Raw genomic sequence first — 53,758 nt, forward strand, 5'->3', positions numbered from 1 at the left:
CCAACAGCATGGAGATCCTGGCCAGCCGGGTGCTGTTCCGGCCGGCCGATTACCAGAAGTCAGTGACCTTCTACCGCGACGCCATCGGCTTGGCGATCGCCCGCGAATACGGCGTCGGCACCGTGTTCTATGCCGGGCAGTCGCTGATTGAACTCGCCGGCCACGGAGCGCCTGCAGCACCAGGCGGACCATTCCCCGGGGCCTTGTGGCTTCAGGTCCGCGACGTGTACGAAACCCAGGCAGAACTGGAATCCCGAAACGTGCCAATTACCCGCGAAGCAAAGCGCGAACCGTGGGGTTTGCACGAATTGCACGTGACCGATCCGGACGGCATCACCCTGATTTTCGTGCAGGTTCCGGAAACGCATCCGTTGCGACGCGACAGCAGAGGTTAACGGACGGCGAACATCCTGCGACCAATCGGCGTTGACCTGCGAATTCTTTGCGGATTGGTTTTACACCGGGCCTAAGTAACGACCACAATTCGAGCCGTGGACCTTCAGCTCTTTCTCCTGATCATCGTGGTCGTAACTGCGCTCGCATTCGACTTCACGAACGGCTTTCACGACACCGGCAACGCCATGGCAACCTCGATTGCCAGCGGCGCCCTCGGGCCCAAGACCGCAGTGACCTTGTCAGCGTCGCTGAACCTGGTCGGCGCCTTCCTCTCCACCGCCGTTGCGGCGACGATCGCCAAGGGCCTGGTGCAAGCTGGCCTGGTGACGCTGGAGATCGTGTTCGCCGGTCTGGTCGGCGGCATCGTCTGGAACCTGCTCACCTGGCTGCTGGGCATCCCGTCCAGTTCGTCGCACGCCCTCATCGGCGGCATCGTCGGCGCCATGCTCGCCGCGGTCGGCGGCCACGGCGTGATCTGGAAGGGCCTGGTCTCCACGGTGCTCATCCCCGCCGCGCTGGCTCCATTCATCGCCGGGCTGGTCGCGACCATCGGCACGTGGCTGGTGTATCGAGCGGTGAAGGGGGTTCCCGAGGCGCGAACCGACAGGGGCTTCCGCTACGGCCAGATCGGGTCGGCATCGCTGGTCTCGCTGGCGCACGGCACCAACGACGCACAGAAGACGATGGGCGTGATCTTCCTGGCCCTGATCTCCTACGGCGCTGCGAGCAAGACCGACACGCTTCCCCCGTTCTGGGTCATCCTGTCGTGCGCCGCGGCCATCGCGGCGGGCACCTACCTCGGCGGCTGGCGTGTCATCCGCACCCTTGGCAAGGGCCTCGTCGAGATCAAGTCCCCGCAGGGCATGGCTGCCGAAACCTCTTCGGCTGCAATCATTCTGCTGTCGAGCCACTTCGGCTACTCGCTGTCCACCACGCACGTCGCGACCGGCTCGATCCTGGGCAGCGGCGTTGGCAAGCCCGGCGCCGAGGTGCGCTGGGGCGTGGCAGGCCGGATGGCGGCCGCCTGGCTGATCACCCTGCCCTCGGCGGCCCTCGTCGGTGCGGTCACCTACTTCATCACCCATCTCATCGGCGGCTTCGCCGGTGCGGCGGTGGGCTTCCTGCTGCTGGTCGCAGTGGCCGGCGCCATCTGGCTGCAGTCGCGCAAGGCACCGATCGACAGCAACAACGTCAACGACGAGTGGGAGGGCAGCCTGACCGCGGGCACCAGCGAGAAGGCTCCCGCTGCCAAGGCCGAGTCCACCCCCGCCGTCTGAGCCATCCGAACCCAAGACCGAAAGGCCAAATATCGTGAATGGCTGGATCAACCCCACCGCCGTCTTTCAGATCATCGTCGCCGGCCTGATCATCGGCGCCGGACTACCCGCACTGTTCTCCATCGGGGTGCGGCTCAACGCCGAGGGCGTCGGCGTCGTCTCCCATGATGGTGCGGCCCCGCAGAAGAACCCGGCGCTCAACGCGATCAGCTGGGTTCTGTTCGCCATCGTGTTTGCCGCGGTGGTGATCGGCGTGCTGTTCATCGCCCGCGACTTCATCGCCCACAACACCGGCCTGTACATCCTCGGTGCGCCGCACAAGAAGTAAGATCGTACGAACGCTCGAGACCCTGGCGATGGATGCAGCCCGAAGAAACGAATTGTGGAAGTGACGTTGTGAACGGATTTCTCGGCAGGATCGTCACATGGCTCAACGCCGGGTACCCCGAAGGGGTGCCGGGGCCCGACCGGGTGCCACTGCTGGCGCTACTCACCCCACGGCTCACCAACGACGAGGTCAAGGCCGTCGCGGAGGACCTGATCAACCGCGGCAACTTCGACCACGTCGACATCGGGGTGCTGATCACCCAGCTGACCGACGAACTGCCAACGCCGGACGACATCGAGCGGGTGCGGGTGCGGCTTGCCTCGAAGGGTTGGCCGCTCGACGATCCCCGTGACGCGGAGGATGCGACCGACGAAACGGGTTCCGCATAGCTCCACTTCGCGCGCTCGTCATTCCAGAACTCCCTTCAACACTGTCTCTCCTGACGGCGTTGGAGGGAGTTCTCGACGGTCAGGAGCCGGCCCTGCTACCGGTGCCCGCCGACGACGAACGCCAGGCCGAGCTGCTGACGACGTCACTGCGGGTGGGCGAGGACATCGACGACGACATCGCGATCGTGGTATCGACTTCGGGTACCACGGGGGTGCCGAAGGGCGCCATGCTGAGCGCCGCAGCACTGGTCGCCAGCGCCTCGGCCACCCACGACAGACTCGGCGGTCCCGGCAGCTGGCTGCTGGCGTTGCCTGCCTACCACGTCGCCGGCCTGCAGGTGCTGGTACGCAGCGCGCTCGCGGGCACCACTCCCGTTGCCATCTCACCGAGCTTCGACCTCGGTGAATTGCCCTCCGCCGTAGCGGCATTGGGCAGCGGTCGGCGCTACGCCTCGTTGGTGGCCGTGCAGCTGGACAACGCGCTGCGTCAAGCGGCCGCCGCCGCGGCGCTTGCCGAGCTGGACGCGGTGCTGATCGGCGGAGGACCGATGCCGGCCGCCATCGCGGAAAGGGCTGCCGCCGCGGGCATCTCGGTGGTACGCACGTACGGCATGAGCGAGACCGCAGGCGGTTGCGTATACGACGGCGTGCCGCTCGACGGTGTCGAGGTACGCATCGACGACGGCCGCGTCGTGCTCGGCGGCGACACGGTGGCCAAGGGCTACCGCAATCCGGTGGACCCCGATCCGTTCATCGAACCCGGCTGGTTCCGCACCGATGACGTTGGCGCGCTGGATGATTCGGGTGCGCTGCGAGTGCTTGGCCGCATCGACGATGCCATCAGCACCGGTGGCCTGACCGTACTGCCGCAGCTCGTCGAAGCCGTGCTGGCCACCCATCCCGCGATCGCGGACTGTGCCGTGTTCGGCGTCCCCGACGATCGGCTCGGGCAGCGGGTCTCGGCCGCGGTCGTGGTGGCCAAGGACGCTACGGCGCCGACGGTGGCCGAGCTGCGCGCACACGTCGCCACCACCCTGGACGCCACCGCCGCACCACGGGAGGTGCACGCCGTCGACGAGCTCCCCCGCCGCGGCATCGGCAAGCTGGACCGAAAAGAGCTCGCCGCGCGGTTCGCCCACGGCGCATGATGGAGGCCATGCGCCGCGAAGTGACCACCGTCGACGACCTCCGTGAGATCGTCGGGCACCCCCTGCCCGCCACCGCCAACAAGGTGAAGAGCAGTCTTTCCGAAGCCCAGCAGGACTGGCTGTCCCACTCCCCGCTGGGCTTCGTCGCCACCACCGACGCCGACGGCCGGGTCGACGTCTCCCCCAAGGGCGACCCGCCCGGCTTCGTGCACATCCTCGATGACACCACGATCGTCATCCCGGAGCGGCCCGGCAACAGGCGCGTCGACGGCTATCTCAACGTCCTGCAGCGGCCGCATGTCGGCACGGTGTTCCTGATCCCAGGGCGCGGTGACACGCTGCGCATCAACGGCACCGCGCGAATCCTGGCCGACGCCGACTACTTTGACGCGCTGATCGTGGACGGCAAGCGGCCGATCCTCGCCCTGGAGATCGCCGTCGAAGAGGTGTTCTTCCACTGCGCCAAGGCGTTTCTGCGATCCGACGCGTGGAAGCCGGAGACCTGGAACCCCACCGCCGTGCCGACCGTCGCGCAGCTCGCCAAGGCCATCAAGCCGGACACGAGCGACGAAGAACTGCAGAAGTACTACAGCGAAGAGAGCATGCGCAAGATCCTGTACTAAGCCGCGAGCGTGCGCAAAGTGCTGGCGTTTCGCGGCGTGTCGAGGGACAGACACGCACGCTCGCGCAAAAGGGGCAAACGGTCGGTGGTTTGGAACTTACGGAAGGGGCAATTCCGACTACTAGGAAGAACGGTCTTCCTCGAATGATCGGAGAAACCATGATCGTCCTGGGCGTGATCCTGCTCCTCATCGGCTACTTCACCGGCATCTCGATCCTCTACACCATTGGTGGAATCCTGCTGATCATCGGCGTGGTGTTGTGGATCCTTGGTGCCGTCGGTCGACCGGTCGGAGGCAGAAAAGTCTGGTTCTAGTGCATGACTCGGACGCCGAGTCGGTAAGTCCACTCATACGACGCGCCGCGGCATGGTCATGGCGATTGCTGGTGATCCTCGCCGCGGCCGTCGTCGTGTTCGAGGTGATGGTCCGGTTCGGGCTCGTCGTCGTTCCGGTAGCGCTGGCCCTGATGCTGGCGGCAATGCTGTTGCCTGCGGTCGACTTCCTGGACCGGTACGGCGCGGCCCGCGGCGGTGCCGTGGCCTTCGTGGTGATCCTCGGCCTCACGGCCTTCGTTGGCATTCTGGCGTTCGTCATCAGCCAGTTCGTCGATGGCCTGCCGGGCCTGGTCGAACAAGTGACGAACAGCATTGACACCCTTCGCAACTGGCTGATCGACGGCCCGATCCACCTCAGTCGCGACCAGATCAATCACGCAGGCGACTCGGTCATCAAATCGCTCAACGAGCACCAGACGCAATTGACCAGCGGCGCCGTCTCGACGGCAGGTACCGTCGCCGAACTCGTCACCGGCGGGTTGCTCACGTTCTTCACGGTCGTCTTCTTCCTCCTCGGCGGCCGCAACATCTGGCAGTTCGTCACCCGCGCCGTACCCACCGACGCGCGGGAGCGGGTTCGCGACGCCGGCGCGGCAGGCTTTCACTCCCTGGCGGGATACGCGCGCGCCACCTTCCTGGTGGCCCTCGTCGATGCACTCGGCATCGGAATCGGCTTGGGCATCATGGGAATTCCGTTGGCGCTGCCGCTCGCCTCCCTGGTGTTCCTCGGCGCCTTCGTCCCCGTGGTGGGCGCCGTGATCGCCGGATTCCTTGCCGTCATCGTGGCGCTTCTTGCCAAGGGCCTCATCTTCGCGGCCATCACGCTCGGGCTCATCGTCGCGGTGATGCAGTTGGAGGCCCACGTGCTGCAGCCGCTAGTGATGGGACGGGCGGTGTCCATCCACCCCCTCGCCGTGGTGCTGGGCATCACCGCGGGCAGCGTGCTGGCCGGCATCGTCGGCGCGCTGTTGGCAGTACCGATCATCGCGTTCTTCAATAGCTTCGTCCGCGTACTGGTCGCGTCGGACCCGGCCGCCCGCGGCGAAGCGCTCAAGGAAGAAGACGGCCCGCTGCTCGACGCAGACGTCGACGAGAAGACCTGACGGTCGACCAGCCCCATGAGAGCGCGCAAAGTGCTGTCGCCGCACGGCGTGTCGGCATACAGACACGCGCGCTCGCGGAAGGAGCTAGCCCGCGACGAGCGCGAGGGCCTGCTCGCCCGCGGCTTCGATCTGGGCCGGTTCGGTGCCGCCCTTGCGCAATGCCTCGAACCCCCGCATCAGACCGAGCAACGTGGTCGCGAGCGCCTCGGGATCTGCGTCGGTGCGGACGGTCCCATCCCGCTGAGCCTCCGCGATGCACTCGACGAGATACCCGTGCCACCGGATCAGTGACTCGCCGACCACGCGATCGACGTCGGCGTCCGCCGCGCCGAGCTCGGCCGAGCTCTTGGCGATCATGCACCCCCGGCGCTCGGAGTCGGCCGCGATGTCGGCGACGGTCGCGCGGACGTGTCCGGCGAGGCGGTCGTACGCCGAGACGCCTGGCTGTCGCAGCTGTGCCTCTATCCGATCCATCGCATCGACGCAGTACCCGTCGAGTGCGCGCACGAACAGCGTGTGCTTGTCACCGAAGGCGCCGTAGAGGCTGCCCTTGCCGAGCCCGGTGGCTGTAGTGAGGTCGTCGACGGACGTCGCGGCGTAGCCGCCACCCCAGAACCGATCGCGGGCAGCCGCCACCACGGTGTCTTCGTCGAAGTTGCGCGGGCGCGGCACGAAGTGAGTCTACGCCGTTCTGGAATAAACAGTCCAGATGCTGACTTGTCCCCCGTGATGGCCATCCACCCACCAAGGAGATCTCCATGACTCGACCCGTCCGCGTCGGCATTCAACTGTGGCCCGGCGGAGCGCCCGACTACCAGAGTTGGCGCGCGGCCGTCATCCACGCCGAGGAACTCGGTGCGGACGTCATCTTCGGCTACGACCACTTTCATGCGCCTGCGATGGAGGGCATCGTCGACGGCAAGCCGCTGCTGTCCGAGGTTCAGCCCGACGTCGTCAACTTCGAGGGCTGGACCGCGCTCGCGTCATGGGCCGAGATCACCACGCGGGCCGAGATCGGCCTGCTCGTCACCGGCGTCGGATTCCGCAACCCCGACCTGCTCGCCGACATGGCGCGCACCGTCGACCACATCAGTGGCGGTCGCGTCATCCTGGGCCTCGGCGCCGGCTGGTACGAAAAGGACTACACCACCTACGGATACGACTTCGGCACGTTCACGACCCGGTTCGACCTGTTCGACGCCGGTCTCGAGCGCATCGAGCACCGCCTGCAGAACTTGAATCCACTCCCGCTGCACGACATCCCGATCCTGATCGGGGGCTCCGGGCCCAAGCGATCACTGCCCGCGGTGGCCAAGCACGCCGACATCTGGCACGCCTTCCTGCCGGTCGACCAGTTCATCGTGGCGAGCAAGCTCGTCGGCGAGCTCGCAACGGCCAACGGCCGCAACGACTCCGACATCGAGCGTTCGTCGGTGTGGGAGAACGCGAAGGACGGCGACGCCTACCGGGACGCCGGTGTCACCCTGTTCACCAACGAGATCCATCCGACCGCGGAGGGCTACGACTTCAGTATCCTCGAGAAGATGATCGCGTGGCGGGACAGTCAGTGAGTCGCGAAGACGATCGGAGTGAGGATCGCAGCGAGGAACGAGCGAGGACCGGAGCGAGCGGGAGTCGAGCAATGAGCACAGAGGTCGAGTCGACGGTCGAGGTCCGTCGCTTCACCATCACCAGCACGCGGCCGTACGACGACGTCGTCGCGGCGGTGTACGCAGGCCTTGGCCGGGTGCCGGACTTCGGCGAGGCCGTCCGGAGCTGGTATTCGGCACGCGACCGCGACGAGTTCGACGCATCGGTCGAACCCATGGCCGGGAGCAGCGGGCTCCTCGAGTTCATGAGCCTCGACCTCGGCGCGGTCCTGGCGATCCGCGACCCCGACCGCAGCGGTCGACTGCTGCGGATCATCGCGGGCAACCCGGTCACGATGAGCAAGATGACCGCCACCGTGCGCGACGCAGGTTCTTACGCCCCCGTGACGATCCTGATCGCCGAACGGCCCGACGGCGTGACGGTGTCCTACGACCGGGTGGCCAGCGCGATCGCCCCGTACGCAGGCAGCGAGGCGTCGGCGGTCGCCGAAGCACTCGACGACGCGGTGCTGACACTGCTCCGCAACGCCGCTGGGTGATGAGCTCGACGCAATAGTGTGGATAGGCGTGACGTCCACCGGCCGCCGCTACGCCCGCGAGATCGTCGCCGTCGCACTGGCGGCCGTACTGGTGGTCGCGGCGTTCGTGGTGCCGCACCTGCACCTCGGCATCGTGACGCCGCTGATCAACAGCACCGCCCAACAGATCCGCGACTTCGCCCAGACCGCGCCGATATTCGGCTGGTGGAATGCCCATGTCGGATGGGGCACGGTTCCGGCGATCGTCATCGGCGTCGCCGCCGTGCTGGTCGGCCAGTCCGTAGCGCAGCGCCTGCCGTGGCGGGTCTTGCCGTGGGTGACGTGGGCGACGGCGTGCGGGTGGGCGTTCTCGCTGGCGATGATCGACGGCTGGCAGCGCGGTTTCGCGGGCCGGCTGACGGCGCGCCACGAGTACCTGCGGCAGGTACCGACCGTCACCGACATCCCCGAAGCCCTCCGGACGTTCGCGAGCAGGATCCTCGACTTCCAACCCAATTCGTGGATCACCCACGTCTCGGGCCACCCACCGGGCGCCCTGCTGACGTTCGTCTGGCTGGACCGCATCGGGCTCGGCGGCGGGGCCTGGGCGGCGCTGCTGGTCCTGCTGGTGGGCTCCAGCGCCGCGGCGGCCATCGTCGTCGCGGTGCGGGCGCTGGCCGACGAGGCGACGGCGCGACTGGCCGCCCCGTTCGTTGCGGTCGCGCCGACCGCCATCTGGATCGCGGTGTCGGCCGACGGCTACTTCGCGGGCGTCGCGGCATGGGGCATCGCGCTGCTTGCGGTGGCGGTGCGCGGCACGACGCGCCTCTCACTGCTGGCGGGCGCCGGTGCCGGCCTTGCGCTGGGCTGGGCGATCTTCCTCAACTACGGGCTTGGCCTCATCGCGCTTCCCGCCGTCGCGGTCCTGATCGCCGCCAAGGACCTCCGCTCGGCTCTACGGGCGCTGATCCCCGCCGTACTCGTTGCGCTCGCCGTGGTCGCGGTGTTCGCCGCCGCCGGATTCTGGTGGTTCGACGGCTACACCCTTGTACAGCAACGCTATTGGCAGGGCATCGCGCTCAACCGCCCGTTCCAGTACTGGTCGTGGGCGAACCTGGCTTCGGTGGTGTGCGCCATCGGTCTTGGCAGCGTGGCCGGCGTCGCACGGGCCTTCGACCTTGCGGCGATCAAGCGCCGCTCAGGGCTGCACCTGGTGGTGCTGGCCGCACTGCTGGCGATCCTCTGCGCGGACATGTCCATGCTGAGCAAGGCCGAGACCGAACGGATCTGGCTGCCGTTCATGATCTGGCTGACCGCCGCACCGGCACTGCTGCCGCCGCGGTCACACCGGTGGTGGCTGGCCCTCAACGTCGTCGGCGCCCTCGCGCTCAACAGCTTCATCCTGACGAACTGGTAGCCGCCGAGCGATCAGGTAGTAGATCGGCACGCACGCCCACACGACCGCGATCGAAACCCACAATCCCAGTGGGTAATCGCGGTCGAGCACCGTCATGTTGTCGGGCCGCAGACCCGGCTTGGCGAACACCGGGATGGCGAGCAACCCCAGCACCACGGTGCACAGCCCCGCCACCGTCACCGGTTTCCACCAACGCCCGCGGATGAGACGCCGGCCCGTGAACCCAAGGACGACGCACAACGGTGCGAACACGAAGTCGTGCACCGCCAGCCCGACACCGGCCCACACCGCGATGCGCACGATGATCACGACGGGAAACTCCCACAGCAGCCAGGCGCCGTACAGGCCTGCCGCGAGTCCTGTCACCAATAGCAGGATCCTGACGACCATCAGCCCGTGTCCGGACTGCAGGAACGGCGTCGCGTCGCCGCCATCGTCCTCGTCGTGCGCGGCGGTCATGCCGGCACCACCTCGATCCGTGCCAGCCACTTCGTTTGCAACACACCGGGTCTCGACGGTGCGATGAGGCGGCACGGGTACCCGTGGTCCAGGTCGAGCACTTCGCCGTTGAGCTTCAGAGCGATCAGGGTCTGCGAATCGCGGGCGTGCCGGGCGGGCAGCACGGTGCGCGAGTACGGACCCGGCGGTTCCAGCGAGATCATCCGCACGTCCGAGTCTGGCGATGCGCCGACGGCGGCGACGAGGTCGGCGAGAAGCACGCCGGTCCACTCGGCGTTGGCGCTCCATCCCTCAACGCACGCGATGGGCAGTTGGTGGGTCACTTGCGGCATGGCCGCGAGGTCGGCGATGGTGAACGCACGCGTCGTCGACCCGTGGGTGACGGTGAGCCGGTAGTCCGGGGATTTCGCCCTGCGGATCACGCCTGCCGCGATCGCCGATCGGTTCACCGGAACTCCTTGCGGCCCTTCACCGGAACGCGGCGCCAGCACCGAGAGTTTGCGCAGCCAGGGAACCGTCTGCCCGGCGGTGACGACCGTTGCCAGCGCGACCGCAAGGCCCGTGCCGACGAGTACCGAGCGCCGACTCGGACCGACGGATCCTCCTGCGGCTGCGTCGTCGAGCGGTTCGCCGAGCGCACGCCGGATCACCGGCAGCTTCACCCCGATGTGCACGACGACCGCCCCGAACGCAACCCAGGCCATCGCGTAATGGGCAGTGGTGAAGAAGAATTGGAATACGTACCACTGCGCCGTGTTGAGCAGCCCGGTGCTGAGTTGGAAGAGCATCGACGCGACGAGCACCAGGATCGAGAGCCGCTCGAGTTGCCGGACCGGGCCGCCGAGGATCGGCCGTTCGAACAGCTTGGGCCACACCGACCACAGCTTGACGACCAGCAGCGGTATGGCCGCGATCCCGGAGATCACGTGCAGTCCCTGGGTCAGCCGGTACAGCCAGACCGGGCGGGTGGGCCAGAAGAACCACGGCTGCGGATGCTGAATGAAGTGGCTGATCAGGCCGGTCAGGAAGCACACGGCGACGGCGACGCCGAGGGCAAGACCCACCCGCGCCGTGACCGCCGTGCCGCGCAGCGATGAGGTCTTCATACCACGGCCAGGGTTGCTAGTGCCCGGTCCCCAATCATGCGCATGGTCGTGATGGTCAGTCCGACGTCACCGGCCAGCTGGCGGGCACCGTCGATGCCGACCGATGCCCACCGGAACCACGGCCCGATCGTCTGCGCCGACTCCAGCCGCACCCACCGCTCCTGCACACCCGTCGTGGCACAGTCGAATTCGATGATGCATTGGCCGCCGCGGCACAACAGCTCGGCCGCTCGGAGCAGCACGCGCCACGGATCACCTCCGATCCCTACGTTCCCGTCGGCGAGCAGCACCGTGGACCATCGGCCTGCACCAGGCAACGGACCGAAGAAGTCGCGTCGCAACGCAGGCGCCCCGCTGCGCCTGGCGAGATCCACCGCGGTGGCCGACTGGTCGATGCCGAGTGCTGGCACCCCCCGCGCAACCAGGTTGGCGACCAGACGTCCAGGGCCACATCCGAGATCGATGGTGGGACCGTCGCACAGCCCGACCAGCGTCTGCTCGAAGGCGTGCTCGGATCGCAGTCGCCCGAGCCAGCTGTGCACCGGGAGGCCGTGCACGCTGCCGTCCTGGTGGCGGATCCAACATCGCTCGCCGGTCAGCGCCCGGTCGTAGAGATTTCCCAGCACGTCATGCTCCTTCGTCCACGGTGAGCTGATGAAATCGACTACCGGGCGGGCACGCCCGGCCGACGACGTCGATGTCGTCGATGGTGTCCACGTCGGCCAGCTCGGAAACCAGCCGCACGTCTACCCCCGTGTCGCCGAGCGCGCGAAGCGTTACAGCGCCGGTGTCCGGTTGCGACATCGGTACCTCACGCAGGCATTCCGCCATCGCCGGATCGGTCACGCCCAGTACCCACCAGCCGCCGTCGTGCGCCATCCCAAGCACGGCGTCGACACCGCACAGCGTGTTGGCGCACTCGGCCAGAAGATCGGCCGTCACCTGTGGGGTGTCCATGCCGATCTGCAGGACCGGCAGTCCGCCCGCGGCGCTCGAAGCGTCGGCGTGGGCGTTGGCCAGCCGGTCGGCGAAACTCGTGCCGCGCTGCCCGATCACCATGAAGGCGGTCAGCCGACTCTCGATCTCGGCGTTTCGGCTGGCGGCGGCGAGGTCTCCGGTCAGCGCGACGATGCGCGCCGCCACGGGTGCATCCGCGACGGCGTCCAAGGTGTCCAACAGCGCAGCGGCGGCGAAGTCGGCGGCCGCCGCGTCGCCGACGGTTGCCGCGAGGCGCGTCTTCGCCAGCCCCGGCACGGGAGCCTTCGCCACCACCAACACCGCCACCGGGATCACGAGATCGCCCGCCAGAAGTCCAGTGCCGCAATGAAACTGCCCCGCACGGAACCGCTCACCTTGGACTTGCCCCCGGTGCGCGGTCCGTACGCGACGTCGAGCTCGACCACCCGCCAATCCGCAGCCGCGGCGCGGACGAGCAGCTCCAGCGGATACCCGGAGCGACGGTCGGTCACGCCGAGCGCCAGCACGGCGTCACGCCGGGCGACCCGTATGGGCGCGATGTCGTGCACGTCGAGACCGTGGCGGCTGCGCAACCGCCAGCACACCGCCGCGTTGCCGAGCCGCGCGTGCCACGGCCAGCGCACCCCAGGCGCCGGCCTGCGGCGGCCGACGGCCATGTCGGCGCCGCGATCGAGCTCCGCGACGAGGCGCGGCAGATCCCGGGGGTCCATCGACCCGTCACCGTCGAGCACCGCCACGACCGGCGTCGACGCCGCCACGATCCCTGCGTGCACCGCGGCGCCGTATCCGGGCTGGGTCTCGGCGACGACCTGCGCACCCAACCGCCGGGCCACGTCGGCCGTGCGGTCGGTGCTGTTGTTGTCGACCACCAGGGGCAGGTAGCCCGCCGGCATGTCGGCCAGCACTCCAGGCAGTGACACGGCCTCGTTCAGACAGGGCAGCACCACCGTGACCCGACAACAACCACTCACGGGACCGAGATTAACCAGATTGGGAGCTCGAAATCATGCAGAAACCTGACCAATCGGTGACATCGGCGCAGGTTGCCGAACTACGACGATAGTGTGGCATCGATGACGTGCGTCCTGATCGCCGACGACGACACCGTCGTCCGTGACGTGGTGCGCCGATACCTCGAACGCGACGGCCTCGACGTCCTCGTCGCGCGGGACGGCAACGAGGCCCTTCGGCTGCTGACTACGGAGCGGATCGACGTCGCCGTCCTCGACGTGATGATGCCCGGACGAAACGGGCTGACGCTCTGCCGGATGTTGCGCGAGCGCGGTGGCTACGCCCTGCCGGTGATCCTGCTGACCGCACTCGGCGAGGAGGGCGACCGGATCGCCGGGCTCGAAGCCGGCGCCGACGACTACCTGACCAAACCGTTCAGTCCCCGCGAGCTGGCCCTGCGGGTCCGGTCGGTGCTGCGGCGCAATCCGTCGCCGGGGGACGCGCAGATCGTGGTCTCGTGCGACGGGCTGACGGTGTCGGCGGCCGCGCGTTCGGTGACCGTCAACGGCGGGCCCGTCAGCCTGACGAACCGCGAGTTCGATCTGCTGCTGTTCCTCCTCACCCATCGCGGCGTCGTGTTCAGCAGAGAGGAACTTCTGAAACAGGTGTGGCAGTGGGACTTCGGCGATCTGTCGACCGTGACCGTGCACGTGAAACGACTGCGGTCCAAGCTCGGCGACGAGCATCGGGTGGAGACGGTGTGGGGCCGCGGTTACATGTGGAGCGAGACGTCGAATGCCGGCGGATGACCTGTGGGAGATCATCGGTCTGGCGTTGGCGTGCTCGCTGCCCGTGGTGCTCGCCGGCGCGATCCTGATCGTCCTTGCGCGGTCGTGGTCCTTGACGGTCAGCATGGTGGTGCTCGTGCTGATCCCCACGGTGGCCACCTTCACCGGCGTGCTCGGCGCCAGCGGATTCATGTTCACGTCGCGATTCGACGCCATCATCGTGGTGCTCGTCATCGTGTCGGTGGTGACCATCCCTGCCGCGGTGATGCTGGCCCGCTACCAGGCCCGCCGCACCGTGTGGGAGCAGGACATCCGCGAGTCCGAGCAGGCCGCGGAACTGTCGCGGCGGCGGCTCGTCGCATTCGTCAGCCACGACCTGCGCACGCCGCTTGCCGGTATCCGCGCGGTCGCCGAGGCGATGGGTGACGGCCTGGTCGCCCAGGACGAGGTGCGCAACCACGCCAAGCACATCGAGCAGGAGACCATTCGGCTGTCCGAGATGGTCGACGACCTGTTCGAGATGTCGAAGATCAATGCGGGCGCCATCCAACCGGCGTTCGACATGGTGGCCCTCGACGAGGTCGTCGACGACGTGCTGGCCGCGCACCGGATCGCCGCCGAACGGTCGGGAGTCGCGCTGCGCGCCCACCTGCCGCCGAACCCGGTGCGCGTGATCGGCAGCGACCGCGCATTGGTGCGGGTGTTGTCCAATCTCGTCGCCAATGCGATCGCCCACACCCCCGACGGCGGCTCGGTGGAACTCGCGATCGGAGCCGACGAGACCGGTGCGTGGGCCCGCGTCGACGACACCGGCGTCGGGATTGACGACGCCGATCTGGCCCGGGTGTTCGACATCGCCTACCGCGGGTCGAACGGTCGGGTGCCTCGCGACGATTCGTCCCTGCCGAGCGGTTCGGGGCTGGGCCTGGCGATCGCCGCGGGCCTGGTGCATGCCCACCACGGCACGGTGTCCGCGTACAACCTCGCGACCGGTGCGCGGTTCGAGGTGCGGCTGCCGCTGGCCGGCGAGGAGTAGCGGGCGGGGTCGAAGCCGTTCAGTCGGGCAGGGAGTTGCTGAGCCGCTCCGTCGCCGCCAGGTAGTCCTCGATGAATTCGAGTACGACGTCGCGGGCCGGCTTCACCTTGTTCATCAACCCGACGCCCTGACCGACGAAGTACGTCGCCAACGCCTGCGCCCCCGGATGTCCCTGAGTGGCAAGCGCATCGACGCGGCGGATGACCGGTTCGGCCAGCATCGACTGCAGCGGCAGCGGCAATGTCTTGTGGCCGCCCTCGTGCGGCTGCCACGCGTTGGTCCAGTCCGACACCAGCTGGCGTGCCGGCTTCCCGGTCCGGCCCGTGGAGCGGATGGTGTCGCGCGACGTCGCAGCCAAGAACTTCTGCACCGTATGCGGCGCCGTCTCGGCCTCCTCGGTGGTCAGCCACACCGAGCCCGTCCATGCGCCGTCGGCGCCCATCGCGACGGCGGCGGCCATCTGCCTGCCCGTGACGATGCCGCCCGCGGCCAGCACCGGGATCGCGCCGTCGATGGCCTCGATCACTTCGGGGATGAGCACCAGCGTCGTCACCTCGCCGCAGTGCCCGCCGGCCTCGGTGCCCTGCGCGACGATCAGATCGACGCCGGCGGCGACCTGCTTCACTGCGTGCTCCTTGGCGCCGACCAGTGCGGCGACGGGGACGCCGCGTTCGCGGCCCGCCTCGATCATGTAGTCGGGCGGCACGCCCAGTGCGTTCGCGATCAGTTTGATGGGGTGACTCATCGCCACGTCGAGCAGTTCTTGACCGGTGTCGCCGGTCAGCGATGAACGACCGAGCCGCGGCGACGCGTCCGGCTCGATGTCGTGCTCACTCAGCAGTGTGCCAACGAACTCCCGGAATTCCGCAGGGATGCGGTCCACCAGTTGATCGCGGGACAGGTTCTCGCCCTTGCCCTCGAACTTGGCGGGCACGATGATGTCGGCGCCGTAGGGCTTGCCGTGCACGTGCTCGTCGATCCAGGACAGCTCCTGGTCGAGCTGCTCCGGGGTGTACGCAGTGGCGCCGAGCACCCCGAAGCCACCGGCATTGGTGACGGCGGCGACCACGTCGCGACAATGGCTGAACGCGAAGAGTGGGAAGTCGATGCCGAACTGCTCACAGATGGCGGGTTTCATCCCACCAGTATTACTAGGTCAGATCTGTCGAGGACGCTAAACCCCGCAGCGGGGCGAACGCGAAGCCCTCCAGTCCGTCGCGCCAGTCGACCGCGGCGCGGAATCCCAGCACGTCGGCCGCCTTCGCGGGATCGGCGACGATGTGGCGGACGTCGCCGCTGCGGTACTGGCCGGTGACGACGGGCGCGGCGCCCTCGCGCACCTCGCACAACCGGGTGGCGACCTCCATGATCGAGACCGGTCGGCCCGAGCAGACGTTGAACGCCGCGAACCCACCTGCGTCCGAGGCGGCCGCCGCAACGTTGGCCGCCGCGACGTCGTCGACGTGCACGAAGTCACGCATCTGCCCGCCGTCTTCGTAAACCCTTGGCGGTTCGCCTCTTTCGATGGCGGACCGGAAGATCGCCGCAACACCCGAGTAGGGCGTGTCGCGCGGCATGAACGGTCCGTAGACGTTGTGGTAGCGCAGCGCCACCACCGAGCCGCTCGTCGCCTCGGCCCACGCCAGCGCGTAGTGCTCTTGCGCGGTCTTGCTCGCCGCGTACAGGCTGCGCGGCCGCAGCGGCGCGTCCTCGCCGACCAGCCGCCACTCCAGCGGTTCGCCACCGACCGGGCAGCGGTGCTCGAAGGCGCCCGCGTCGAGGTCGACGGTGGTGCGCGGCAGCGGGTCGACGGCACCGTGCGCCGGACACGCATAGGCGCCCTGGCCGTAGACGACCATCGATGACGCCAGCACCAATCTCCGGCAGCCCGCGGCGAACATCTCGGCGAGCAGCACGGTGGTGCCGTAGTCGTTGTGGCTGCCGTACGACGGAGCGTCGCTCGCGTCGACGCCTGCGCCGACCACCGCGGCCTGGTGGCACACCAGGTCGATGCCTGGCAGCAGCGACGCCAGACCGCTGGCGTCCCGCACGTCGACCTCAAGCACTCCATCGGGCGGTCGGGACGTCGTGCCGTGCGCGGCGGTCAGCATCGCGTCGACGGCGACGACGTCGTGGCCGGCGGCGGTCAGCGCCACGCACACCCGCGACCCGATGAAGCCGGCGGCACCCGTGACCAGAACCTTCACGGCAGTTCGAACGGCAGCGTGACGCCCTTGTGCGCCAGGCAGTGCTCACAGGTGCGTTCGACGTCCACCTGATCGATCGCCTCGAGCACCAACTTCTTGAACGGCACCAGGTTCTTCTGGAACTCGGAGAACACGTCAACGGCCGTCACGCCCGCGCCCGATTCGATGCCCGCATCCAGGTCGGTCACCAATGCGATTGCGGCGTAGCACATCTCGAGTTCGCGGGCCAGCACGGCCTCGGGGTAGCCGGTCATGTTGACCAAGGTGAATCCCTGGCTGGCGAACCATTGACTCTCCGCACGGGTGGAGAACCGCGGACCCTGGATCACCACCATCGTGCCGCCGTCGACCACCCCCGGCAGGTCGGTGGCCGCGGCCCGAAGCGTCGGGCAGTAGGGGTCGGCGAAACTGACGTGGATGCCGCCTGCATCGAAGTAGGTGTCCGGCCGTGCGCTGGTGCGGTCGACGAGTTGATCGGGCACCACCATCGAGCCAGGCCCCAGTTCTGGGGTCAGGCTGCCGACCGCGCACGGCCCGAAGGTGCGTCGCACCCCGAGCGCGCGCAGCGCCCACATGTTGGCGCGGTAGGGCACCGTGTGCGGCGAGAACTCGTGGTCGACGCCGTGACGCGGCAGGAAGGCCACCTCGTGCTCCCCGACCGTGCCCACGGTGATGGCGGCACTCGGTGCGCCATACGGGGTATCGAGGCTCACGCTGCGGGCGTCGGGTCCGAAGAACGAATAGAAGCCGCTGCCGCCAATGACTCCGAGCATGCGTCCATTGTCCGGTACGCGTCTGTGCCGACGACTCACAGCCCGCTGTGTTTGACTCACGCGATGGGAGCTGCCGACGCGTCGGTCGGATTGCGGATCCTCGTCGCGGTGCCACTCGGGGTGGGAGCCGCGATCGTGGTCGGACTGACGGCCGGATGGCCGTTCGCGCCTGCCACGGGGTGGATCGTTGGGGCCGTCGCCTATCTGATCTGGACCTGGCTGATCGTTGGCCGCCTCGACGCCGTCCAGACGGCGCGGCACGCCACCAGGTACGGCGAAGACGACTCGACGCCGTGGATCATCGACGTCACCGTGCTGCTGGCCAGCGTGGCAAGCCTGGGCGGAGTGGGATACCTGCTCGCTGCGGAATCGACGGGCGGCATCTGGGCCGCCGTGATCGGGGCGCTGAGCGTGGCCGCCGCGTGGGTCACGGTGCACACCGTGTACATGCTGAGTTACGCCCGGCTGTACTACACCGGCGACGAAGGCGGCATCGACTTCCACGAGAGCGAGGGCTACCGGCCCGACTACGGCGACTTCGCCTACCTGGCGTTCACGCTCGGCATGACCTACCAGGTGTCGGACACGGACCTGGTCGACCGGCGAATACGGATGGCCGCGCTGCGGCACGCGCTTCTCTCGTTCCTGCTTGGCGCAATCGTGCTGGCGATCGTGATCAACCTGGGGGCCAGCCTGATCGGCGCCGGTCACTGAGCAGCGTGCAACGATGAACGCGTGGCCAGTATCGCCGAATGGGTCGAGGGCGCCCGCCCACGCACGCTGCCCAACGCCGTCGCCCCCGTCATCGCGGGCACCGGAGCAGCGGCCTGGCTGGACGCCGCCGTGTGGTGGAAGGCCGTGCTGGCGCTGGTGGTGTCCCTGGCACTGATCGTCGGCGTGAACTACGCCAACGACTACTCCGACGGCATCCGCGGCACCGACGACGTGCGCGCGGGTCCGCTGCGGCTGGTCGGCTCACGGCTGGCGTCGCCCCGTGCCGTGCTGACTGCCGCGGTGGTGAGCCTGGCCGTCGGCGCGACGGCCGGGCTGGCGCTGGCGATCCTGACCGAACCGTGGCTGATCGCGATCGGCGTCGCGTGCATCGCCGGGGCATGGCTCTACACCGGCGGCTCCAAACCGTACGGCTATTCCGGCCTCGGCGAGGTCGCGGTGTTCGTGTTCTTCGGCCTGGTCGCAGTGCTCGGCACGCAGTACACCCAGGCGATGCGGATCGACTGGGTCGGCGGCGCACTTGCGGTCGCGACTGGTGCACTGTCGTCAGCGGTGTTGGTGGCCAACAACCTTCGCGACATCCCGACCGACAAGGAATCCGGCAAGATCACGCTTGCCGTGCGTCTCGGTGATGCCCGCACCCGCCTGCTGTATCAGGTGCTGATCGCGCTGGCGTTCGTCCTGACGCTGGTGCTGATTCTCGCAACGCCGTGGTGCGCAGTGGGTTTCGTGGCGGCACCCTTGGCCGTGCGGGCCGCGCGGCCGGTGCGCGGCGGACTCGGGGGCAAGGACCTGATCCCGGTACTGCGGGACACCGGGTTGACGATGCTGGTGTGGTCGGTCGCGGTGGCGCTGGCGCTAGCGTTCGGTTAGCCGGCCGAGTCGAGCGTCGAGCGTGGCGTGGAAGTGCCCGATCGCGCTCTCGTGTCTGCCGAACTCCACGAACGCATTGGCGTCGGCGTGGAATCCCTGTTGCACGCCTGCAGACATGGCGTTGTCTTCGAGCGCACCTTCGGCGAGCAGACCGCGGCCTCCCCCGGTCGGTGCCCTCTCTGCGACGACACCCGGGCCGGCCATGCCATAGGTTGTGACCGTGGTGTGGTCGATGTCGATCGGGTCGATCACGACGGCGAGGACCTGGTCCGGGAACGTCGCCAGCATCACGTTCGGGAACAGGTGGTAGACGAACGTCACGCGCGCGCCGACCGTCCACGTCGACTCCGGGCGGTCCCGTAGGCGTTCAATGTTGCGGTACGGGAACGTGATCCGGCTGTTCGGCCCAAACGTCTCGACGACGTTGAGATCGTCGTACTGCAGCGGGTAGAACGTGCCACGGTGCGTCGAGCGGATGTGATAGCCCTCCAGGAATTGCTCGATGAGTACCTTCCAGTTCATCGCCCTGACGGTGGACTGCGTGTAGAAAAGGCGCTCGGCTGGTAATAACTTGTCGCGCCACGGACTCCCATCGGTCAGCCCCTCAGAGGCGGCGTCGCGAGCGTCCAGTGGATCGATGACGACCAGTCCGTCGACTTCGTGGCTGGCGACTTCGACGAGACCGCGCGACGACATGTCGAGGTCCGGGAATCCTTCGGCGTGCGGGACGTGTGCGAGCGAACCGTCGAGCCGATAGGTCCAGCCGTGGTAGCGACACACCAGCGCATGCGAGCAGCCCGAGCCGTCGACGATGGCCATGCCTCGGTGGCGACATGCGTTGCGGAACACGCGCACTCGACGGTCGGTGTCGCGCAGGGCGAACAGCGGCACGCCGAACGCGATGCGTTCGACGTGGTCGCCGGGGTTCGGGATCGCGGCAGACGGAATGTAAACGCTCGGCATGGAACGGAGCAGTCTGAGCTCGTCGGCGAACCGGGCCGGATTGACATAGGCCTCGACCGGTTCGCGCCAGGCGTCGCCCTCGTCGGTGGTGCCCGCGTCGATGTGCGCGAGGATGCGGTGAACGATCTCGACATCACTCGCGAGCGACGTCTGCGTTGACGTACTCACCAACTGAGCATCACGCTCTGGTCGTCATATGTCAAGATATCTGTGATATGAGTGTTCCCTCCCGCGGTCTGATCGGAGACCGCCCGCTCACCGCGCGTTCCGTCCTCGCGTCCGCGCTGCTGGGCGCCGACGAGCCCGTCCTCCCGGTTGCGGGCCTGATCGCCGCGGCTTCACTGTTCGGAATCAGTGCTGGCGCCGCGCGCACCTGCCTGTGGCGAATGGTGGCCAACGGCGAACTCACCAGCGACAACGGAAGTTACGCACTCACAGGGCGCCTGCTCGAACGTCGTCACCGCGTCGACGACGCCGCCCGCCACGAGGACGAGGGACGGTGGAACGGGACATGGGAGCTCGCGGTCGTGTCACTGGAACGCCGTCCCGCCGCCGACCGTCTCGAACTCCGGAGGGCAGCGATCGCACTGCACCTCGCCGAGATCAGAGAGGGCGTCTGGATCCGCCCTGACAACCTCGATCCGCAGCGCCTACCGTCGTCACGGGCCGTGCTCGACGCGCAGTGCGTTCACTTTCACGGTGCCGACTCCGACATCACCATCGACGCCACCAGGTCCCTGTTCGCCCTGGACAGCTGGGCGGACGACGCCAGAAGCCTCATCCTCGCGATGAACGACGAGCTCGACACGGTACGGCCCGAAGCCGACGAAATCGCTCCTCTCACATACCAGTTCGCACTCTCCATCGCCGTGGTACGCCACCTGCAACTGGACCCACTGCTCCCCGCGGCACTCATCCCCCCGGATTGGCCTGCCGCCACCCTGCGAAACGCCTACCGCCGCTTCGATGATTCCTTCAAGCGACACATGGACCACGCGTTTCGGCAGTCCGCAGGGTGAAGCTAGGCCTGACGCCTACGCGGCCTCGTCGAGTAGCGCCACGATGGACTCGCGCAGCTGCGTCGCAGATACGTGCTCGGTGATGATGCCCATGGTGAACTTGTCGCCGCCGCGCAGGATGCCCAACACGATGTGCTCGCAGCCGATGGCGCCGTCCTTGTGCGCCAGCGCTTCTCGCAACGCCAACTCGAGAACCTTCTTGGCCGACCGGGTGAACGGGATGTGCCCGCGCCTGCGCCTGCGGCGACCGGACTTGCGGAACGCGTCGTCCCAGGCGTCGGGTCCGAAGTTGCGCGCAATGCCATCACGGATGGCGTGCAGGTCGATACCGACCGCGCGCAGCGCCTCGGCGTCGCCTTCGAATTCTTCATCGCCATCCTCGACGGTCAGTCGCGCCCGGATGGCTTCCGTCGTCAGGCCGTGGACACCGAGCGCTGCAGACAGCACGTGCCCAGCGCTCTGCACGGCACCAACCAGCAGGTGCTCGGGACCGATCTCCCGCGCGTTCAGTTCGCCAGCCGATTCCTGGGCCAGCACGACCGCGGCCTTGGCGCTTCGGGTGAACCGCTCGAACATGCTCAACTCCTCCGGTTGTGCCTCTGATGCACCGCTTGGCGGGTCGTACCCAGCGCGTCGGCGATCGCCTGCCAGCTCCAGCCCTGCTCACGGGCGTTTGCGACGTGGATGGCCTCGAGTCGCTCGTGAAGTCGCTTGAAGGCCTGCACGGCCCGCAACCCCGAAGCAGGGTCGGCGCTGGCGGCCAGGTTCAGCTCGAAAACATCACTCACACTTTGAAGGTAACTCGACACCGGAGCCGTGTCAACAAACGTTGACACGACATTCGCGGTCAGCGCAGCGCGTCCACCAACCGGTCGAGGTCGTCGCCGGTGTTGTAGAGGTGGAAGCCGACCCGCACCGCGCCCGCCCGCACCGACGCGCGGATGCCCGCGCTTGTCAGCTTGTCGGCCGCATCCGCAATCGGCAGCGACACGATCGCCGAAACACTGCGCGGCAGTTCGAGTTCGGCCCGCAGCCGGTTGGCCAGGCCAAGGCAGTGCGACTCGACGGCACTGGAGTCCAGCGACGCCAGCCACGGCATGGTCAGCCCCGACCCCAGAACGCCGAACCACGCAGGCGAGGTGTCGAAGCGACGCGCGTCAGGCGCCAAGCGCAGCGGAAGGCCGTAGATCGTCGACCATGGCTCCTCGGCGGCGTACCAGTTGGCCGCATGCGGCGTCATCAAGCCAGACATCCTGTCGCTCAACGACATCCACGCGGTACCACGCGGCGCGAGCAGCCATTTGTACACCGCGGCCGCGGTGACGTCGACCCAGCCGAGATCGAGTCGCTTCCATCCGACCGCCTGGGTCACGTCGACGATCGTCAGCGTGTCGGCGCCGGCCAGCCCGGCACGCAACGCATCGATGTCGAGCACGGCGCCGTTCGCGGACTGCACCAGGCTCGCGAGCACCACGTCGTAGTCGCCGCCCGTCGCGACAAGGGCGTCGGGCGTCAGCTCGGTGAGCACCACGCCGCGACCCACCTGCGCGGCGAACGGAAACGTGGTGCTTGTGAATTCACCGGACAGGGTCGCCACCCTGGCACCATCGGGAATCGCCGAGGCGACCAGACCCAGCAGCGCCGAGACGCTGCCGCCCATCGCCACCGACTCCGCAGGCACGCCCGCTAAGGCGGCATACGCTGCGCGGCCACGGCGCACCGGCTCGTCGAAGTCGGGGACGTGCATGGTGCCCGCCTGCCACGCGCCGATGTGTTCCTGCAACGCATCGACCACGAACGTCGGTGGCAGCCCGTAGGTCGGCGAGTTGAGAAATCCTTCGGCACCGACGAACTCGGCGCCGAACGCGGACCGCTGGCTCATTCGGGTGCAGACTCGTCGCCACGCAACCGGGCGCGGAGCTGATCACGGTCGGTGCGGCGCCGTTCGTCGAACTCGGCGATGCTGGCCGTAGCCCGTCGTCGAAGTGGCGCGAACACCCAGATGCCCAGCGGCAGGGCCAGCACGATGGCGAAGAGCAACGCCACCACCAGAGGAAACTCGGCTATCCCCATGAGATGGGCGAGGAAGAAGATCAGCGCCGTCAGCACCGCCGCCAACAGCAGGCGAGCCAGCGTGTAGACCGCGACGTCGATCGCCATGCGCTGACCCGATCCCCCGGTCGCTTCGCTCCTGCCCGCCGGACCCGATCCCCCTGTCGCTTCGCTGACGCCATCAGTACCAGACACGGTTCGAGCCTACCGATGACGCGTATATTCAGATCAAGGAGGTTTTTCTGCGTGCAGTATTTGTTCCTCATCATCGTCCTCGCGGGTTTGGCCTACACCACGTTTCGTCTGGTGCGGGCCGTGTCCAACCGCCCGAAGAGCAGGACGATCGGGCCCGACGACGATCCTGACTTCCTCCGTCGGCTCGGTCACGGGGACCACCCCGACGTCCGCTGACTCGAGTTAGCGGGACCCCGGAAAACCGTTGGCCACCATCGCCGCGAGTTCGATCAGCGCGTCGCGGGTTTCGGGCTTGAGCCGGTCGAGGCTGATCTCGGCGCCCTCCTCCAGATGCGAATCGAACGGCACCCGCTGCACCGCGCGGCAACGCCGCGAGAAGTGGTCCTCCACCTTGGTCATGTCGACCTTGCCCGAACGGGGCCGCACGGCATTGATCACCGCGATCGAATTCTGCACCAACTGCTGGTAGCCGTGGGCGTCCAGCCAGTCCAGCGTGGCCGAGGCACTGCGCGCGCCGTCCACCGAACCGGAGCTGATCACGATCAGCACGTCGGCCTTGCTCAGCACCCCCGACATGGCCGAGTGCAACATGCCCGTGCCGCAGTCGGTGAGCACCAGGCTGTAGAAGCGCTCCAGCACTTCGAGCGTGCGCGCGTAGTCATCGGAGCTGAACGCCTCCGACACCGCCGGATCACTTTCGGAGGCAAGCACTTCCAGCCGGCTCGGGCCCTGCGACGTGTAGCCGCGGACGTCGCTGTAGCTGTCGATGCCCTCGGCGTCGCGCAACAGGTGCCGCACCGTCGACGGTGTCTCCAGCGGCACCTTCTGGCTCAGCGTGCCGCGGTCGGGATTGGCGTCGACGGCGATCACCCGGTCCCCGCGGATCGAGGCGAACGTGGCACCGAGCGTCGCGGTGATGGTGGTCTTGCCGACGCCACCCTTCAGCGACAACAACGCGATCCGGTAGCACCCCCGCAGCGGCCGGTCGACCTGGGCGGTCAGGCTCTTGCGCTGGATGGCCTTCGAGCCCTCGCCGAGGTTGATCAGCGTGCCCGACGCGTAGTACACCCAGCGCCGCCAGCCCTCCGACGGCGTGCGCTTCGGCTGACCGAGCAACGCGACCGTCGACAGGTCGAAGTGCGGCGGCGGCGCGACGGGCTCCGTTGCGGAGATCGGCTGCTCGTTCAGCTCGGCGACGATGTGCGCCAGCGGCAGGCCGTGCGGCGGGGTCGGTGCGGTCCACTCCGGCGGCACGGTCTCCGCGGGATCGGTGAAGCGCTGCTGCGCTCTGAACCCGGGCTCGGCCGCCGGGTGCTGGCCTGGCGCAGACGTCAAGGTCAGCCCACCCCGGCGTAGGAGTGCAACCCCGTGGTGACCAGGTTGATGAAGAACAAGTTGAACACCATCGCGACGAAGCCTGCCACGTTGATCCAGGCGGCCTTTCGGTCGCGCCAGCCCGCGGTCGAGCGGGCGTGCAGGTAGGCGGCGTAGACCACCCAGGCGATGAACGCCACCGTCTCCTTGGGATCCCAGCCCCAGTAGCGGCCCCACGCCTCCTCGGCCCAGATCGCGCCGAAGATCACCCCGAAGCCGAAGACGGGGAACCCGAAGATCGTCGCGCGGTAGGCGATGCGATCCAGTGTCTGGGCGTCGGGCAGCCGTTGTAGGACGCGGGCGAGCGTGCCCTCGCGATCAGGCGCGCCCAACGGCGGCATCTTGGCGAGGAACAGGATGCTGGCCACGCCCGCGACCAGGAACACCCCGGAGCCGAGGCTCACCACGGACACGTGGATCGGCAGCCAGTACGACTGCAGCGCGGGCATCACCGGCGCGGCGTTGGCGTAGAGCCACTTGCCCGACACCGCCAGCAGGATCAGCACCGGCAGCAGGACGAACGCCCACAGCGCGCGGTACTGCGGGCGGCGCAACATGGTCGCCGCGGCGACCAAACCGCAGAAGCAGGTCAGGTTGATGAACTCGTACATGTTGCCCCACGGCACCCGCGTGGTGGCGAGCCCGCGCAACAGGATGCAGACGCCGAGCATGGCGATCCCGACGTACACCAGCGCCAGCCCGGCACGCCCGACGCGTTCGTCGACCGGCCGCTTCGGGGCGTCGAGGACCCGTCCCGGCCCATCGGTGTCGGCGACGGTGGTTGGAGCGGCGCCCGCGGCCACCAGCTCACGCTGCTCGACGCGGCGGCCGCGGCTGTACGCGAGCTCGACGGCGAGCAGCAGCAGCGCGGCCACCAGCACCACGATCGACGTGGTGAAGGCCCAGTCGGAGTACCTGGCCAGTCCGATGTCGATGTGCTCGGGGTTCATGCGCGATCCTCTTTCTTGGCCACGTCGCGGCCTTCCAGCAACCGCCCGGTGATCCGCTCGAACTCATCGCCCCAGCCGGAGTTGTCGGTGCGGGCGAGGCCGCCCAGCTCGACGCTAACCGTACCCGGCCCGGCGGGCTCGATACGAACCCAGATTCGGCGCCGTCGCACCACCAGCGACACCAGCAGACCGGCCATCATCGACAGCGCGAAGACGAGCACCCACACCTGCGCGGGATCGTGTGAGACCTGCACGTTGATGAACGGCACCGCGCCGTCGAACCGGATGGTGGTGCCGTCGGCGAGCCGGGTCGACTCGCCGGCGCGCAGGTTCACCCGCACCTGCTTGTTCAGCCGCTTTTGTCCGATGAGCGCCGGGTCGAGCGTGAAGATCGACTGGGGCTTGCCGGTGTCGAGGCCGGTGTCGCCGCGGTAGACGTCGATCGCCACGGCGGGGTCGTTGAGGGCGGGGAAGCTCGACGACAGCAGCTTGCCGTCGAGCTGCTCGGTCGGGGCGAACAGCCCCTGCACGGCGATCTGGTTCTTGCGGCGTTCGCGTTCGTCGGGGTACGTGCCACCCGGCGGGTCGACGCGGATCACGCCGGACGACAGCAGCGTCAGCGGATCGTCGGGGCGCCACTGCACGGTCGTGGTGCGGGTCTGGCCGTCGGGGAACGTGACGGTGAACGTCGGCGCGTAGCCGTGGCCCTGCAGATAGATCCGGTCACCACCGAGCCGCAGCGGATGGTTGACCTCGAGCCGGTACGGCCGCCACGTGTCGGTGTTCAGGTCCGCCCCGGCCTGGTAGTCGACGTTGGCGGCGAAGCTCAGTGCCTGACCGGACGGCAGGTACTTCGCGTCGAAGTCGTTGACCCGCAGACAGATCGGGAGCAGCGACGTGCCGTCCACCGTGTTGCCTGCCCGGAACGAGTCGAACGCCGCCGGGGACGCGGAGCAGAAGCCGGGGCCGCCGTCGGCGATCACGATGACGTTGCCCTCGTAGCCGAACATCTTGCCTGCGGCCACCGCGACCAGCAGTCCCAGCAGCGAGAAGTGGAACACGATGTTGCCGAACTCGCGGAAATAGCCCTTCTCCGCGGATATCTCGGTGATTTCGCCCTCGCGCCTGGTGGCCCTCCGCCATCCGCGCAGTCGCTGCGTCACGTCCGCGACGACGGTGTCGGCGTCGGCCGCGACCTCTGCTTCGTGGTGCTTGGGCAGCCGGGCCAGGTTGCGCGGCGCGGCGACCGGCTGCGCGCGCAGGCTACGAACGTGCTCGAGCAGCCGCGGGGTGAGGCAGCCGACGAGCGAGATGAATAGCAGGGCGTAGATCGCGGTGAACCAGAAGCTGGAGAACACGTTGAATGCCTGGAGCCGGTCCAGCCACGGACCGATCACGGAGTGTTCGGCGATGTACTGATCGACCTTGGCCTCGTTGAGGCTGCGCTGTGGCAGCAGCGCACCGGGCATCGCCCCCAACGCCAGCAGGAACAGCAGCACCAGCGCCGTGCCCATCGACGTCAACGTGCGCCAGGTGTTCCGCGCGTACGCCCACAGGCGTGTCAGCACTCTCATATCGGCAATCGGATATCGCTGACGAACGCGTCGCGCACCCAGGAGATGAAGTCGGCCCACAACCCGGTCACCAGCGCGGTGCCGACCAGGATCAGCAGCACGCCGCCGAAGATCTGGATGGCCCTGGTGTGACGGCGCAGCCAGCCCAGCCCCTGCACCGCCCGCGCAGACCCGAAGGCCAAGAGCACGAACGGGATTCCCAGCCCGAGGCAGTACGCGATGACGAGCACGACGCCGCGCGCCACGTTGGCGCCCTCAGTGGCCGACGCCACGGCGATCACGCCGGTCAACGTGGGACCGAGGCACGGCGTCCAGCCGAGCCCGAAGACCGCGCCGAGCAACGGTGCGCCTGCGATCGTGGACACGCGTCGCGGCGTGAACCGGGCTTCGCGTTGCAGCGCAGGTATGAGGCCGACGAACACCAGGCCCATCAGGATCGTGATGACACCGCCGATGCGTTGCAGCAGAAGCTGATTGACGAGCAGCGTGGTGGTCAGCCCGAGCACCGCGACGGTGCCGAGCACGAACACCACGGTGAACCCGGCCACGAACAACGCCGCGGCGCCAGCGACCCGCAACCGGGCGGTCCGGATCGCGACCGCTCCTGGCTCCTCCTCGACGCCGACGACCGCGGCGAGATACGACAGATAGCCCGGCACCAGCGGCACCACGCATGGAGACGCGAACGACACCAATCCGGCGAGCACCGAGATGCCCAGTGCCACCAGCAGCGGTCCCGCGGCGGCGGTTTCTGCGAAGCCCGTCATCCCGCGGTGTCCTTCTCGGCGGCCAGCCGTTCCACCACCGACTGCAGGTCCTCGGCGAGCAACTCGCGCAGGAACACCGCGGCGACGCGATGCTGGCGGTCCAACACCACGGTCGACGGGATGACGGTGGTCGGATACTTGCCACCGAAGGCGATCATGGTGCGCATCGCCGGGTCGTAGATGGACGGATAGGTGACCTTGCGGTCGACGACGAAGTCGACGGCGGCCTGGCGGTTGTTGTCGCGCACGTCGATGCCGAGAAACGCGACGCCCTTGGCCTTGGTCGCGTCGTACACCTTCTGCAACTCGCGCGTCTCCGAGCGGCAGGGACCGCACCACTGTCCCCACACGTTGATGAGGACGACGTCGCCCTTGAAGTCGTCCAGAGACACGGTCTTGGACGGGTCGGTCAGCTCAGGCCCGGAGATCGGCCCTGGGCGTCCGCGACTGTCGGGTGGGTCGTAGAGGATGTCGGTCTTGCCGCCGGGGGCGACGAACTCGAACGTGCCGCCCTGGGCGACGGCGTCGTCACCGGTGGAGCAACCGGTCAGCAGTACCGCCACCGACACGATCGACATCACCAGCCATCTCACTACAGGCCCCAGGGCTCCGAATAGCTCCAGCGGGTGAGCTCGTCGCCGGTGAACGTGAACGACGTGAGCGAGGCGAGGTTGCACAACCGGCTGTGAGGCAACGGAAGATGGTGCAGGTGCCGGTTCGTCATCGATCGGCGCAGCGTCTCGACGGGAAGCTGATGGCTGACGCACACGGCCTGGTGGCCTTCTGCGCGGATGCGGGCCCGGTGCAGAGCCGCCTGCATCCGCGCCGCGACCTCGACGTAGGGCTCACCCCACGACGGTTTGCGCGGGTTGCGAAGCAGCGCCCAGTTCCTCGGATTGCGCAACGCGCCGTCGCCAGGCGCGACCTTCTCGCCCTCGAAGTGGTTCCACGACTCGATCAGGTCGTCGTCGGTGTCGATGGGCAGGCCGTGCGCCGCGGCGATCGGCTCCGCCGTCTCCTGCGCGCGCTCCAGGGGGGATGCCACCACGTAGACGATGTCGTTGTCCGCCAGCCAGTCCGCAGACGACTGTGCCTGTGCCCGACCACGTTCGGACAGGTGGAAGTCCGGGAGTCGACCGTAGAGGACGCCCTCCGGGTTGTGCACCTCGCCGTGCCGCATGACGTGCACCGTCGTGGTGACCGTCATGCCGGCCTCTCGGCTTCGGCGGCAGCACGCGCCGCGGCGGGCAGGGCCGCGGCGATGCGGTCGAACGCGTCGTCGTCCAGCGCGGCCGACACGAACCACGCCTCGAATGCACTGCACGGCGGGTAGACGCCCGCCGCGAGCAGCGAGTGGAAGAACGGCGCGAAGCGCCACGTGTCGGTGGCCTTTGCCGAGGCGAAGTCAGTCACCGGCTCGTCGGAGAAGAACACGCTGAACATGTTCGCGGCCCGTGAAACCTGATGCGCGACACCGGCATCGGTGAGTGCCCCGGATAACAGCCCAGAGAGCCGGTCGGCATTGGCGTCCAGCTTCGCGTACACGGCGTCGTCGGCGGCACGCAGCGTCGCAAGCCCGGCGGCCATGGCGACCGGATTGCCCGACAGCGTGCCCGCTTGATACACCGGGCCCAACGGGGCCAGCCGGTCCATCACGTCGGCGCGGCCGCCGAACGCCGCGGCGGGCAGGCCGCCGCTCATCACCTTGCCGAACGTGAACAGGTCGGCATCCACCGGGTCGATGCCATACCAACCGGCGCGGCTGACCCGGAAGCCGGTCATCACCTCGTCGAGGATCAACAGTGCGCCGTGGTCGGCGGTGATGCGTCGCAGCGCGGCGTTGTAGCCGGGCAGCGGCGGTACCGCGCCCATGTTTCCCGGACTGGCTTCGGTTATGACGCAGGCGATCTCGTCGCCGAACTTGGCGAAGGCATCTTCGACGGCGGCAACGTCGTTGTAGGGCAACACGATCGTGTCGGCGGCGGTGGCGCCCGTGACTCCAGGGGTGGACGGCAGGCCGAGGGTCGCGACGCCGGAGCCGGCGTCGGCGAGCAGCGCGTCGACGTGGCCGTGATAGCAACCGGAGAACTTGATCAGCTTCGGGCGGCCGGTGAACCCGCGGGCCAGCCGCACCGCGCTCATGGTGGCCTCGGTGCCGGAGTTGACCAACCGCACCTTCTGGACGGCGCCGACGCGGCCGATGATCTCGCGGGCGAGGTCCGTCTCGGCAGGGGTCGGCGCGCCGAAGCTCAGCCCGTCGGCCGCGACGCGTTGCACGGCCTCGACGACCGCAGGGTGGGCGTGGCCGAGGATCATCGGCCCCCAGGAGCAGACCAGGTCGACGTAGCGGTTGCCGTCGGCATCGGTGAGCCAGCAGCCCTTCGCCGAGGTGATGAACCGCGGGGTGCCGCCGACCGCGGCGAACGCCCGGACCGGCGAGTTCACCCCACCGGGGATCACGGCGGCCGCTTCGGCGAAGAGCGCAGCGGAGCGGGCAGTGCTTGGCATGGCCACCAGTGTCCCAGCCGGTCCTCATGCGTCAACTACAGGGTGTAGTGGTCGAGCTCAGCTCCGCGCATCCAAACGAGCCCAGATCGGCCCCTTGGCGACCGTCGTGAACGGCACCTCGACGGGAAAGTCGTCGCCCAGCGACCGGACCCTTGTCGACCGGATGATCGTGGCCAGAGCGAGCGTCGTCTCCAGGCGTGCGAAGTGTTCCCCGATGCAGGAGCGTGCTCCGCCTGCGAACGGGACGAACTGCCACCGGTCGCGGCCCTTGACGTTGTCCGGGCTGAACCGGTCGGGATCGAATGCTTCTGGCCGGTCCCACAGAGTCGGATCCCTGTGCAGCGCATAGATTCCCACGGCCACCAGAGTGCCCTTCTGCACGCGGTAGCCATCGACGGCGATGTCGCGCACCGCCAACCGACCGACCCCCGCCGCGGGCGGGCACAGCCGCAGCGCCTCGTGGAACACCTGAACGGTGTACTCGAGCCGGGGCACGTCCTCGGGTGTCAGTTCCCGGTCGCCGATCTCGGCGACCTCTGCTGCGACGCGGTCCTGCACGTCGGGATGGTGCCCCAGCGCCCACAACGCGTAGGTGAGCGCCGTCGCGGTCGTATCGTGGCCCGCCAGCATGAAGATCAGCAGGTCATTGCAGATGTCGTCGTCTGAGATCGGCTGCCCGGTCTCCGGGTCGGTGGCCGCGATCAACGCGTGAACGAGCGGTGCGTCACGGGTCGGGTCGGCTCGGCACGCCTGCAGGATCTCACTGGTGACCTGGAGCATCTCGGCAACCGCGGCACGGGCGCGGCGGCGGGCGGGAGTCGGCAGCCATCGCGGTGCACGCACCGGCCGCAGTGCGCGGTCGGCGGTGTAGGACGACGCGACGTGCATGTGCTCGGCGATCACCTCGGCGCGCGCATTGAGATCGATGCCAAGAATCGACCGGCCAAGCGACCGCATCGTCAGTCGGCGGCATTCGACGTCGAGGTCGACGTCACCGCCGTCGCGCCAGCGGTCGACGAACGTCTGTGCCGCGCGGGACATGTGGCCACCGAAACGGCGGACGTTGTGCACGGTGAACACCGGCTGCAGTGCCCGCTTGCGCGGACGCCACTGCTCGTTGGGCAGCACGAACAGGCTGTCGCCAGCCATGTGCCGCACTTCCTCGTGCACGATGCATCGCTCGGCGAAGGCGTCGTTGCGTCCCAACACGTCGCGGATCCCGCTGGGCGACATGACGACGACCAACGGCGGAACCACCCACTTCGGGCCAAGCTGCACACGAGTGATCGGGCCGCCGGCGTCGCGTATCGGTACCTGGCCCTCGTCGAGATTCCGCACCGCCTTCACCAACTCCCGAATCGGCAGCGGATTCTTCGGCGCCAACGGCAACGCCCCGACATCGGGTGTGCCGGTGCTCGCCACCGTCGCACCGCGGTGCTGGGGGCGTGTGGTCGGATCCAGGATGTGGCTACTCCAGTTCGCGTGACGGTCCGGCTGTGGGGGTCAGCCTTCGGGTTCCATCATGACCTCTATGTCGCCGGCACGAGGGCGAAGACGGGGTGATCGGCGTCGTCCGGTAATTGGCGCCAGTAGCCCTCGACGACCTTGCCTGCCAGCGGCCGGTACACGGCCAGTATCGGCGCCCGCTGCTCCACCGGCACCTCGGTGGCCACGTACCTGGTCGCGCCGACGGTCACGTTCGGGTCGGCGCGGACGTTGCGCACCCATTCCGACTCGCCGCGCGTCGAGACCAGGTACTTCACCCCGTCGAGATCGGGCACGACCACCGGGATCTCTTGTGGTTGCTTGCTCGCGCGTCGGGTCACGGTCAGCGTCTGGCTGTTGCCGATCCCCGTCGCCTTGGCGATCTTGTTGAAGATGGTGCGGGTGAACCACGGGGGCTTGAGGTAGGCCATGACTCAAGAGTTTGATGGTCGACATGCAACTACCGCAATGGCTGGCCAGGTTCAACCGGCACGTCACCAACCCGATCCAACGGCTGTGGGCGGGTTGGGCGCCGACGTTCGGCATCCTCGAGCACGTCGGGCGCAAGTCGGGCAAGCAGTTCCGCACACCGTTGACGGTGTTCAGCACCGATGAGGGCGTGGCGATCCTGCTCACCTACGGGCCCAACCGCGACTGGCTGAAGAACATCACCGCGGCCGGCGGCGGCAGGATTCAGCGCTACGGCAAGACGATCGATCTCGTCGACCCCCGCGTGGTGCCGAAGGCGGAGGCCGCGCCGTCGGTCACGGGGCTGTGGCGGCCCATCTTCGCGCGGTTGCCGTTCGAACAGGCGGTGCTGTTGCGGCGGGCGTGATGCGGTGACGAAAAGTCGCGGATAGGTGGGCATCTGGGACTGCCGCTGCGGTGGTGAACGGTTCCACGAACTGCCGTAGCTCGATGAGGTGCCTGGCGTGCTGATCGAGTCGACGGTCTTCGTCGGAGTCGGGTTCCCACGGTGGCACGGGCCTGGCCTCACCGTGCTCGTCGAGTGAAACCACGACGGCCACCGCATGTGCGACCAGGTCAGGTTGCACGCCGTTGGCGTTGGCGGTGGTGACCTGGATGCCGATGTGCACGCTGCGCCGCCCGACGCGAATGATCCGTGCGGTGACGTCGATGGCGTCGCCGACGATGATGGGCCGGTAGAAGCGGATCCCGGCGACGTAGGACGTGATGACGTGCGCGCCGGTCCAGCCGGCTCCGCACACCCGGGCCGCTTCGTCGATCCACTGCATGGCTTGGCCGCCGTGGACTCTGCCGCCCCGGTTGACGTCGGTAGCGGCGGCGTGGAAGCGCAGCGTGGCGCGATGGGCGCTGCCCTCTACGGTGTAACTTTCGGCGGCCATGGCGCCTTCAATGCGTCGACGCATCGGGATCCGGACCCGCGCTTGCCGTTGCCGTTGCAGTTCGAGCATCGTGACCGGTGTCCACGGGGGGACCTCAACGGGATTGCCGCTGTCGTCCACGGCGACGAAAATGATTGGGCACTGCGAGGTTTGAGGTGCATTGGCCCGGGTGGGGTCGCTGGAGCAGACCGTGATGAGGATGTGCATGCTGCTGCGCCCGGTGTAGACGAGGCCGGCGTCCGCTTCGACGAGTTCGCCGACGCCGATGGGCCGGTCGAGGTGCATGTTGCCGACGGAGGCGACGACGCAATCGCGGCCACTCCACGATGCGGCGGTGGCGTAGGCGACATTGTCGATCCAGCCGAGTAGTTTGCCGCCGTCGACGACGCCGACGGTGCCGACGTCATCGGGCTCGACCCGGAGGCGCAGGATTGCCTCATGGCTGCCGGTGCGCGGTGGGGATTCTTCACGCGTGACCTGGTGTGTCGATTGCATTTGACGGCCTCCCCTTGCCCGGTTGCAGCCCATGATGTGAGAGACGCCCCTCGGCAGGGAAGAGGAAGTGGTCCGATCGCGAGGTTTCCTAGCAGGATCCACAGATTTGCTCTCCTTCGCCCTTCGTCATCACGGTGCCGGGCATCATCGGGCGGTTGCGGTTCGAACAGGCGGTGCTGCTGCGGGGGGCGTAGGGCGATCTCACTCCAGGGTGAGTGACGGCCGCGTCGTCAACTCGTCGGCGCGCGAGGTGTCCTTGAGGTCGACACCGGAGCGGCCGAGGCGGCGCGCCCCAGCGACCAAACCCGCCACCACCCGCGCGGCGGCACCGTAACCCAGCCCTTCGGGCGGGTGGATGTTCGAGATGCAATTGCGGTCGGCATCGGTGCGACCGACCCGCGGCAGGTGGGTGAGGTAGATCCCGAGGCTGTCGGCGACCGACAGGCCCGGCCGTTCGCCGATGACGACGATCAGGGTGCGGACGCCCATCCGCGCGCCGATGTGATCGCCAAGCGCGACCCGCGCCTGAGTGGCGATTACCGGCGCGGCGATCGAATGGTTCGAACCGAGGGTCTCCACCAGGGCGGTCAGCAGGCCCACTCCGTGCTCGACAAGCGCACGCGGCGACAGCCCGTCGGCGAGGACCACGCCGATGTCGGCGTCGTCGGCCGGCACCGACTCCAGGCCTGCGGGCAGCCGGCCAAGGTCGGGCCGGCGTAGATACTCATCGCGGCTGGTGGCCTGGCTCGCGACCACGGCGGGGTCGCCGATGCCGACAGCGGCGACCCTGGCGGCGAACGCAGGCACGTCGAGGGGGATGTGCACGGCGTCGCGCGCCGCCGCGTGGGCCACGTTGAACTCCAGCACCCGGGTGGTCGGCAGCGCGTTGCCGGCTCGCCCGAGACCGATGCGGGATTGCGTCGTCAGCCGCAACCGGTCCCAGAACTCCTGTGCCGCAGGACTTGTCACGCGCCAACCTTGTCAGTCAGCGCCTTGAGGGGCGACTGGTCGACCTCGACGGGCAGCACTCGCCCTGCGGCGTCGCTCATCCCCAGCCCGCGCAGCCACGCCTCGAATTCCGGAGCGGGCCGCAGCCCAAGCACCTGACGCGCGTAGAGCACGTCGTGGAAGGACAGGCTCTGGTAGCCCAGCATCACGTCGTCGGCACCAGGGACGGCAATCACGAACGCCACCCCCGCCGCGCCCAACAATGTCACCAGGGTGTCCATGTCGTCCTGATCGGCCTCGGCATGGTTGGTGTAGCACACGTCGACGCCCATCGGCAGGCCCAGCAGCTTGCCGCAGAAGTGGTCCTCCAGACCCGCGCGGACGATCTGCTTGCCGTCATAGAGGTATTCGGGTCCGATGAACCCCACCACGGTGTTGACCAGCAGCGGCTCCAGGTCACGCGCGACCGCGTAGGCCCTGGTCTCCAGCGTCTGCTGGTCGACCGGCTGTCCACCCACGCCCAAGTGCGCGCCCGAACTCAGCGCGGATCCCTGCCCGGTTTCCAGGTACATCACGTTGTCACCGACGGTGCCGCGGTTCAGCGACCGGCCGGCCGCCAAACCCTCCCGCAGCAGCGCGATGTCGACGCCGAACGCCGAGTTGGCGGGCTGTGTGCCTGCCACCGATTGGAAGACCAAATCGACTGGCGCGCCCCGCTCGATCAACTCGATGGTCGTGGTGACGTGCGACAGCACGCACGACTGCACCGGGATCGCGTAGCGGGTCCGGATGTCGTCGAGCAGAGCCAGTAGGTCTGCGGTGGCCTCCGGCGAATCGGTCGCCGGATTGATCCCGATCACGGCGTCGCCGCAGCCCAGCAGTAAACCGTCCAGCGTGGCCGCGGCGATTCCGCGCGGGTCGTCGGTCGGGTGATTCGGCTGCAGCCGGGTGGCGAGTGTGCCCGGTAGACCGACGGTGGTGCGGAAGGCCGACGTCACGGTGATCGCCCGCGCGACCGCAATCAGATCCTGGTTGCGCATGATCTTGCTGACCGCGGCGGCCATCTCCGGGGTGATCGCCGGAGTGACCGCGGCGATCGTCGCCGCCGCTGCCACCGGATCTGGCCCGGCAGCGACGTCCAGCAGCCAGTCGCGCAGCCCGCCGACCGTCAGATGCGAGATCCGCTGGAACGCGACTCTGTCGTGGCTGTCGATGATGAGGCGGGTGACTTCGTCGTCCTCGTAAGGGACCACCATTTCCTCGAGGAACACGTCCAAGCCGATGTCGGCCAACGCCCACTGGGCGGCCGCACGCTCGGCATCCGAGGTCGCCGCGCAGCGGGCCAGCTCGTCGCCGGATCGCAACGGCGTGGCCTTGGCCATCAACTCGATGAGGCCATTGAAGCCATAGGTCACACCGCGGGCGTGCACGGTGTGCTGCTTGAGGCGGGGGCCAGGCATTTCACGGAGGCTAGGGCCAGCATGTAACGCGTCCTGGTGATCGGGATGACCGCGGTGTTACGTGCGTCTTGTTCAGCCGTGGACGTTGTGGGCGGGTACCACCAGTTCCCGAGCGTTACACACTCGTCTGAATACAGAATCAGCTGTACTGTCATGCCGTGGAGACTTTGATTCACAGCGGTGCGCTGGCCCGCTTCGGATATGCACTCTCGGATGCGACGCGGACGCAGATCCTGCTGAGCCTGCGCAGGGCGCCCGGATATCCGTCCGAGTTGGCCGACCAGATCGGAGTCTCACGCCAGATCGTGTCGAACCACTTGGCCTGCCTGCGCGGGTGCGGGCTGGTCGTGGCGGTGCCGGAGGGCCGGCGCGCCCGCTACGAGCTGGCCGATCCGCGCATCGGGCACGCCCTCGACGATCTCATTGGTCTCGTTCTGGCCGTCGATCCGTCCTGCTGCCCCGCTGCCAACACCGAGGACTGCTGCTGATGGCCTCCGACCTCGGCCTGCCCGGCTTGCGCAGCTCAATGGCGGCCGAACGCCGGCAGCTGCTCTCGCGCCGGATCCGGCTGTTCGTCGCGGCCACCATCAGTTACAACGTCATCGAGGCCGCCATTGCGCTCACTGAAGGCGCCAGGGTCTCCTCGACCGCGCTGATCGGATTCGGCCTCGACTCGGTGATCGAAGTGTCCTCGGCCGCAGCGGTGGCATGGCAATTCGCCGGCAAGGACCCTGAATCCCGCGAGAAGGTCGCTCTGCGCATCATCGCGTTCTCGTTCTTCGGCCTGGCCCTCTACGTCACCATCGACGCGGTCCGGTCGCTGTTCGGCATCGGCGAAGCGCGCCATTCGATCATCGGCATCACCCTGGCCGCCGTCAGCCTCGTCGTCATGCCCGTGCTGTCGTGGGCACAGAGGCGGGCCGGCCGCGAACTCGGCTCGCTCTCGGCCGTCGCCGACTCCAAGCAAACCCTGCTATGCACCTACCTGTCAGCCGTCCTACTGGTCGGCCTGCTGCTCAACAGCCTCTTCGGGTGGTCATGGGCCGATCCGATCGCCGCCATGGTGATCGCCGTAATCGCCGTGAAGGAAGGCATCAACGCCTGGAAGGGCGACACCTGCTGCCCCGCGCCAATGAATTCGAAAAGCACTGCCGCCGACCATAACTGCGACTGCTGCGACGACTAACGAACCCGAAGGAACGCCCATGGCCCGGATAACCGACCAAGCTCACGCCCTCTACCGGCAAGAGATGGCAGCCGCAAGGACCGCCGATTCGACCGAAGCGCGCTGGATACACCTCGAACGGGCACACATCGTCTCCCAACCCGACGCGTGGCTGCACACCCGTGACCACGTCGCAATGCTCAACTTGGCTCTACGCCAACATGATCGCCGTGAAGCACTGGGTCAAGTCGTGCGAATCGTCCTGGCCGCGCCAGGATCAATCAACGGACGCTACCCCGAGGGCAACACCGGCCGCGTGGCAGCCGGACTCATGGCACGAATGCCCGTCCCATTCGACCTCGCGGCGGTCCTCGCACAGATCTCGGGCTGAGGGCACGAGGCCTGAGGAATCCGCAGGCCCAGCGTCGCGACGTGAGTGGATACTACGTCGGCGAGCAGGAGCCTCAGATCCCCTCCCATCACCTGCTTCTTCGTCGCCAAGCTGCCACGGCGAGCGCGTCGACTCACGCGTTGCAGCGGATAGCGTCAATGCTGGTCGTCGCCATCTGACTGGTGCGGAGAATCGCCGGTGTCGTGTGTGGTCGTTCCGTTGACGGCCGGCGGATGCTGGTGGTGCTGGTCGTGGTCGGGGGCTCCTCCCATCATTTTCAACATCCCGACGCCGCCGGTTCGAACGAAGCGCCACACGAGCAACACCGCGAGTACAAGGAAAGCGAGGTTGAGCCAAGTGGTGTAATTCCAGGTGATGCCCTCGTCGGGCATCTGCGCGTCGGCGCGATCGGGTATCAATCCGGTTGAGGCAAAGAGCAGTTCGACGACATACCCCGCACCGACCATCGCCAGGTAGAACACGCCGGTGATCACCAGCGTCATCTTCATCCCGTAGTACTTACGGTAGATATTGAGGATCGGCAGGATCAGCAGGTCGGCAAAAATGAACGAGACGACCCCACCGAAGCTGATTCCGCCGCTCCACAAAACGACGGCCAGTGGGACGTTGCCAATCGAGCAGACGAAGCTGACGATCGCGACCACCGGTCCAATCAGCGGCCCCCAGATCGCCGAAAGCAGCGGATGTTGGTCGAGGAACAGCCCCTGCCAGAACGCATTTGGGACCCAGGCGCCGATCGCGCCGGCGATGAGCAAACCGGCGACAAGGTCCTTCCAGATCGCCGCCCACTCCATCACGAACACGTGCGCGACCGCCGTCGCTCCCTGCGCCGAGGCCAGCCGTCGCCAGAAGGAGCCCTCGGCCTGGATCGACATGTCCATCGCTGCGTGGCCCTCCATCGATCCGGCCAACCCCGTGTCCGCCTGTTCTGCCGCGTCGCGTAACAGCTTCTCCCGCAGAATGATCCGGAACATCACGGCCATCAGAACGATGATGATCGGGCCGCCGACGAATTCGGCGAGGGTGAATTGCCAGCCCATCAGCAACGCCAGAATCACGCCGAGTTCGATGACGAGATTGGTCGACGCGATCTCGAACGCCATCGCCGCGGTGAAGTTGGCGCCCTTACGGAATAGCGATCTTGCCAACGCAACCGCCGCATAGGAGCACGACGAGGAGGCGATCCCGAACCCGGCGGCAATGGCGAGTGTGCGGGGACGGTCGTCGCCGAGCAGTCGAATGACGGTGGCGCGCCGCACTACAGCCTGCACGACGGCGGAGAGAAAGAAGCCAAGGATCAACGCCCACAGGATTTCCCATGTCATCGAGCCCGCCAACGACAGTGCATGTCCTATCGCGTTCACAAGACCTCCCTTCCGGCAGACGTGCTGAGCTATCGGTCCGTGCCTTGACCACCGTCAGGTGGGCCAGCGGCTGGTCAGCAATTCAGCATTCAACTGTTGGTGTATCTCCAACGCCACCAACGCGATCATCACGATCGCGGCGCAGCAGGCGAAGACGACACGGCGCGGCATCACTGGGGTGATCCACCACCCGTACAGTCGGCCCACTACTGCCCGAACCAGGAGTACGAACGTCGCGACGGGCACAAGGGGCGCGGCGGGGTTGTAGTGCACCGCGTCGGCCGGGTGACCGTGCATGGTCAGGTACATCGAGCGGGTGCCGCCACACAGCGGGTCCATGATGCCGAGCCAATGCAACGGGCCGTGCAGATCGACCGGGGGCAGTCCCGCCACTGCGAGCACCACGATCATCGCCGTGCTCAGCAGCGCGAGCCAGGTCCACCACGGGTGCGAGTCGACCGGTTCGACCCGCAGCAGAGGCCAGCCGGCTCGGCGGTTGGCCCCCGAGACGCTGCCCATCAACTCAGTATCGCCTCGGTCAGGGTCGACGGTCGGTCCACCCGTCCGGCCAGCGCCGGAAAGTGCGGGCAGGTGGCCAGATCACCATGGCGGCAGTCGAGCCCCGCATCGATGAGGCCGAGCGCGGCCTGCTTGGCCTGCAGGATCGCCACAGCCCGGCATCGCTTCGTCATGTTGCCTCTTTGAGGCCGGCAGCGTCGATGGGTTGGGCTACGGGTAGGCGGGTGCTGAAGGTGGTGCCGTAGCCGGGTTGGCTGGTGGCGGTGAGGGTGCCGCCGTGGGCGGCGGTGAGTTCGGCAGCGACGGCGAGGCCGATGCCGGACCCATCGGCGCGGGCGGTGCGGGTGCGGAAGAAGCGGTCGAAGATGTGAGGGAGGTCGTCGGCGTCGATGCCGGGGCCGGTGTCGGTCACGTTCAGTACGGTCCAGTCGCCGTCCTGTTGGAGGGTGATGGTCACTGTGCCGCCGGTCGGCACGAACTTGATCGCATTCGTGAGTTGATTTGTGAGGATCTGCCGTAGCCGTATCGGGTCCCCGTGGACTGTGAGGTCGTCGAGGTCGGTGTGCACGGCGAGTCCTGCTTCGCTGAAGGAGCCGGCAAGGGCGGTGACCGTGTCCTGTACGAGCTGGGCCAATGAGAGCGGTTCGAGTTGGAGGGTGAAGGCGGCGGCGTCGGCTGACGCGAGGGTTTCCAGATCGTCGACGAGACGCCCAAGGCGCAGTGTTTCCTCGTGTAGGGAGGTGATGACGTCCTCGGTGGGTGTGTTGATCCCGTCCTGGATGGCTTCGAGCTGGCTGCGTTGGATGGCGAGTGGGGTGCGCAGTTCGTGGGCCACATCAGCGGCGAAGGAGCGGCGCAGTTGATCTTCCTTCTCGACACGGTCGGCCATGGTGTTGAAAGCGGTTGCCAGTCGGCCGATCTCGTTGTCGGGGATGGTGGTGACGCGGCGGTCGCGTTGCCCCGCGGCCAAATCGTCTGCGGCGTGGGTGAGTTCGTTGATGGGGGCGGTGGCGCGGCGCGCTGTGAACAGACCGATCGCTGTGGCAAGCACCGCGGCACCGAAGGCTCCCCAGCCCAGCAGCCGGTTGACGGAGGCCTGGAAGTTCTTGTCCACAGCGGGGATCACACCTTGAGGGACACGGACTTGCAGCGTGCCCACCCGCTGTCCGTTCGACAAGACGGGTAGCTCGCGGGGTGGGCCAAGGTCGCCAGTGCCCATCATTTCCCGGTGCATGGCCAAGGTGGCGGCATCGACGTCGGCGCCGGGCAGTGGCCAGACAGTGTGCCCTGCGGCGTCGACCAGTGCGGCTTCGGATCCGGTCATCGTGACTGTGGGGACGAGCTGGTCCAGCGAACGGGTGTTCCAGCCGCCGGCGGCGGCGTAGTTGGCGGCGAACAACGAGACCAGTTGAGCCTGCCTCGAATTCTGTTGTTCGGCAAGGTAATCGTGGAACCGGGCATTGAATGCGATGTTGACAAGCACGGCGGTCAGCATTGCCGTGCCGATGCCCAGCGCGGCGAAGGCCAGAGCGAGGCGGCGAGCGAAGCGGCCGCGCAGCAGCTCACCCATTCCGGTCCACATCACGGTCGATTCCGAGTTTGTAGCCGACACCAGGCACGGTGAGGATCACTTGGGATGGCGGGGTGTCGCCGAGCTTGCGGCGCAAATTCTTCACGTGGACGTCGATGGTGCGTTCGTAGGCGTCGAAGGTCTGGCCCTGGAGTTGCCCGACAAGTTCGAGTCGGCTCCAGACCCGCCCGGGGCGGGAAGCGAGCGCGGCGAGTAGGTCGAACTCCATGCGGGTGAGTTCGACCTGATCCCCGTCGACGTGCAATTCGCGGCGCTCGGTGTCGATCTGCAGTCGGCCCTCGCCGTAGGATGCGGCCTCTTCGGGCGCGCTTTGCGAGCCGCGTGCGCGGCGCAACACCGCCTCGATGCGGGCGACGAGTTCGCGCGGGCTGAACGGTTTGACCATGTAATCGTCGGCGCCGAGGCGTAGCCCCATCACACGGTCGTTCAACCCTGATTTGGCGGTGAGCATCACGATGGGAACATCGCTGGTCTTACGTAGTAGCCGCGCCACCTCCTCACCGGACAGTCCTGGCAGACCAAGGTCGAGGACGACCAGGTCGGGATGGGCGTCGCTGGCGAGGTCGAGTGCGCGGCGGCCGTCGCCGGCTTCGAGCACCGTGTAGCCCTCACTTTCGAGATAGTCGCGCAGCAGTGCGCGCAGCTTCACCTCGTCGTCGACGACTAACACCGTCCGGGCCATATGTGCAGGCTACGACTACCGCAGTGGGTATCGACGGTCGATTGGTCGAGGTGGCGGGAACGCACATCGGTGGCTCACTGCATGCTCATCGATCCTTCACACCCGACGGCTACCTTCCGTTTCATCACGCCCGCTGCTCCGGGATAGCCCGGCGCTCAATCTTTCTGGAGTGTTCGCCATGTGCCTGAACAAGAAGGCCCTCATCGGTCTCGGCGTTATCGCTATCGGCCTCGTTGTATTACGGCCCGGGTGGGCTGTGGCGGCGCTGCCGTTCTTGATCCTTGCAATCTGCCCGCTCAGCATGATTTTCATGATGCGCGGCATGAAGGGCCGCCCCAGTCAGCAGTCATTCCTCGAGGCTGGCACCAACCAGCACGATTTGGCACCGGCCCCGCCCGCCACCGACGCGACCACCACGGACCGGACCGGCACCCGCCCCTGACCGTGTTTCGCGCGAGCGTAGAAACGGAGACGAGATGTACGACGCGATCATCGTCGGCGGTGGGCCTGCGGGTCTCAACGCCGCCCTGGTGCTGGGCAGGGCCCAGCGCCGGACACTGCTGTGCGACCTCGCGCAGCCACGCAATCAGCAAGTGCGAGCAGCGAACGGGTTCCTCTCCCGCGACGGCATCGCTCCGGCCGAGCTACGAAGAATCGCCGACTACCAGCTCGCACCCTATCCGGCCATCGAACGCCGTCGAGTCGGCGTCAATCGGATCGACAACCACCCGAACGAGTTTCGGGCAACACTGACCGATGGTTCCACCGTGGCGACTCGGCGGGTGATCCTGGCGAGCGGGGTGATCGACGAGTTGCCGGCCATCGACGGCCTGGCCGAGCGATGGGGCATCAGCGCCTTCAACTGTGCCTATTGCGACGGCTGGGAGGTCCGAGATCAACCGCTGGCCGTGCTCGGCGCCAATGAGCCGAACATCCGGCTGGCCCTGGTGCTAACCCGGTTCACTGCCGACGTTCAACTGTGCACCAACGGAGCCGCGGAACCGGTCGCTGAACAGGCCGAGCTACTCCGACGGCGCGGCGTCAATGTCCACACCGAACCCGTGGTGCGGCTCGAGGGACCCGGAACCGATCTGCAGCAGCTCGTTTTCGCCGACGGAAACACCCTGCAGCGTCGGTATGTGTTCTGCCATGCCCCGACCCGGCAGGCGTCGAGCATCCCCGACGACCTCGGACTGGAACGACTCGACGACGGCAGCATCCAGGTGGACGATCTAGGTCAGACAAGCGTGCCAGGAGTCTTCGCCGCTGGCGACCTTGCTCGACGGCCGACCATGCCAGTGTCGGGGGCACAAATCGCCATCGCCGCCGGCGAAGGCGCGATCGCCGCGATCGCACTCGACCATTCGCTATTCCTCGAAGAACTGGCAGGACCGCAGATTCGCCCAATCAACCACCAGACCCGCGAATAGCAGAGAAAGGCAAGCACCATGACCGACCTGGAACAGTTTCAACATCCCCGCTTCGCTCGGCTCTATGAGCGGATCAGTGCCGAATCTGAGCGACGCGGCACCGCCGAACACCGCGACCGCGCGCTGGACGGGCTGCGCGGACGAGTGATCGAACTCGGAGCCGGCAACGGCCTCAACTTCGCGCACTATCCGTCGACCGTCGATGAGGTCGTGGCAATCGAACCGGACAACTCACTACGCGCACTCGCCGAGGAAGCTGCGGAAAACGCCAACATTCCCGTCCAAGTGATCGCTGCGCATGCGGACGACCTGCCCTTCGGGGACAGCACATTTGACGCCGCGATAGCTTCACTGGTCCTGTGCTCGGTGCCCGATCCGCGCTCGGCGCTCACAGAACTGCGGCGCGTACTGAAACCGACGGGGGAGCTTAGGTTCTTCGAGCACGTCCGCTCGACCAGCCGCCTGCGCGGGTTGTTCCAGGACGCCCTGACCCCGTTGTGGTCGCGCGTCGGCGGGGGTTGCCACCTCAATCGTGATACCGCCGCCACCATCGCCGCAGCTGGGTTCAGCATCGGAGACGTCGATCGGATCTACTATGCGCCACTGAAGTTTTCACCGCCCCAAGCTCACATCCTCGGCCGTGCCAACCCAACTCGGTGACGCCGACCATGCCGCAACGAGAACCATTCCCACAGATATGAGGAGTCATTGCATGAGCCGCAACAATGTCTTGGTCACCGCCGACTGGGCTGAGCTGAATCTGGACAACCCGAACGTGGTATTCGTCGAGGTCGACGAGGACACCACCGCCTACGACGGTGGTCACATCGAGGGTGCAGTCAAACTCGACTGGCGCACCGACCTTCAAGACCCGGTGCGCCGCGACTTCGTCGACCAGGACCAGTTCTCCGAGCTGCTGTCGGAGCGCGGCATCACAGGCGACGACACCGTGATCCTCTACGGCGGCAACAACAACTGGTTCGCCGCCTACGCCTACTGGTACTTCAAGCTCTACGGCCACGACACGGTCAAGCTGCTCGACGGCGGCCGCAAGAAATGGGAACTCGACGCTCGCCCGCTGAGCACCGAGGCCGTCAAGCGTCACGCCACCCAATACAAGGCCGAGGCACCGGACGTGTCGATCCGCGCGTTCCGCGACGAAGTCCTCGACACGATCGGGACCAAGAACCTGGTCGACGTCCGGTCCCCCGACGAATTCTCCGGCAAGATCCTGGCCCCCGCGCACCTGCCGCAGGAGCAGGCCCAGCGTGCCGGTCACATCACCGGCGCGATCAACGTGCCGTGGAGTCGGGCCGCCAACGAGGACGGCACCTTCAAGTCCGACGAGGATTTGACGGCGATCTACGCCCACGCCGGCCTGGACGGATCCCAGCCGACCATCGCCTACTGCCGCATCGGTGAGCGGTCCTCGCATACCTGGTTCGTGCTGCGGGAGCTGCTCGGGCACTCCGATGTGAAGAACTACGACGGCAGCTGGACCGAATACGGCTCCCTCGTCGGCGTGCCGATCGAGCTCGGCGGTGGTCAATGACAGGTGTGGTCCCCCACGCGCTTCACCCACGAACTCGCATGCGCGACTTCGTAACAGAAGAGAAGAAAGGTAGATAGACGATGATGATGTGGTACGGCAGTAACGGCTGGGGATGGGGTAGCTGGATCGCGATGACCGTCGTGATGGTTTTGTTCTGGACCGCGGTGATCACCGCCGTCGTCCTCGCCATCCGCCATCTGACAAACCCGGACGGTACCGCCGCGAGCCCGCCCGGTTCCTGGCAGCCACGCGCACAGGATCTGCTCAGCGAACGCTTCGCACGCGGCGAGATCGACGACAACGAATACCGAAACCGCCTCGCACTACTGCGCGAACCCCGGTGACCGCAATGCATAAGGGCTGAGACTCCGATCTGGGTGAGTCGGTCGCTGCCGGGTGCATGTGTGCGGTCAGATCGGAAGCACCACATTGCTGACAAACTCACTGCGCAGCCAGTTGACGAGAAACTCCCAGGCTCCGGTGACCAACGCGGCCCCCACCGCGACCAATGCAATACCGCCATATATCTGCAGGTGGCGGGAATGGCGGCGGAGCCAGCCGATCCCGGTCATCGCGAAGGTTGACCCGAATGCCAAGGCGAGGAAGGGAAGGCCCAGACCCAGGCAGTAGGCGACGATCAAGACCACCCCGCGTGCGGCGGTGATGCCCACGGTCCCAGCTGCCACCGACAACACGCCGGTAAGGGTCGGGCCAAGACAGGGTGTCCAGCCCAATCCGAATACCGCGCCAAGCAGTGGTGCCCCTGCCAGGGTGGAGATTGGGCGTGGTGCGAACCGGGTGTCATGCTGCATCAGCGGCACGAAACCCATGAACGCGAATCCCATGACGATGGTGACGATCCCGCCAATGCGCTGCAGCAGAACATGATTCAACGCGAGGACGTCGATCACGCCGAACACCGATGCGGTAGCCGCCGCGAACACGACCGTGAACCCCAGGACGAACAGGCCCGCTGCCGCGGTCACACGCCAGCGATCGGCAACAGCTGCCTGACCCGAGTCCGCCGCGGACACCGCCTGTGCTTGGCCACCGCTCACCGCGGCCAGATAGGACAGGTAGCCCGGCACCAGCGGTAGACAACACGGTGACGCGAACGACAGCAATCCCGCCGCCACGCTTGCCCCAATTGCCAGGGCGACCGGACCGCTCGCTGCGAGCGTCGCGAAGCCGCCATCAGCTTCCGCGGCCATTGCACCGGTCACTGCTCGACGGCTACCCGTTGCACCACCGGCTGCAGATCCTCCGCCAGCAAGGCCCGCAGGAAGACCGCCGCGACCCGGTGCCGGCGGTCCAACACCAGGGTGGTGGGAACCACACTGGTCGGATAATTCCGTCCGAGCTCGATCCCCGTGCGTATTTCCGGATCGAAGATCGAGGGATAGGTGACCTTGGCGTCGATCACGAAATCGCGTGCGGCGTCACGCCTATCGCGCACGTCGATACCGAGGAACTGCACCCCCAAACCCTTGGTGGCAAGGTACACCTTCTCCAATTCGGGGGACTCGGTGCGACAGGGCGCACACCAGGAGCCCCACAGGTTGATCACCACCACCTGGCCCGCATAATCCGACACCGCCGTCGTCTTGCCGTCGGTCATCAGATCCGGCCCCGAGATGGACCCCACCGTCCCCCGCTGCTGCGGCGGATCGTAGAAGATGTCCGTCTTCCCGCCCGGAGACACGAATTCGAACGTTCCTCCCTGGACGACCGCATCGTCGCCCGTCGAACATCCCGCGAGCACCACTACCGACATCACTACGGCAATCATCGCGATGGCCGCTCGCCGCCGCACGCCCACAACACCCGCACCGCACCGCACCATCGCTACCCCATGTCTGTCGGCCTACAGCGCATCCGCGTACTTCGTACTTGGTTCAGGTATTCACGGGCACGATTCCGCCGTCGCAACAGATCGCAGTCGTTCACGTTCTGAGACCGGTCGGGACCGTAAGCGCGAACGGCTCCTTCCGTCGTCTACTATCTACGTACATAGACAGTAGATCAACCGCCTGGAGAAGATTCGCGTGTGCACATCGCGACGCAGAAGGGAGGCGACCGTCACCGCAGCACCACATAAGCGGCGCGGCACAAGCACGTGAGTCGTGGCTGAAGGACCGCTTTGAGTTTTTGAAAGTTCTTGAGAGGAGCACGAAGTGCGCAGATTTGGTGTCATAGTGATCGCGGCGGCGGCGATGGTCGGCTTCGGTCATCCGGCGATCGCCTCGGCCGCCGAAGGATGCATGCACGGCTTCGGGTCGCATCAGCGGGTGGTGGATGCGGGCGATGCCGTCGTGCAGGAATGGACCGTGACGGATCTCAAGAAGAGCGCCGACGCCGCGCCGGGTTATCCGCTGGCTGGTCAGCTCTGGGAGGCAACGGCGACGGTGCAGGCGGTGTCGGGGACCGTTACGCCGATCATCCCCAACTTCCGCGCCCCTACCGCCGATGGCGGCAGCTATCCCGTGTTGTGGCAACTGTCCAGTCCTCGGGGCATTCCGGGAGCGACCCTCGGACAAGGTCAAACATCAACCGGCACGGTGTACTTCGACGTCACCGGCGCCGATCCGGTCGCGGTGACCTACACCGATGGTGGCCCACAGCAGCTGATGTGGTGTGGTGACGCGATGATGATGCGCGATTGCCCCTGTTGTGCGATGGACGGGTAACGAGCCGTCTTGAGCGGCGACCGCGGCGACGTCGGTCAGGCGGGATGTTCTTGCAGATGTTTGTCCAGTGTGCGGCGCAGTTTGCGTTCGGACAGCCGCCCATAGGAGAACGGCGCACCGTCGACCAATACCCCGGGCGCAAAGAGCAGTCCCGCCGACCTCGCGAGTCGTTGTCCCTGATCGCTGGCCAGGCTGATCTCCGTGACCCGCAACGGGTACACCTCACCGAGGCGGTGAAGCACCTCCTTGGCGATGTCGCAGAAGGCGCAGTCGTCCTGGGTGAGCAGGGTGATCTTCACCGGATTGGTCACGACTTCTGTTCCGCGGTCAGGTCGGTGAGCATCTTGGGGGTCGGCAGGAACATCGTGTAGTCCGGTTTGCCGCCGTAGTCGGCGCGCCAGCGGATCGTCCCGTCGGGCCCGACCAGGATGAAGCTGTGGCCGTCGCGCATGTCGCCCATCATCCCGTACGAGTTCGCGTCGTAGGCGCGCGAGACCTGCATGCTCGGGTCGGAAAGCACTGGTGTGGTGAGCTTTTCGTCGGCGGCCTTCTGTCCGATCAGGTTGGCTGGGTCGGTGGTGATCGACACCACCGCATCAACCCCTGCGGCGCGCAGCGCCGCTTGGTTTTGTTCGAGGTCTTTGATCTGGTCCCAGCACGGTTGGCAGGACAAACCCTCCTGGAAGTACAGCAGCACGTTGCGGCCGCGGAAATCGGTCAGGCTGACCTGTCCGCCGGTGCCCGAGGTGAGGGTGAACGCCGGCGCGGCGGTGCCCGCGCCGGGCTCGCCGGCCACATGCTTGAAGCCGCTGCCGCCGGCAGTCGTGTCGTGCTTGCCCTGGGAGCTCTGATAGACCAGGTTCAGCACGACGACCGCGAATACGACGACCACGGCGCCACCGATGATCCACCATCGGCGCCCGGCGGTTTGGCCGCGCAGACGCTGGATTTCGCGGGTCGTCTGTCCCGGTGGGCGCTTCGTCGCGGCCTTAGCGTTGGTCTTGCTCACGTCTGTTCTCCTCGACGGTGTCGGCGGTTGCTGGAATTGCAGATTCGGGGTCGTCCGCGCAGCAGGACGAGGCGGCGGCGAGGGTCGTACGTTTCGCGGAGGTGCGCAGCGCACGTCGGATGAGCACAGCGAGACCCACCAGCAGCGCGGCGAGCAGCACCCAGCCCGGGATCCAGGACAGGGACGTCAGGGCCACGCTGCTGATGTGCTGCAGCCAGGCCGACAGTTCAGTCTGCCAACCGCCGCTGGGCATGCCCGGCCCGGTGAACGCCAATACCACCGCGAGCACACCCATGGTGATCATCAGCAATCCGCTCAGCGCGCTACCCAAGAGCATCCGCCGGTGCCATCGGCCGAGCCGTAGCCGGACGGTGCGTTCGGTGAGCAGCCGCGTCGCACGCTCGCGGCGTTTGTCCCAGAGCAGGGCCGTTACGGCCAGCGGCGTGACCATCCCGGCCACATACGCGGCGCCGATCCCCAAGGCCACCGGGAAGGATGCCGCGGCCCCCGAAAGCACCGCCACTCCGGCCAGCACGGGGGCGCAGCATGCGCTCGCGGCACCGGAGAAGGCGCCGAGCACGTAGGCCGAACCGAAGCTGCCTTCCCTCGCCGCACGCGCGCCGGGCATCGGCAGGGTGGCTTTCCAGCCGGCCAGCGTGGCCGCCCCGGCGCCAATCATCAGCACGCCACCGACGGAAAAGACCCACACGTGCCCGGACAGCAACAGGCTGCTCAGTGCGGTCGCGCCCAGCCCGATCGGCAGGATCACCGTCGCCACGCCCGCGCCGAACACCAGGGTTGCCGGCACGACGCCGCCGCGGTGGCGAAAGCCGGTCGAAAGATAGGCGGGCAGCATGACCGAGATGCAACAGGGCGCCAGCAGGGCTACCACGCCGCCCAGGAACGACGCCAACAGCGTTGTACCCAACAGGACTTCACCCACGACGGCAGCCCTGTGTGGTCTGTGCGCTCATTGGGAGCCTTCCCTGTCCAGTCCGACCGATGGCGCTCTCAGTGCCCACCATCTACGATGTCCGTACGTAGATAGTAGCGCGGGGGTGTGTGTGGCCCTGTTTCCTTTCTAGGGTTGGTCGCGAACAGTGGGAACGACGCGCCGGGTGCCCGACGTACCCTGTGTAAGGAACCGAGAGTCCGGGAGGGCGTGTGCGCGGGTTCGGAGACCTCGAGGCGGTAATGATGGATCGCCTGTGGAATCGCGAGGGCAAGACCACGGTCCGTGACGTGGTCGACGAGCTGCGGCGCGAGCGGGAGATCGCCTACACGACGGTGATGTCGACGATGGACAACCTGCACACCAAGGGCTGGCTGGCCAGGGAACGCGAGGGCAAGGCATACACGTACTGGCCCACCCTGACGCGGGAGCAGTACAGCGCGCGGCTGATGCACGAGGCGTTGGACGCGGGCAGAAACTCCAGCCTGGTCTTGACCCATCTGCTGGAGCAGATGACCGACGAGGAGTCGGCCAACCTGCGCAAAGCGCTGGCACGCCTTGCCAGGAAGGCGCAATGAGCGTCGCGGCGTGCCTGCTGCTCTACAGCTTCGGGGTCGCGGTGCTTGTGCCACGCCCGCTGGCCCGGCTCACCCGCACCGGTGTGGCCCCACGGCTGGGGGTGGCCGCGTGGCTGGCCGCGATCGGCAGCGTGCTGGCCTCCTGGACGGTCGCCGCGGCCTTCCTCGCCAACGATTTGGTGCGCAACTGGAACCAGCCTGGACGTATTGCCAGCGCGTGCTTCGCTGCGCTGCGCCAGGTTGCCTCCGGCGGCGCTGGACTGTTTCTGCAGGGGGCGCTGCTCACGGTGACCGCCGTGGCAGCTGGCGCATTGATCACCTTGGCCTGGCGTCTGGTCGGGTCGCTGCTGCGCGCGCGGGCGCACACCCACCGGCACGCGCAACAAGCACGGGTCGTCGGGCGCCACGTCGACGGAGTGGATGCCGTCGTGCTCGACGCCCCCGAGCGCGTCGCCTACTGCGTGGCCGGGCGGCCGAACACGATCGTGGTCACCAGCGCCACCCTCGACGCACTCGACGATCGACACCTGGGGGCGGTGCTGGCCCATGAACGCGCCCACCTCGCCGGACGCCACCACCAGATCCTGGCGTTCACCCGCGGTCTGGCCGCGGTCTTGCCCCGGATCGAGCTGTTCAGAACCGCGTCCCGGGAGATGGCCCGGCTGCTGGAGATGTGTGCCGATGACGTGGCTGCCCGCCGATACGGCTCACCCACGCTGCTCGGCGCGCTGCTCGCGCTATCCGGTCGTACGCCCACTCCGCGCGGCGCACTCGGGTCGACCGGGGTCGACGTGCTGGCCCGCGCCGAGCGTCTAGCCCTTCCCACGGCCCGCGGCGATCGGTGGCGGACCCAACTGATGTTGAGCGCAGCGACACTGCTGGTGGTCGGCGGCCCGATGCTCACCGGCGTGCTCGCCGCCACCGGTCTCGCCCTGTGCGGCCCCCTGATGAGCTGAGCGGCACCGCGATTCACTCGGTCGCGACCCAGCCGCTGCGCAGCGCTACGCATCCCGACTTGGTATCGCGACACGACCGAAAGTCGTCGTTTGGATGCGGTTCATCCGCAGGGACCGCGTCGCAGGCCGAACTTCGCAGCCCTGCGTGATCGGCCGTGAACGCCATGTCACTCGGCGTCCCACCAGAGGGTGCGCCGCCCACCGAAACGATCTACTATGTTCGTACGTAGATAGTAGAACACGTGACGGGCATCGGATGTCCACACCGGCAAGGAGGAAACGATGCACTCGTTGTTCCTGGGGCTCGCGGTCTTGGCCTGCCCGGTAGGAATGGGCCTGATGATGTGGATGATGATGCGCGGCCACGGCAATGACACCGCCAACACCGAAAACCAGAGCAGACAGCAGGTGGACGCGCTGCGCACCGAAATCGAACAGCTCAAGGCCGACCGCGCCACCGATCACACTGCTGGCGGGCAATGATGCCCACCTGGCTGGCCGGCCTCGTCGCAGTCGCTGCGATCACCGTGACCTACTTCTTCTGCGTACGGCCCCATCTGCGCGGGAGGGGCTGCACCGCGACGGGCGGCACGGCACACGGCGGCCAAGTGGACCGGCAGATCGCCGAACTGCGCGAGGAGCTGCGCGCGATGCGGGCTCGGGACTACGTGGACAGCGGTCGGGTGCCCAGCAGGACGCCAACAGTCCCGCCCGAATCCTGAACACCGCTGCCACGTACATGTCCAAGGCCGAGGCGCGGCGCCACCCATGACCGTCACTGACCAGCAGGCCGCGACCAGGTCAGCAGATTCGACACGGGGGTTATCCTCGATCTTCGATCGCCGAGCCCGAGTGATCGTGCTGGGCGCCGTTCTGCTGGTCCTCGCGGTGTTGGGGACGGTGGTGAGCGTGTCGCTGGCGGGTTGCTCCGCGGAGTGTCCGCCCGCCAGAGCCAGTGCTCCCGCGGGCGTCGTGACCCTTCCGCCGCCAATTCCGGCGACGATGACCATCACCCTGACTCCGGCTGCGCGCGACGTCGATCCCCTTGGCACCGTTGCGGTTACCGCGACGACGGGAACACTCACTGACGTCTCGATGCTCAACGAGCAAGGCAATCGCATCGTTGGCGTCATGACACCGGACAACACGGTATGGAAACCCGGTGTCCCCCTCGGCTACGGCCGGACCTACACCCTGACCGCCACCGGCGCCGGAACCGATGGCGCGCCGGTGACTCAGGTGTCCACGTTCTCCACCCTGACACCGGGCAATCAAACCAAGGTCTATCTCAACACCACCGCCGGTACCGCGCTGCGAGACGGCGGCACGTACGGCATCGGCACGGTGATCGCAGCCCACTTCGATGAGCCGATCACCGATCGCGCAGCCGCCGAACGGCGGCTGTCGGTGACCACGTCTCCGTCCGTGGCCGGGTCGTGGTACTGGCTCGATGACCAAAACGCCCACTGGCGACCCCAGCGATACTTCGCGCCCGGCACGGCAGTCACCGCAAACGCCAACATTTACGCAATCCCGTTGGGCGAGGGCCTCTACGGGCAAGAAGACAGCCGGGTGAGGTTCACCATCGGCAACGCCCACGTCTCGATCGCCGACGACCGCACCAAACAGGTCAGTGTTTACGACAACGGCGCCCTGGTCCGCACGATGCCCACCTCGATGGGAATGGGTGGCAGCGAAACGATTGGCGGGCAGACCATCTCGTTTTGGACCCAGCCCGGCATCTACACCGTCATGGACAAAGCCAATCCGGTGATCATGGACTCGTCGACCTTCGGGCTGCCCATCAACTCGCGGCTGGGCTATCGAGAAAACCATCAGCTACGCCACCCGAATCAGCACCGACGGCGTCTACCTGCACCAACTCGAAGCCACGGTGTGGGCGCAAGGCAACACCAACGTCTCGCACGGCTGCTTGAACCTCAACGCCGACAACGCCCAATGGTTCTTCGGCTTCTCCCAACCCGGAGACGTCGTCGAAGTCCGCAACACCGGCGGGGAACCCCTACAAGTGTGGCAGAACGGCGACTGGAGCATGCCGTGGGAGCAATGGTTGACAGGTAGCGCGCTGGCCTAACCGAGGCGCGTTCGCCGGCGCAGTCCGGGCGGGCGCGGTGGGCCTGCAGGTAGGACGAGTCACGACAGGAGATCACTGGACATGGCCAAATTGACGAGGCGAGCGGCACTGGTCGTGCTCGGCACGGGCGGAGGTCTCCTTGGCCTGGGGTATGCGGTCCGCAGCATCGTGGGTCCGCCTCTGTCGGACGTGAAGCCCAACGGGTTCAACGACATCGCGACCTCGCAGATGATGGGCCCAGGGATGATGGGCGGTGTGTCGGGTGCCGAGATGAGCACCTACATGGAGATGTTCAACCGGCACACTGAACTCAAGCGCACCGTCGAGGACATTCCCGGTGGCGTGCGCACCACCACCGAATCGGATTCCCCCGACCTCGTTGCCCAACTGCAGGGCCACGTGTCGGCGATGTACTCCCATGTCGCCCAGGGTGCCGAGGTGATGTGCATGAGCCAGAGCCTGCCGACCCTGTTCAGCCGCGCCTCCGACTACCAACGCCAACTCAGCTTCACTCCCAAGGGCGTTGTCGCGGTAGAAACCTCTAGCGATCCAGACATGACGC

General features: G+C 67.3%; 67 protein-coding genes and 2 pseudogenes (1 of these 69 running past the window's edge). 33 read left to right on the forward strand and 36 right to left on the reverse strand.

From position 1 onward, the window contains the following. Nucleotides 1–8 precede the first annotated feature (8 nt). The 8 genes and pseudogenes from HNP02_RS07870 (at nt 9) to HNP02_RS07905 (ending at nt 5,599) form a co-directional block, all read left to right on the forward strand. Nucleotides 9–395, forward strand: a complete 387-nt coding sequence (locus tag HNP02_RS07870) for a VOC family protein (RefSeq protein ID WP_184436918.1) — start codon at nt 9–11, stop codon at nt 393–395. Nucleotides 396–491: 96 nt separating this feature from the next. Continuing rightward, nucleotides 492–1,698, forward strand: a pseudogene (locus HNP02_RS07875) (anion permease); the annotation flags it as partial. Between the two features lie 9 nt (nt 1,699–1,707). Then, nucleotides 1,708–2,001 carry a hypothetical protein gene (locus HNP02_RS07880; RefSeq protein ID WP_184436922.1) on the forward strand — a complete coding sequence of 98 codons (294 nt, stop codon included), beginning with the start codon at nt 1,708–1,710 and terminating at the stop codon, nt 1,999–2,001. A 68-nt stretch (nt 2,002–2,069) separates the two neighbouring features. Continuing rightward, nucleotides 2,070–2,390: a DUF3349 domain-containing protein gene (locus HNP02_RS07885; protein WP_184436924.1), complete on the forward strand. Its 321-nt coding sequence runs from the start codon at nt 2,070–2,072 to the stop codon at nt 2,388–2,390. A 50-nt stretch (nt 2,391–2,440) separates the two neighbouring features. Next, nucleotides 2,441–3,538: an o-succinylbenzoate--CoA ligase gene (gene menE, locus HNP02_RS07890; protein WP_221317367.1), complete on the forward strand. Its 1,098-nt coding sequence runs from the start codon at nt 2,441–2,443 to the stop codon at nt 3,536–3,538. Between the two features lie 8 nt (nt 3,539–3,546). Then, nucleotides 3,547–4,161 (forward strand): pyridoxamine 5'-phosphate oxidase family protein, encoded by a 615-nt coding sequence (locus HNP02_RS07895; protein WP_184436926.1) that lies wholly within the window; start codon nt 3,547–3,549, stop codon nt 4,159–4,161. 158 nt (nt 4,162–4,319) lie between these two features. Then, on the forward strand, nt 4,320–4,475 hold the full coding sequence (locus tag HNP02_RS07900) for a hypothetical protein (protein WP_184436928.1): 156 nt from the start codon (nt 4,320–4,322) through the stop codon (nt 4,473–4,475). Next, nucleotides 4,475–5,599, forward strand: coding sequence for an AI-2E family transporter (locus HNP02_RS07905; protein ID WP_309241468.1), 1,125 nt, complete (start codon nt 4,475–4,477; stop codon nt 5,597–5,599). The genes HNP02_RS07900 and HNP02_RS07905 overlap by 1 nt, the downstream gene beginning before the upstream one ends. An 84-nt stretch (nt 5,600–5,683) precedes the next feature. Here the strand turns inward: HNP02_RS07905 and HNP02_RS07910 are convergent, their stop codons facing one another. Then, nucleotides 5,684–6,271, reverse strand: coding sequence for a TetR/AcrR family transcriptional regulator (locus HNP02_RS07910; RefSeq protein ID WP_184436930.1), 588 nt, complete (start codon nt 6,269–6,271; stop codon nt 5,684–5,686). Between the two features lie 86 nt (nt 6,272–6,357). Between HNP02_RS07910 and HNP02_RS07915 the strand changes: the two genes are divergently transcribed. The 3 genes from HNP02_RS07915 to HNP02_RS07925 all read left to right on the forward strand — a co-directional run bounded on the left by HNP02_RS07915 (nt 6,358) and on the right by HNP02_RS07925 (nt 9,144). Continuing rightward, nucleotides 6,358–7,170, forward strand: coding sequence for an LLM class F420-dependent oxidoreductase (locus HNP02_RS07915; protein WP_184436932.1), 813 nt, complete (start codon nt 6,358–6,360; stop codon nt 7,168–7,170). Nucleotides 7,171–7,241: 71 nt separating this feature from the next. Next, nucleotides 7,242–7,748 (forward strand): DUF302 domain-containing protein, encoded by a 507-nt coding sequence (locus tag HNP02_RS07920; protein WP_184436934.1) that lies wholly within the window; start codon nt 7,242–7,244, stop codon nt 7,746–7,748. A 28-nt stretch (nt 7,749–7,776) separates the two neighbouring features. Then, on the forward strand, nt 7,777–9,144 hold the full coding sequence (locus HNP02_RS07925; protein ID WP_184436936.1) for a hypothetical protein: 1,368 nt from the start codon (nt 7,777–7,779) through the stop codon (nt 9,142–9,144). Here HNP02_RS07925 and HNP02_RS07930 read toward each other — a convergent pair. From HNP02_RS07930 to HNP02_RS07950, 5 genes are read right to left on the reverse strand one after another with little or no spacing between them, the layout of a single operon-like run. After that, entirely contained in the window at nt 9,070–9,603 is a 534-nt protein-coding gene (locus HNP02_RS07930) for a hypothetical protein (RefSeq protein ID WP_309241469.1), read from the reverse strand. The genes HNP02_RS07925 and HNP02_RS07930 overlap by 75 nt on opposite strands. Beyond that, nucleotides 9,600–10,709, reverse strand: coding sequence for a molybdopterin-dependent oxidoreductase (locus HNP02_RS07935; protein ID WP_184436938.1), 1,110 nt, complete (start codon nt 10,707–10,709; stop codon nt 9,600–9,602). Before HNP02_RS07935 ends, HNP02_RS07930 begins: the two co-directional genes overlap by 4 nt. Continuing rightward, nucleotides 10,706–11,335 (reverse strand): class I SAM-dependent methyltransferase, encoded by a 630-nt coding sequence (locus HNP02_RS07940; protein ID WP_184436940.1) that lies wholly within the window; start codon nt 11,333–11,335, stop codon nt 10,706–10,708. Before HNP02_RS07940 ends, HNP02_RS07935 begins: the two co-directional genes overlap by 4 nt. 1 nt (nt 11,336) lies before the next feature. Next, entirely contained in the window at nt 11,337–12,002 is a 666-nt protein-coding gene (locus tag HNP02_RS07945; protein WP_184436942.1) for a DUF2064 domain-containing protein, read from the reverse strand. After that, on the reverse strand, nt 11,999–12,658 hold the full coding sequence (locus HNP02_RS07950) for a glycosyltransferase family 2 protein (protein WP_184436944.1): 660 nt from the start codon (nt 12,656–12,658) through the stop codon (nt 11,999–12,001). Before HNP02_RS07950 ends, HNP02_RS07945 begins: the two co-directional genes overlap by 4 nt. A gap of 102 nt (nt 12,659–12,760) precedes the next feature. On the opposite strand from HNP02_RS07950, the gene HNP02_RS07955 reads away from it, so the two are divergent. Together HNP02_RS07955 and HNP02_RS07960 are read left to right on the forward strand one after the other, a co-directional pair. Then, a complete protein-coding gene (locus HNP02_RS07955) occupies nt 12,761–13,447 on the forward strand; it encodes a response regulator transcription factor (protein WP_184436946.1) in 687 nt (228 codons plus the stop codon). Then, nucleotides 13,434–14,462, forward strand: coding sequence for a cell wall metabolism sensor histidine kinase WalK (locus HNP02_RS07960; RefSeq protein WP_184436948.1), 1,029 nt, complete (start codon nt 13,434–13,436; stop codon nt 14,460–14,462). The genes HNP02_RS07955 and HNP02_RS07960 overlap by 14 nt, the downstream gene beginning before the upstream one ends. 19 nt (nt 14,463–14,481) lie before the next feature. On the opposite strand, the gene HNP02_RS07965 is transcribed toward HNP02_RS07960, so the two are convergent. Genes HNP02_RS07965 through HNP02_RS07975 form a run of 3 tightly spaced genes read right to left on the reverse strand, consistent with a single transcriptional unit; the run spans nt 14,482 to nt 17,442 of the window. Beyond that, nucleotides 14,482–15,600: a nitronate monooxygenase gene (locus HNP02_RS07965; protein ID WP_184436950.1), complete on the reverse strand. Its 1,119-nt coding sequence runs from the start codon at nt 15,598–15,600 to the stop codon at nt 14,482–14,484. A gap of 13 nt (nt 15,601–15,613) precedes the next feature. Continuing rightward, on the reverse strand, nt 15,614–16,669 hold the full coding sequence (locus tag HNP02_RS07970; RefSeq protein ID WP_184436952.1) for an NAD-dependent epimerase/dehydratase family protein: 1,056 nt from the start codon (nt 16,667–16,669) through the stop codon (nt 15,614–15,616). After that, nucleotides 16,666–17,442, reverse strand: a complete 777-nt coding sequence (locus HNP02_RS07975; protein WP_184436954.1) for an S-methyl-5'-thioadenosine phosphorylase — start codon at nt 17,440–17,442, stop codon at nt 16,666–16,668. The genes HNP02_RS07970 and HNP02_RS07975 overlap by 4 nt, the downstream gene beginning before the upstream one ends. 63 nt (nt 17,443–17,505) lie before the next feature. Between HNP02_RS07975 and HNP02_RS07980 the strand changes: the two genes are divergently transcribed. Together HNP02_RS07980 and HNP02_RS07985 are read left to right on the forward strand one after the other, a co-directional pair. After that, nucleotides 17,506–18,156, forward strand: a complete 651-nt coding sequence (locus HNP02_RS07980; RefSeq protein ID WP_184436956.1) for a DUF1345 domain-containing protein — start codon at nt 17,506–17,508, stop codon at nt 18,154–18,156. A 21-nt stretch (nt 18,157–18,177) separates the two neighbouring features. Beyond that, complete coding sequence (locus HNP02_RS07985) at nt 18,178–19,047, forward strand: 1,4-dihydroxy-2-naphthoate polyprenyltransferase (protein ID WP_184436958.1); 870 nt, start codon at nt 18,178–18,180, stop codon at nt 19,045–19,047. Here HNP02_RS07985 and HNP02_RS07990 read toward each other — a convergent pair. Next, complete coding sequence (locus HNP02_RS07990) at nt 19,033–20,178, reverse strand: SRPBCC family protein (protein ID WP_184436960.1); 1,146 nt, start codon at nt 20,176–20,178, stop codon at nt 19,033–19,035. The two genes, HNP02_RS07985 and HNP02_RS07990, sit on opposite strands and share 15 nt — an antisense overlap. 47 nt (nt 20,179–20,225) lie before the next feature. Here HNP02_RS07990 and HNP02_RS07995 point away from each other — a divergent pair, with 47 nt between their 5' ends. Continuing rightward, nucleotides 20,226–21,029, forward strand: coding sequence for a PaaX family transcriptional regulator C-terminal domain-containing protein (locus HNP02_RS07995; RefSeq protein ID WP_184436962.1), 804 nt, complete (start codon nt 20,226–20,228; stop codon nt 21,027–21,029). A 15-nt stretch (nt 21,030–21,044) separates the two neighbouring features. Here HNP02_RS07995 and HNP02_RS08000 read toward each other — a convergent pair whose 3' ends face one another. Genes HNP02_RS08000 through HNP02_RS08015 form a run of 4 tightly spaced genes read right to left on the reverse strand, consistent with a single transcriptional unit; the run spans nt 21,045 to nt 23,189 of the window. Further along, nucleotides 21,045–21,605 carry a Clp protease N-terminal domain-containing protein gene (locus tag HNP02_RS08000; RefSeq protein WP_184436964.1) on the reverse strand — a complete coding sequence of 187 codons (561 nt, stop codon included), beginning with the start codon at nt 21,603–21,605 and terminating at the stop codon, nt 21,045–21,047. 2 nt (nt 21,606–21,607) lie between these two features. Next, nucleotides 21,608–21,817: a helix-turn-helix domain-containing protein gene (locus HNP02_RS08005; RefSeq protein WP_184436966.1), complete on the reverse strand. Its 210-nt coding sequence runs from the start codon at nt 21,815–21,817 to the stop codon at nt 21,608–21,610. Between the two features lie 59 nt (nt 21,818–21,876). After that, nucleotides 21,877–22,911: an aminotransferase class V-fold PLP-dependent enzyme gene (locus HNP02_RS08010; protein WP_184436968.1), complete on the reverse strand. Its 1,035-nt coding sequence runs from the start codon at nt 22,909–22,911 to the stop codon at nt 21,877–21,879. Beyond that, nucleotides 22,908–23,189 carry a DUF4229 domain-containing protein gene (locus HNP02_RS08015; RefSeq protein ID WP_184437731.1) on the reverse strand — a complete coding sequence of 94 codons (282 nt, stop codon included), beginning with the start codon at nt 23,187–23,189 and terminating at the stop codon, nt 22,908–22,910. The genes HNP02_RS08010 and HNP02_RS08015 overlap by 4 nt, the downstream gene beginning before the upstream one ends. A 138-nt stretch (nt 23,190–23,327) precedes the next feature. Here HNP02_RS08015 and HNP02_RS08020 point away from each other — a divergent pair, with 138 nt between their 5' ends. Further along, nucleotides 23,328–23,492 carry a hypothetical protein gene (locus HNP02_RS08020; protein ID WP_184436970.1) on the forward strand — a complete coding sequence of 55 codons (165 nt, stop codon included), beginning with the start codon at nt 23,328–23,330 and terminating at the stop codon, nt 23,490–23,492. Between the two features lie 6 nt (nt 23,493–23,498). Here HNP02_RS08020 and HNP02_RS08025 read toward each other — a convergent pair whose 3' ends face one another. The 9 genes from HNP02_RS08025 to HNP02_RS08065 form a co-directional block, all read right to left on the reverse strand. After that, a complete protein-coding gene (locus HNP02_RS08025; RefSeq protein ID WP_255506321.1) occupies nt 23,499–24,611 on the reverse strand; it encodes a MinD/ParA family protein in 1,113 nt (370 codons plus the stop codon). A 2-nt stretch (nt 24,612–24,613) separates the two neighbouring features. Next, nucleotides 24,614–25,600, reverse strand: a complete 987-nt coding sequence (gene ccsB / locus HNP02_RS08030) for a c-type cytochrome biogenesis protein CcsB (protein WP_184436972.1) — start codon at nt 25,598–25,600, stop codon at nt 24,614–24,616. Then, nucleotides 25,597–27,174 (reverse strand): cytochrome c biogenesis protein ResB, encoded by a 1,578-nt coding sequence (locus HNP02_RS08035; RefSeq protein ID WP_184436974.1) that lies wholly within the window; start codon nt 27,172–27,174, stop codon nt 25,597–25,599. The genes ccsB and HNP02_RS08035 overlap by 4 nt, the downstream gene beginning before the upstream one ends. Beyond that, a complete protein-coding gene (locus HNP02_RS08040) occupies nt 27,171–27,941 on the reverse strand; it encodes a cytochrome c biogenesis CcdA family protein (protein ID WP_184436975.1) in 771 nt (256 codons plus the stop codon). Before HNP02_RS08040 ends, HNP02_RS08035 begins: the two co-directional genes overlap by 4 nt. Beyond that, a complete protein-coding gene (locus tag HNP02_RS08045; protein WP_184436977.1) occupies nt 27,938–28,519 on the reverse strand; it encodes a TlpA disulfide reductase family protein in 582 nt (193 codons plus the stop codon). Before HNP02_RS08045 ends, HNP02_RS08040 begins: the two co-directional genes overlap by 4 nt. Before the next feature lie 14 nt (nt 28,520–28,533). After that, complete coding sequence (locus HNP02_RS08050; RefSeq protein WP_184436979.1) at nt 28,534–29,148, reverse strand: histidine phosphatase family protein; 615 nt, start codon at nt 29,146–29,148, stop codon at nt 28,534–28,536. Then, nucleotides 29,145–30,449, reverse strand: a complete 1,305-nt coding sequence (gene hemL / locus HNP02_RS08055; RefSeq protein ID WP_184436981.1) for a glutamate-1-semialdehyde 2,1-aminomutase — start codon at nt 30,447–30,449, stop codon at nt 29,145–29,147. Before hemL ends, HNP02_RS08050 begins: the two co-directional genes overlap by 4 nt. Before the next feature lie 57 nt (nt 30,450–30,506). After that, nucleotides 30,507–31,871: a cytochrome P450 gene (locus tag HNP02_RS08060; protein ID WP_309241470.1), complete on the reverse strand. Its 1,365-nt coding sequence runs from the start codon at nt 31,869–31,871 to the stop codon at nt 30,507–30,509. A gap of 107 nt (nt 31,872–31,978) precedes the next feature. Next, on the reverse strand, nt 31,979–32,365 hold the full coding sequence (locus HNP02_RS08065) for a nitroreductase/quinone reductase family protein (RefSeq protein WP_184436983.1): 387 nt from the start codon (nt 32,363–32,365) through the stop codon (nt 31,979–31,981). 23 nt (nt 32,366–32,388) lie between these two features. Between HNP02_RS08065 and HNP02_RS08070 the strand changes: the two genes are divergently transcribed. After that, nucleotides 32,389–32,769, forward strand: a complete 381-nt coding sequence (locus tag HNP02_RS08070) for a nitroreductase family deazaflavin-dependent oxidoreductase (protein WP_184436985.1) — start codon at nt 32,389–32,391, stop codon at nt 32,767–32,769. On the opposite strand, the gene HNP02_RS08075 is transcribed toward HNP02_RS08070, so the two are convergent. The 3 genes from HNP02_RS08075 to HNP02_RS08085 all read right to left on the reverse strand — a co-directional run bounded on the left by HNP02_RS08075 (nt 32,699) and on the right by HNP02_RS08085 (nt 36,204). Beyond that, nucleotides 32,699–33,796 carry an acyl-CoA thioesterase gene (locus HNP02_RS08075; RefSeq protein WP_184436987.1) on the reverse strand — a complete coding sequence of 366 codons (1,098 nt, stop codon included), beginning with the start codon at nt 33,794–33,796 and terminating at the stop codon, nt 32,699–32,701. The two genes, HNP02_RS08070 and HNP02_RS08075, sit on opposite strands and share 71 nt — an antisense overlap. A gap of 201 nt (nt 33,797–33,997) precedes the next feature. Beyond that, the gene (gene eutC / locus HNP02_RS08080; RefSeq protein WP_184436989.1) at nt 33,998–34,765 is read right to left on the reverse strand and encodes an ethanolamine ammonia-lyase subunit EutC; all 768 of its coding nucleotides are present in this window, start codon (nt 34,763–34,765) and stop codon (nt 33,998–34,000) included. After that, entirely contained in the window at nt 34,762–36,204 is a 1,443-nt protein-coding gene (locus HNP02_RS08085) for an ethanolamine ammonia-lyase subunit EutB (protein ID WP_184436991.1), read from the reverse strand. Before HNP02_RS08085 ends, eutC begins: the two co-directional genes overlap by 4 nt. Nucleotides 36,205–36,362: 158 nt before the next feature. Between HNP02_RS08085 and HNP02_RS08090 the strand changes: the two genes are divergently transcribed. Genes HNP02_RS08090 through HNP02_RS08100 form a run of 3 tightly spaced genes read left to right on the forward strand, consistent with a single transcriptional unit; the run spans nt 36,363 to nt 37,760 of the window. Then, entirely contained in the window at nt 36,363–36,692 is a 330-nt protein-coding gene (locus HNP02_RS08090; protein ID WP_184436993.1) for a helix-turn-helix transcriptional regulator, read from the forward strand. Then, nucleotides 36,692–37,390 carry a cation transporter gene (locus tag HNP02_RS08095; RefSeq protein WP_184436995.1) on the forward strand — a complete coding sequence of 233 codons (699 nt, stop codon included), beginning with the start codon at nt 36,692–36,694 and terminating at the stop codon, nt 37,388–37,390. The genes HNP02_RS08090 and HNP02_RS08095 overlap by 1 nt, the downstream gene beginning before the upstream one ends. 19 nt (nt 37,391–37,409) lie before the next feature. Continuing rightward, complete coding sequence (locus HNP02_RS08100; protein WP_184436997.1) at nt 37,410–37,760, forward strand: DUF3703 domain-containing protein; 351 nt, start codon at nt 37,410–37,412, stop codon at nt 37,758–37,760. Between the two features lie 155 nt (nt 37,761–37,915). On the opposite strand, the gene HNP02_RS08105 is transcribed toward HNP02_RS08100, so the two are convergent. From HNP02_RS08105 to HNP02_RS08125, 5 genes are read right to left on the reverse strand one after another with little or no spacing between them, the layout of a single operon-like run. Further along, on the reverse strand, nt 37,916–39,178 hold the full coding sequence (locus HNP02_RS08105; RefSeq protein WP_309241498.1) for a permease: 1,263 nt from the start codon (nt 39,176–39,178) through the stop codon (nt 37,916–37,918). Nucleotides 39,179–39,199: 21 nt separating this feature from the next. Then, nucleotides 39,200–39,664, reverse strand: coding sequence for a DUF2752 domain-containing protein (locus HNP02_RS08110; RefSeq protein WP_184437002.1), 465 nt, complete (start codon nt 39,662–39,664; stop codon nt 39,200–39,202). Beyond that, nucleotides 39,664–39,837 carry a hypothetical protein gene (locus tag HNP02_RS08115; RefSeq protein ID WP_184437004.1) on the reverse strand — a complete coding sequence of 58 codons (174 nt, stop codon included), beginning with the start codon at nt 39,835–39,837 and terminating at the stop codon, nt 39,664–39,666. Before HNP02_RS08115 ends, HNP02_RS08110 begins: the two co-directional genes overlap by 1 nt. Next, nucleotides 39,834–41,246: an ATP-binding protein gene (locus tag HNP02_RS08120; protein ID WP_184437737.1), complete on the reverse strand. Its 1,413-nt coding sequence runs from the start codon at nt 41,244–41,246 to the stop codon at nt 39,834–39,836. The genes HNP02_RS08115 and HNP02_RS08120 overlap by 4 nt, the downstream gene beginning before the upstream one ends. Further along, nucleotides 41,227–41,937: a response regulator transcription factor gene (locus tag HNP02_RS08125; protein WP_184437006.1), complete on the reverse strand. Its 711-nt coding sequence runs from the start codon at nt 41,935–41,937 to the stop codon at nt 41,227–41,229. Before HNP02_RS08125 ends, HNP02_RS08120 begins: the two co-directional genes overlap by 20 nt. A gap of 178 nt (nt 41,938–42,115) precedes the next feature. Here HNP02_RS08125 and HNP02_RS08130 point away from each other — a divergent pair, with 178 nt between their 5' ends. The 5 genes from HNP02_RS08130 (at nt 42,116) to HNP02_RS08150 (ending at nt 45,263) form a co-directional block, all read left to right on the forward strand. Beyond that, a complete protein-coding gene (locus HNP02_RS08130; protein WP_184437008.1) occupies nt 42,116–42,379 on the forward strand; it encodes a DUF2933 domain-containing protein in 264 nt (87 codons plus the stop codon). 34 nt (nt 42,380–42,413) lie between these two features. Then, the gene (locus HNP02_RS08135) at nt 42,414–43,367 is read left to right on the forward strand and encodes an NAD(P)/FAD-dependent oxidoreductase (protein ID WP_184437010.1); all 954 of its coding nucleotides are present in this window, start codon (nt 42,414–42,416) and stop codon (nt 43,365–43,367) included. Nucleotides 43,368–43,385: 18 nt separating this feature from the next. Then, a complete protein-coding gene (locus tag HNP02_RS08140; protein WP_184437012.1) occupies nt 43,386–44,027 on the forward strand; it encodes a class I SAM-dependent methyltransferase in 642 nt (213 codons plus the stop codon). Nucleotides 44,028–44,079: 52 nt separating this feature from the next. Next, nucleotides 44,080–44,919, forward strand: coding sequence for a sulfurtransferase (locus HNP02_RS08145; protein WP_184437014.1), 840 nt, complete (start codon nt 44,080–44,082; stop codon nt 44,917–44,919). 86 nt (nt 44,920–45,005) lie between these two features. Continuing rightward, the gene (locus HNP02_RS08150) at nt 45,006–45,263 is read left to right on the forward strand and encodes an SHOCT domain-containing protein (RefSeq protein WP_184437740.1); all 258 of its coding nucleotides are present in this window, start codon (nt 45,006–45,008) and stop codon (nt 45,261–45,263) included. Nucleotides 45,264–45,329: 66 nt separating this feature from the next. On the opposite strand, the gene HNP02_RS08155 is transcribed toward HNP02_RS08150, so the two are convergent. Beyond that, a complete protein-coding gene (locus HNP02_RS08155) occupies nt 45,330–46,130 on the reverse strand; it encodes a cytochrome c biogenesis CcdA family protein (RefSeq protein ID WP_184437016.1) in 801 nt (266 codons plus the stop codon). An 8-nt stretch (nt 46,131–46,138) separates the two neighbouring features. Further along, nucleotides 46,139–46,708, reverse strand: coding sequence for a TlpA disulfide reductase family protein (locus HNP02_RS08160; protein ID WP_184437742.1), 570 nt, complete (start codon nt 46,706–46,708; stop codon nt 46,139–46,141). A 424-nt stretch (nt 46,709–47,132) separates the two neighbouring features. Here HNP02_RS08160 and HNP02_RS08165 point away from each other — a divergent pair, with 424 nt between their 5' ends. Next, nucleotides 47,133–47,606, forward strand: coding sequence for a DUF1942 domain-containing protein (locus HNP02_RS08165; protein WP_184437744.1), 474 nt, complete (start codon nt 47,133–47,135; stop codon nt 47,604–47,606). Nucleotides 47,607–47,641: 35 nt separating this feature from the next. On the opposite strand, the gene HNP02_RS08170 is transcribed toward HNP02_RS08165, so the two are convergent. Genes HNP02_RS08170 through HNP02_RS08180 form a run of 3 tightly spaced genes read right to left on the reverse strand, consistent with a single transcriptional unit; the run spans nt 47,642 to nt 49,558 of the window. Continuing rightward, nucleotides 47,642–47,917 (reverse strand): thioredoxin family protein, encoded by a 276-nt coding sequence (locus HNP02_RS08170; RefSeq protein ID WP_184437018.1) that lies wholly within the window; start codon nt 47,915–47,917, stop codon nt 47,642–47,644. After that, nucleotides 47,914–48,615 carry a peroxiredoxin gene (locus tag HNP02_RS08175; protein ID WP_221317328.1) on the reverse strand — a complete coding sequence of 234 codons (702 nt, stop codon included), beginning with the start codon at nt 48,613–48,615 and terminating at the stop codon, nt 47,914–47,916. The genes HNP02_RS08170 and HNP02_RS08175 overlap by 4 nt, the downstream gene beginning before the upstream one ends. Beyond that, on the reverse strand, nt 48,596–49,558 hold the full coding sequence (locus HNP02_RS08180; RefSeq protein WP_184437020.1) for a cytochrome c biogenesis CcdA family protein: 963 nt from the start codon (nt 49,556–49,558) through the stop codon (nt 48,596–48,598). The genes HNP02_RS08175 and HNP02_RS08180 overlap by 20 nt, the downstream gene beginning before the upstream one ends. 221 nt (nt 49,559–49,779) lie before the next feature. Here HNP02_RS08180 and HNP02_RS08185 point away from each other — a divergent pair, with 221 nt between their 5' ends. The 6 genes and pseudogenes from HNP02_RS08185 to HNP02_RS08210 all read left to right on the forward strand — a co-directional run. Then, nucleotides 49,780–50,145: a BlaI/MecI/CopY family transcriptional regulator gene (locus HNP02_RS08185; protein ID WP_309241471.1), complete on the forward strand. Its 366-nt coding sequence runs from the start codon at nt 49,780–49,782 to the stop codon at nt 50,143–50,145. Next, nucleotides 50,142–51,101 (forward strand): M56 family metallopeptidase, encoded by a 960-nt coding sequence (locus tag HNP02_RS08190; protein WP_184437022.1) that lies wholly within the window; start codon nt 50,142–50,144, stop codon nt 51,099–51,101. Before HNP02_RS08185 ends, HNP02_RS08190 begins: the two co-directional genes overlap by 4 nt. A gap of 282 nt (nt 51,102–51,383) precedes the next feature. Further along, entirely contained in the window at nt 51,384–51,584 is a 201-nt protein-coding gene (locus HNP02_RS08195; RefSeq protein WP_184437024.1) for a hypothetical protein, read from the forward strand. After that, complete coding sequence (locus tag HNP02_RS08200) at nt 51,584–51,823, forward strand: hypothetical protein (protein WP_221317329.1); 240 nt, start codon at nt 51,584–51,586, stop codon at nt 51,821–51,823. Before HNP02_RS08195 ends, HNP02_RS08200 begins: the two co-directional genes overlap by 1 nt. 46 nt (nt 51,824–51,869) lie before the next feature. Then, a pseudogene (locus HNP02_RS08205) lies at nt 51,870–53,196 on the forward strand (Ig-like domain-containing protein). An 81-nt stretch (nt 53,197–53,277) separates the two neighbouring features. Then, nucleotides 53,278–53,758: the 5' portion of a hypothetical protein gene (locus HNP02_RS08210; protein ID WP_184437028.1), read on the forward strand. The gene runs 92 nt beyond the window's last position; 481 of the gene's 573 nt are visible here — the first part of the coding sequence; it begins with the start codon at nt 53,278–53,280; its stop codon lies beyond the right edge, outside the window.

This window comes from Mycobacterium sp. AZCC_0083 (genome assembly GCF_014202335.1).
GTDB lineage: Bacteria > Actinomycetota > Actinomycetes > Mycobacteriales > Mycobacteriaceae > Mycobacterium.

Bases quoted from the DNA above. Each gene is read 5' to 3' on its own strand.
- HNP02_RS07870 (WP_184436918.1), top strand. From the start codon at position 9: ATGGAGATCCTGGCCAGCCGGGTGCTGTTCCGGCCGGCCGATTACCAG.
- HNP02_RS07895 (WP_184436926.1), top strand. From the start codon at position 3,547: ATGCGCCGCGAAGTGACCACCGTCGACGACCTCCGTGAGATCGTCGGG.
- HNP02_RS07900 (WP_184436928.1), top strand. From the start codon at position 4,320: ATGATCGTCCTGGGCGTGATCCTGCTCCTCATCGGCTACTTCACCGGC.
- HNP02_RS07915 (WP_184436932.1), top strand. From the start codon at position 6,358: ATGACTCGACCCGTCCGCGTCGGCATTCAACTGTGGCCCGGCGGAGCG.
- HNP02_RS07920 (WP_184436934.1), top strand. From the start codon at position 7,242: ATGAGCACAGAGGTCGAGTCGACGGTCGAGGTCCGTCGCTTCACCATC.
- HNP02_RS07930 (WP_309241469.1), bottom strand. From the start codon at position 9,603: ATGACCGCCGCGCACGACGAGGACGATGGCGGCGACGCGACGCCGTTC.
- HNP02_RS07935 (WP_184436938.1), bottom strand. From the start codon at position 10,709: ATGAAGACCTCATCGCTGCGCGGCACGGCGGTCACGGCGCGGGTGGGT.
- HNP02_RS07955 (WP_184436946.1), top strand. From the start codon at position 12,761: ATGACGTGCGTCCTGATCGCCGACGACGACACCGTCGTCCGTGACGTG.
- HNP02_RS07960 (WP_184436948.1), top strand. From the start codon at position 13,434: ATGCCGGCGGATGACCTGTGGGAGATCATCGGTCTGGCGTTGGCGTGC.
- HNP02_RS07965 (WP_184436950.1), bottom strand. From the start codon at position 15,600: ATGAAACCCGCCATCTGTGAGCAGTTCGGCATCGACTTCCCACTCTTC.
- HNP02_RS07975 (WP_184436954.1), bottom strand. From the start codon at position 17,442: ATGCTCGGAGTCATTGGCGGCAGCGGCTTCTATTCGTTCTTCGGACCC.
- HNP02_RS07980 (WP_184436956.1), top strand. From the start codon at position 17,506: ATGGGAGCTGCCGACGCGTCGGTCGGATTGCGGATCCTCGTCGCGGTG.
- HNP02_RS07995 (WP_184436962.1), top strand. From the start codon at position 20,226: ATGAGTGTTCCCTCCCGCGGTCTGATCGGAGACCGCCCGCTCACCGCG.
- HNP02_RS08000 (WP_184436964.1), bottom strand. From the start codon at position 21,605: ATGTTCGAGCGGTTCACCCGAAGCGCCAAGGCCGCGGTCGTGCTGGCC.
- HNP02_RS08010 (WP_184436968.1), bottom strand. From the start codon at position 22,911: ATGAGCCAGCGGTCCGCGTTCGGCGCCGAGTTCGTCGGTGCCGAAGGA.
- HNP02_RS08015 (WP_184437731.1), bottom strand. From the start codon at position 23,189: ATGGCGATCGACGTCGCGGTCTACACGCTGGCTCGCCTGCTGTTGGCG.
- ccsB (WP_184436972.1), bottom strand. From the start codon at position 25,600: ATGAACCCCGAGCACATCGACATCGGACTGGCCAGGTACTCCGACTGG.
- HNP02_RS08035 (WP_184436974.1), bottom strand. From the start codon at position 27,174: ATGAGAGTGCTGACACGCCTGTGGGCGTACGCGCGGAACACCTGGCGC.
- HNP02_RS08040 (WP_184436975.1), bottom strand. From the start codon at position 27,941: ATGACGGGCTTCGCAGAAACCGCCGCCGCGGGACCGCTGCTGGTGGCA.
- HNP02_RS08045 (WP_184436977.1), bottom strand. From the start codon at position 28,519: ATGTCGATCGTGTCGGTGGCGGTACTGCTGACCGGTTGCTCCACCGGT.
- HNP02_RS08050 (WP_184436979.1), bottom strand. From the start codon at position 29,148: ATGACGGTCACCACGACGGTGCACGTCATGCGGCACGGCGAGGTGCAC.
- hemL (WP_184436981.1), bottom strand. From the start codon at position 30,449: ATGCCAAGCACTGCCCGCTCCGCTGCGCTCTTCGCCGAAGCGGCCGCC.
- HNP02_RS08065 (WP_184436983.1), bottom strand. From the start codon at position 32,365: ATGGCCTACCTCAAGCCCCCGTGGTTCACCCGCACCATCTTCAACAAG.
- HNP02_RS08070 (WP_184436985.1), top strand. From the start codon at position 32,389: ATGCAACTACCGCAATGGCTGGCCAGGTTCAACCGGCACGTCACCAAC.
- HNP02_RS08075 (WP_184436987.1), bottom strand. From the start codon at position 33,796: ATGCAATCGACACACCAGGTCACGCGTGAAGAATCCCCACCGCGCACC.
- HNP02_RS08085 (WP_184436991.1), bottom strand. From the start codon at position 36,204: ATGCCTGGCCCCCGCCTCAAGCAGCACACCGTGCACGCCCGCGGTGTG.
- HNP02_RS08095 (WP_184436995.1), top strand. From the start codon at position 36,692: ATGGCCTCCGACCTCGGCCTGCCCGGCTTGCGCAGCTCAATGGCGGCC.
- HNP02_RS08100 (WP_184436997.1), top strand. From the start codon at position 37,410: ATGGCCCGGATAACCGACCAAGCTCACGCCCTCTACCGGCAAGAGATG.
- HNP02_RS08110 (WP_184437002.1), bottom strand. From the start codon at position 39,664: ATGGGCAGCGTCTCGGGGGCCAACCGCCGAGCCGGCTGGCCTCTGCTG.
- HNP02_RS08115 (WP_184437004.1), bottom strand. From the start codon at position 39,837: ATGACGAAGCGATGCCGGGCTGTGGCGATCCTGCAGGCCAAGCAGGCC.
- HNP02_RS08120 (WP_184437737.1), bottom strand. From the start codon at position 41,246: ATGTGGACCGGAATGGGTGAGCTGCTGCGCGGCCGCTTCGCTCGCCGC.
- HNP02_RS08125 (WP_184437006.1), bottom strand. From the start codon at position 41,937: ATGGCCCGGACGGTGTTAGTCGTCGACGACGAGGTGAAGCTGCGCGCA.
- HNP02_RS08130 (WP_184437008.1), top strand. From the start codon at position 42,116: ATGTGCCTGAACAAGAAGGCCCTCATCGGTCTCGGCGTTATCGCTATC.
- HNP02_RS08135 (WP_184437010.1), top strand. From the start codon at position 42,414: ATGTACGACGCGATCATCGTCGGCGGTGGGCCTGCGGGTCTCAACGCC.
- HNP02_RS08140 (WP_184437012.1), top strand. From the start codon at position 43,386: ATGACCGACCTGGAACAGTTTCAACATCCCCGCTTCGCTCGGCTCTAT.
- HNP02_RS08145 (WP_184437014.1), top strand. From the start codon at position 44,080: ATGAGCCGCAACAATGTCTTGGTCACCGCCGACTGGGCTGAGCTGAAT.
- HNP02_RS08150 (WP_184437740.1), top strand. From the start codon at position 45,006: ATGTGGTACGGCAGTAACGGCTGGGGATGGGGTAGCTGGATCGCGATG.
- HNP02_RS08155 (WP_184437016.1), bottom strand. From the start codon at position 46,130: ATGGCCGCGGAAGCTGATGGCGGCTTCGCGACGCTCGCAGCGAGCGGT.
- HNP02_RS08160 (WP_184437742.1), bottom strand. From the start codon at position 46,708: ATGATTGCCGTAGTGATGTCGGTAGTGGTGCTCGCGGGATGTTCGACG.
- HNP02_RS08165 (WP_184437744.1), top strand. From the start codon at position 47,133: ATGGTCGGCTTCGGTCATCCGGCGATCGCCTCGGCCGCCGAAGGATGC.
- HNP02_RS08190 (WP_184437022.1), top strand. From the start codon at position 50,142: ATGAGCGTCGCGGCGTGCCTGCTGCTCTACAGCTTCGGGGTCGCGGTG.
- HNP02_RS08195 (WP_184437024.1), top strand. From the start codon at position 51,384: ATGCACTCGTTGTTCCTGGGGCTCGCGGTCTTGGCCTGCCCGGTAGGA.
- HNP02_RS08200 (WP_221317329.1), top strand. From the start codon at position 51,584: ATGCCCACCTGGCTGGCCGGCCTCGTCGCAGTCGCTGCGATCACCGTG.